Source organism: Eisenibacter elegans DSM 3317 (genome assembly GCF_000430505.1).
Lineage (GTDB): Bacteria > Bacteroidota > Bacteroidia > Cytophagales > Microscillaceae > Eisenibacter > Eisenibacter elegans.
This window is the reverse complement of sequence record NZ_KE387153.1, coordinates 175,776-233,446: the sequence shown is the minus strand read 5'-3', so window position 1 is coordinate 233,446 and position 57,671 is coordinate 175,776. Positions and strand designations below refer to the sequence as shown.

At 47.9% G+C, this 57,671-nt stretch carries 36 protein-coding genes (1 of these 36 only partly in view); 18 read left to right on the top strand and 18 right to left on the bottom strand.

The genetic code is table 11. The features are described from left to right. Both G499_RS0114615 and G499_RS0114610 read left to right on the top strand, forming a co-directional pair. A protein-coding gene (locus tag G499_RS0114615; RefSeq protein WP_081413823.1) for a tetratricopeptide repeat protein crosses the window boundary here: on the top strand, positions 1-1,131 show its 3' portion. It extends 609 nt beyond the left edge of the window; 1,131 of the gene's 1,740 nt are visible here — the last part of the coding sequence; its start codon lies off the left edge, out of view; the stop codon is at positions 1,129-1,131. 143 nt (positions 1,132-1,274) lie between these two features. Continuing rightward, positions 1,275-2,534: a hypothetical protein gene (locus tag G499_RS0114610; RefSeq protein WP_027000554.1), complete on the top strand. Its 1,260-nt coding sequence runs from the start codon at positions 1,275-1,277 to the stop codon at positions 2,532-2,534. Positions 2,535-2,611: 77 nt separating this feature from the next. On the opposite strand, the gene G499_RS0114605 is transcribed toward G499_RS0114610, so the two are convergent. After that, positions 2,612-3,040, bottom strand: coding sequence for an STAS/SEC14 domain-containing protein (locus G499_RS0114605; protein ID WP_027000553.1), 429 nt, complete (start codon positions 3,038-3,040; stop codon positions 2,612-2,614). Positions 3,041-3,354: 314 nt separating this feature from the next. On the opposite strand from G499_RS0114605, the gene G499_RS0114600 reads away from it, so the two are divergent. Further along, positions 3,355-4,599, top strand: coding sequence for an OmpA family protein (locus G499_RS0114600; RefSeq protein WP_027000552.1), 1,245 nt, complete (start codon positions 3,355-3,357; stop codon positions 4,597-4,599). Here G499_RS0114600 and G499_RS0114595 read toward each other — a convergent pair. From G499_RS0114595 to G499_RS0114575, 5 genes are all read right to left on the bottom strand, one after another. Further along, positions 4,596-5,036: a hypothetical protein gene (locus G499_RS0114595; protein WP_027000551.1), complete on the bottom strand. Its 441-nt coding sequence runs from the start codon at positions 5,034-5,036 to the stop codon at positions 4,596-4,598. The two genes, G499_RS0114600 and G499_RS0114595, sit on opposite strands and share 4 nt — an antisense overlap. Next, on the bottom strand, positions 5,033-5,530 hold the full coding sequence (locus G499_RS0114590; RefSeq protein ID WP_027000550.1) for a GNAT family N-acetyltransferase: 498 nt from the start codon (positions 5,528-5,530) through the stop codon (positions 5,033-5,035). Before G499_RS0114590 ends, G499_RS0114595 begins: the two co-directional genes overlap by 4 nt. Before the next feature lie 111 nt (positions 5,531-5,641). Then, positions 5,642-9,235 carry an ABC transporter permease/M1 family aminopeptidase gene (locus G499_RS21900; protein ID WP_027000549.1) on the bottom strand — a complete coding sequence of 1,198 codons (3,594 nt, stop codon included), beginning with the start codon at positions 9,233-9,235 and terminating at the stop codon, positions 5,642-5,644. A 25-nt stretch (positions 9,236-9,260) separates the two neighbouring features. After that, on the bottom strand, positions 9,261-10,133 hold the full coding sequence (locus G499_RS0114580) for an ABC transporter ATP-binding protein (RefSeq protein WP_035727700.1): 873 nt from the start codon (positions 10,131-10,133) through the stop codon (positions 9,261-9,263). Positions 10,134-10,318: 185 nt separating this feature from the next. After that, complete coding sequence (locus tag G499_RS0114575) at positions 10,319-10,831, bottom strand: hypothetical protein (protein WP_027000547.1); 513 nt, start codon at positions 10,829-10,831, stop codon at positions 10,319-10,321. Between the two features lie 260 nt (positions 10,832-11,091). Here G499_RS0114575 and G499_RS0114570 point away from each other — a divergent pair, with 260 nt between their 5' ends. Then, complete coding sequence (locus tag G499_RS0114570; protein ID WP_161627764.1) at positions 11,092-12,294, top strand: serpin family protein; 1,203 nt, start codon at positions 11,092-11,094, stop codon at positions 12,292-12,294. 768 nt (positions 12,295-13,062) lie between these two features. Here the strand turns inward: G499_RS0114570 and G499_RS0114560 are convergent. Both G499_RS0114560 and G499_RS0114555 read right to left on the bottom strand, forming a co-directional pair. After that, a complete protein-coding gene (locus tag G499_RS0114560) occupies positions 13,063-15,252 on the bottom strand; it encodes a 3-hydroxyacyl-CoA dehydrogenase NAD-binding domain-containing protein (protein ID WP_027000545.1) in 2,190 nt (729 codons plus the stop codon). 55 nt (positions 15,253-15,307) lie between these two features. Then, on the bottom strand, positions 15,308-16,519 hold the full coding sequence (locus G499_RS0114555) for an acetyl-CoA C-acetyltransferase (RefSeq protein ID WP_027000544.1): 1,212 nt from the start codon (positions 16,517-16,519) through the stop codon (positions 15,308-15,310). 473 nt (positions 16,520-16,992) lie between these two features. On the opposite strand from G499_RS0114555, the gene G499_RS20220 reads away from it, so the two are divergent. The 4 genes from G499_RS20220 to G499_RS20205 all read left to right on the top strand — a co-directional run bounded on the left by G499_RS20220 (position 16,993) and on the right by G499_RS20205 (position 25,073). Next, on the top strand, positions 16,993-18,030 hold the full coding sequence (locus G499_RS20220; RefSeq protein ID WP_081413822.1) for an aminodeoxychorismate synthase component I: 1,038 nt from the start codon (positions 16,993-16,995) through the stop codon (positions 18,028-18,030). Then, positions 17,978-18,595 (top strand): aminotransferase class IV, encoded by a 618-nt coding sequence (locus G499_RS20215; protein WP_081413821.1) that lies wholly within the window; start codon positions 17,978-17,980, stop codon positions 18,593-18,595. Before G499_RS20220 ends, G499_RS20215 begins: the two co-directional genes overlap by 53 nt. 681 nt (positions 18,596-19,276) lie before the next feature. Then, a complete protein-coding gene (locus tag G499_RS21280) occupies positions 19,277-24,382 on the top strand; it encodes an Ig-like domain-containing protein (RefSeq protein WP_027000543.1) in 5,106 nt (1,701 codons plus the stop codon). Positions 24,383-24,518: 136 nt separating this feature from the next. Then, a complete protein-coding gene (locus G499_RS20205; protein ID WP_051296286.1) occupies positions 24,519-25,073 on the top strand; it encodes a carboxypeptidase-like regulatory domain-containing protein in 555 nt (184 codons plus the stop codon). Positions 25,074-25,306: 233 nt separating this feature from the next. On the opposite strand, the gene G499_RS0114530 is transcribed toward G499_RS20205, so the two are convergent. The 3 genes from G499_RS0114530 to G499_RS20200 all read right to left on the bottom strand — a co-directional run bounded on the left by G499_RS0114530 (position 25,307) and on the right by G499_RS20200 (position 33,092). Further along, positions 25,307-27,520 carry a TonB-dependent receptor gene (locus G499_RS0114530; RefSeq protein WP_161627763.1) on the bottom strand — a complete coding sequence of 738 codons (2,214 nt, stop codon included), beginning with the start codon at positions 27,518-27,520 and terminating at the stop codon, positions 25,307-25,309. A 342-nt stretch (positions 27,521-27,862) separates the two neighbouring features. Beyond that, entirely contained in the window at positions 27,863-31,063 is a 3,201-nt protein-coding gene (locus tag G499_RS0114525; RefSeq protein ID WP_027000541.1) for a PAS domain-containing hybrid sensor histidine kinase/response regulator, read from the bottom strand. A 448-nt stretch (positions 31,064-31,511) separates the two neighbouring features. Beyond that, positions 31,512-33,092 (bottom strand): complex I subunit 4 family protein, encoded by a 1,581-nt coding sequence (locus G499_RS20200; protein WP_035727697.1) that lies wholly within the window; start codon positions 33,090-33,092, stop codon positions 31,512-31,514. Between the two features lie 286 nt (positions 33,093-33,378). Here G499_RS20200 and G499_RS20195 point away from each other — a divergent pair, with 286 nt between their 5' ends. The 5 genes from G499_RS20195 to G499_RS0114495 all read left to right on the top strand — a co-directional run bounded on the left by G499_RS20195 (position 33,379) and on the right by G499_RS0114495 (position 41,272). After that, the gene (locus tag G499_RS20195; protein WP_161627762.1) at positions 33,379-36,273 is read left to right on the top strand and encodes a CHAT domain-containing tetratricopeptide repeat protein; all 2,895 of its coding nucleotides are present in this window, start codon (positions 33,379-33,381) and stop codon (positions 36,271-36,273) included. A gap of 479 nt (positions 36,274-36,752) precedes the next feature. Then, entirely contained in the window at positions 36,753-37,199 is a 447-nt protein-coding gene (locus G499_RS0114510) for a hypothetical protein (RefSeq protein WP_154658477.1), read from the top strand. A gap of 103 nt (positions 37,200-37,302) precedes the next feature. Then, positions 37,303-39,081, top strand: a complete 1,779-nt coding sequence (locus G499_RS20190) for a DUF6909 family protein (protein WP_245576751.1) — start codon at positions 37,303-37,305, stop codon at positions 39,079-39,081. A 187-nt stretch (positions 39,082-39,268) separates the two neighbouring features. After that, a complete protein-coding gene (locus G499_RS20185; protein WP_081413820.1) occupies positions 39,269-40,399 on the top strand; it encodes a porin in 1,131 nt (376 codons plus the stop codon). A gap of 36 nt (positions 40,400-40,435) precedes the next feature. Continuing rightward, positions 40,436-41,272: an ion transporter gene (locus tag G499_RS0114495; RefSeq protein ID WP_027000539.1), complete on the top strand. Its 837-nt coding sequence runs from the start codon at positions 40,436-40,438 to the stop codon at positions 41,270-41,272. A 9-nt stretch (positions 41,273-41,281) separates the two neighbouring features. On the opposite strand, the gene G499_RS0114490 is transcribed toward G499_RS0114495, so the two are convergent. The 3 genes from G499_RS0114490 to G499_RS0114480 all read right to left on the bottom strand — a co-directional run bounded on the left by G499_RS0114490 (position 41,282) and on the right by G499_RS0114480 (position 45,215). Further along, positions 41,282-41,776 carry a RidA family protein gene (locus G499_RS0114490; protein WP_035727695.1) on the bottom strand — a complete coding sequence of 165 codons (495 nt, stop codon included), beginning with the start codon at positions 41,774-41,776 and terminating at the stop codon, positions 41,282-41,284. A 104-nt stretch (positions 41,777-41,880) separates the two neighbouring features. After that, the gene (gene bshA, locus G499_RS0114485) at positions 41,881-43,023 is read right to left on the bottom strand and encodes an N-acetyl-alpha-D-glucosaminyl L-malate synthase BshA (RefSeq protein WP_027000537.1); all 1,143 of its coding nucleotides are present in this window, start codon (positions 43,021-43,023) and stop codon (positions 41,881-41,883) included. 146 nt (positions 43,024-43,169) lie between these two features. Beyond that, entirely contained in the window at positions 43,170-45,215 is a 2,046-nt protein-coding gene (locus G499_RS0114480) for a site-specific recombinase (protein WP_027000536.1), read from the bottom strand. 313 nt (positions 45,216-45,528) lie between these two features. Here G499_RS0114480 and G499_RS20180 point away from each other — a divergent pair, with 313 nt between their 5' ends. Genes G499_RS20180 through G499_RS0114465 form a run of 3 tightly spaced genes read left to right on the top strand, consistent with a single transcriptional unit; the run spans position 45,529 to position 47,248 of the window. Beyond that, complete coding sequence (locus tag G499_RS20180) at positions 45,529-46,254, top strand: tellurite resistance TerB family protein (protein WP_051296284.1); 726 nt, start codon at positions 45,529-45,531, stop codon at positions 46,252-46,254. Continuing rightward, the gene (locus G499_RS0114470) at positions 46,211-46,603 is read left to right on the top strand and encodes a hypothetical protein (RefSeq protein WP_154658476.1); all 393 of its coding nucleotides are present in this window, start codon (positions 46,211-46,213) and stop codon (positions 46,601-46,603) included. The genes G499_RS20180 and G499_RS0114470 overlap by 44 nt, the downstream gene beginning before the upstream one ends. 39 nt (positions 46,604-46,642) lie before the next feature. Continuing rightward, positions 46,643-47,248: a carboxymuconolactone decarboxylase family protein gene (locus G499_RS0114465; protein ID WP_027000534.1), complete on the top strand. Its 606-nt coding sequence runs from the start codon at positions 46,643-46,645 to the stop codon at positions 47,246-47,248. 279 nt (positions 47,249-47,527) lie between these two features. Here the strand turns inward: G499_RS0114465 and G499_RS20175 are convergent, their stop codons facing one another. Together G499_RS20175 and G499_RS0114450 are read right to left on the bottom strand one after the other, a co-directional pair. Next, entirely contained in the window at positions 47,528-52,828 is a 5,301-nt protein-coding gene (locus G499_RS20175; protein ID WP_051296283.1) for an AAA family ATPase, read from the bottom strand. A 192-nt stretch (positions 52,829-53,020) separates the two neighbouring features. Further along, positions 53,021-53,614: a phosphatase PAP2 family protein gene (locus tag G499_RS0114450; protein ID WP_035727694.1), complete on the bottom strand. Its 594-nt coding sequence runs from the start codon at positions 53,612-53,614 to the stop codon at positions 53,021-53,023. 560 nt (positions 53,615-54,174) lie between these two features. Between G499_RS0114450 and G499_RS0114445 the strand changes: the two genes are divergently transcribed. Together G499_RS0114445 and G499_RS0114440 are read left to right on the top strand one after the other, a co-directional pair. Further along, entirely contained in the window at positions 54,175-55,122 is a 948-nt protein-coding gene (locus tag G499_RS0114445) for an energy transducer TonB (protein ID WP_027000531.1), read from the top strand. Positions 55,123-55,260: 138 nt separating this feature from the next. Further along, a complete protein-coding gene (locus tag G499_RS0114440) occupies positions 55,261-55,911 on the top strand; it encodes a hypothetical protein (RefSeq protein ID WP_027000530.1) in 651 nt (216 codons plus the stop codon). Positions 55,912-55,961: 50 nt separating this feature from the next. Here G499_RS0114440 and G499_RS0114435 read toward each other — a convergent pair whose 3' ends face one another. Both G499_RS0114435 and fmt read right to left on the bottom strand, forming a co-directional pair. Beyond that, the gene (locus G499_RS0114435) at positions 55,962-56,528 is read right to left on the bottom strand and encodes a peroxiredoxin family protein (protein ID WP_027000529.1); all 567 of its coding nucleotides are present in this window, start codon (positions 56,526-56,528) and stop codon (positions 55,962-55,964) included. 68 nt (positions 56,529-56,596) lie between these two features. After that, a complete protein-coding gene (gene fmt, locus G499_RS0114430) occupies positions 56,597-57,520 on the bottom strand; it encodes a methionyl-tRNA formyltransferase (protein WP_245576750.1) in 924 nt (307 codons plus the stop codon). Between the last annotated feature and the right edge of the window lie 151 nt (positions 57,521-57,671).

The following is a 57,671-nucleotide window of genomic DNA, read 5'->3' as shown; positions in this document are numbered from 1 at the left end:
CAGGCTATCAATGACCTGCATACCATTGGCAACACCTATACCTCTATTGGAGATGCGCTAGCGGCAAAAAAACGCTACAATGAGGCCTTGGTATACTATCAGAAAGCAATACAGGTACATCAAGAGCAGCAAGCCTATCAAGGACTCTCGATCGTATATACCAATATTGGTTTTTTGCATAATGAAAGAAGGGATTTTGATAGCGCTTCGCATTACTATCAAAAAGCATTGCTCATCGAGGAGCAGATGGGAAACCAAGAGGGCGTTGCCATCAATTTGATGAACCTAGCGGATGTATGGCGCAGTAATAAAAGTTATGTTAAGTCTGAGCTTGCGCTCAACCAAGCTTTAGCAATACTCCAAAAGTTGAAAATGAAAAACCAAGTACAAAAAGTGCTCAAAGACTTAGCCGGGGTACAGGCCGATCAAGGGAAGTATGCCGAAGCATTCCAAACCTTACAGGCCTTTGTAATGGTAAAGGACTCCATATTTTCAGAACAAAAAAGCCGCCAAATCGCCGAAATAGAAACCAAGTATCAGACCGAGAAAAAAGAACAAGAAAACCAACTACTACAAGCCAAGAATGAACGAAATAGGCTTTGGCTATATGCAGCTACCGCCGTGATTTTACTACTCATGGCCTTGTTTTGGGCCATTGTCAAAGCCAAACAATGGCAGCTTAAAAATGCGCAAACAGCCCTCAAATTACAAACACAGATGCTCAGAAACTATGCTACCAACCTGCTCGAAAAGGATGAGTTTATCACCGAAATGCAATTGCAGTTGGCCAAATCACAACAAGAACACAGCCAGCAGAAGGTAGATACAATCAATACTTTACTCAAGGCACGGATTTCTACCGAAGATGATTGGTTGTTGTTCAGGCAGCGGTTTGAGTTGATGTATCCCGATTTTTTTATGCGGCTTCAACAAAAATTCCCGCAGCTCTCATCTAATGAGGTAAAAATATGTGCTATTGAAAAGCTTGGCCTCAAAGATATTCAGGCGGGAGATTTGTTGGGCGTAAACCCCAGCTCTGTCAAGAAGAGCCGTTATCGGTTGCGCAAAAACCTAGACAAACACAAACAAGAGGAACTGCAACAATTCATTACTAATTTCCCAAATGCTTGATTGATAATCAACTAAGAATCATCTGAAAAACAAGCGGTTACAACAATGTCTACCTTGTGTCTACCTTTGTTTTTGTCTGTTATTGAGTGATGGCCGTAAGTTTGGATAGTTCGATTTTCACATCTACTCAAACCCTTTGAATTATGAAAACAAAGCAACTTCTTTTGTGGGGTGCCATCCTATGTTTGGCTCCTATAGGTTGGGCTCAGGCTCAGATTAATCTCAACAAAGTAAAAGACAAAGTAAGCGGCAACAAACAACAAGAGGTAAAACAAACACAGGCGGTACAAAATACCCAACAGACGCAAGCAGCAGACCAACAGGCCGGAGGCAAAAAAGCAGCGCTAGAGGCTCTGTTGGCTCAGTTGAAAAACAATCAGGTACAGGTCTTGAGCAAAACTGGCAAAGATGCCCCTAGGGTAGAGGAGAGCTTTCAGGCACATCTGACTTTTAGCAATGATTTTACAAATCCTAGTAAAGATGTTACCGTATTTACTGGAAAAGATTTTGTGTATGCCCGCTTTCAATTGCCCAAAAACCTCCTCGACTACCTCCCCAAACCAGATGATAGTAACCTAGAGTATTACCGACTCAAGGTAATCGCTAAGGCCAATGGGATGGAAGAGGAAAATAACCATCGCATCGAGATGAAGCACTATGCCAAAGATGCGCTCAACACCAATGAGCTTGTGGTGGCTGTTGTTCCCGAAAAGCTGTTTTTTGAAAGCTTCACCCTAGCCTATCAAGAGGGGGGTAAGTTCCCCAGCGCCACCAAGGAGCGTGAGGCATATCAAAATGTATTGGCTCGCAACACCTCAAGACAGGTGGCCGAGCTACTCAAAAGCTTGCCCGAAGGAGAGCATATCATTGAGATAAATTTTGAAATCACAGCAAAACAAAAAGGCAGTGACTACATACAGATGATAGGGGCAAAAGGCTACTTCCTCATCACCCTCGATGCAGAGTCAAAAGAGCGCTACGAGCAGGTATATGATATGCTGACAGACCTCTACCAAGAGTACCGTAACAAAGAATCAATCGCAGGGCAGCAAGTATCAGAAGAGAAGGAAGCCGAAATGCTCAAAAGTATGAGCCCCAGAGATCAAGAGCGCTACCACATTGCCAAACGCTCAACCGATGGCTATATGGCTGCATACCAGGGGCCTAAGGCAGCCTGTACTTTTGTGTTGGATAATGTACGGGACAAAACCGCCCACATCGAAATTTTGTGGGAAGACGGAGGACCAGGGAAAGAGGCCGGAAGACACGGTTTTTTTGTGTCTGTCAATGAAAAAAGAGAAACAAAAAATATCCCAATAGGGGCTAAGGTGTCTATCAATGGTAGAGTGCTGATTCCGAAGGTAAGTGGCAACCAGACCGTGATGATTTATTGGTATTATTGATAGGTCAACCACATACTGATTCACTCCCTTGGCTTTGCAAAAGGCCAAGGGTAACTCATATCAGCTACACCCTAATCCTACTCGAGCAACCAAGCCAAGGCCTCTGCACGGCTTCGAAAATACTTTACTTCATAATCTTTTTTGGATTCTTCAATGGCTTGTTCTACGCTTAGTTGCGCATAAAAATCCTCGCTAATCACAAAGGCCATCCGACTAACCCCCAGCTTGCCTAGCTGGCTATAGACCTCTTGGTCGGCCCAAGATTGCATCTCCGGTGTGATGACAAAATGGAAGTCTTTGGTATTGCCCAATACACGCAATGGCCTGAACTTGGTAATCATCGACAATACTTGGAGCATCTCCTCTTGGAAACTGGTTTGAGAAATGGTAGTGCTCGCTTTTTCCCATTGCCGCTCCATCAGCCGATATTGGGTATCAAACATAATCTTGAGGTACGTACTTTGATAAACGGTTTCAAAGTCAAGAGGATTGTTTTGTGCATTCATTAGGACAGAAGGTTTATGATTTTTGAAATATAACATAGACCAGAACACCTTGTATTTAACAAATATATTCAAAAAATCACACAAATCCTCAAAAGCTATATCAAGTTAGCAACATCTTCCGTTTAGCCGCCTCACCCAAGGAGGAGGGGATGATAATTTGCTTAAACTGAAAAATAATAAAACGCTGATTATAAGGTACTTATGTGCTATGTGTTGAATAAATACCCTAAGCAAACTGCTTGTGGTATAAGATTTGTAAAGAAGAAGGGATGCAGCTTATGTGTGCAGATTAACAAGACCAAAACTCAACCTCGATGCTTCGTCAAACTTACATATACCATACCATCATTGGGCTATCATTCGGCTTATTGGTTGCCTGTGGGCGTTCGGATGATGGCAAAACTGCCGATGAGCTACCACAGTTGGCTGTACAAGACCCTTTTGCCCTTTCTGACGATTTGTACCGCCCTGATGAAATTTACACACCAGATACTCGTGTTGAGGAAAGCTTGAAAGAACTGGAAGTGATTGAAAAAGAGGTGTTTAGTAACGAGTCCTTGAAGCCAAAACACAAAGCTAAGCATACCGAAGCTGTGGCTAAAACAACCACCACCCAAGACCCAAAACAAGACCAAGCACCAGTGTTCCAAGATGTAGCCATTATTTTCCCCAATAATGACAATGCAGACCAAGGCTACACACTCATTATCCCTGACCAAACAGACACCGCCATCTTGCGCGCCCCAAATACTGATGAAAAAGACGAGCATACTGACGAAGGTATTATGCGTGGAGCCATTACAGAGGCACAGCGTGCAGAAAAAGCGCTGAATCATATGCTTCAAGTGATTGCTAAAATCCCTACAACACCACAAGAACCCCACCCTGCCGTTAGTGCGGAGCGTCTTGCGGCATTGCGCCATCAGGCAGAGCAGTTTGTGGAGGAGTACAAGAGCCTAACCCAATTTTCTGCCAAGCCTGCATTGGATGAGCAAGGCCCTCGCTTTGATACGGTCTTCATCGTAGACAATACAGAAGGCAACAATGTGCTAGAGCCTGTAAACCTAGACAACAACAACAGACGCGGCCTAGATCCAGCAGCCAATATCAATGCGGAAGAGCTTCAAATGTTTATTCAGTTTGAAACCCGCATCAATTTCGAAAGCGGTGCGCATACACTTTCACAGGAGGCACATAAGGTGTTAGACGAAATTGTGCGCGATATCAATCGCGACATCCAAAACTATCATCAGGACAAGCCCACGGAGAAAGTTACTTTTCTGGTACATATCAGGGGCTATGCTGATGCTAAGCCTTTCTTCCCTACACAAACCGAAAAAGAGCGCCAACGCCTCAACCAAGAGCTGTCCGAAAAACGAGCACAAGCCGTCGGCAATTACATCTTAAGCCGGGTGAAACACTCCCCCTTGGTGGAGATTGAGCAGGTTTTTGAAGGCTTTGGCGAAGAGATTCCTCCTAGAGTTATTCCGCTCAATGAGGAGTCAGATCCCCGCCGCCGAATATGTACCGTCTATGTAATGATGTGTAGCCAGAATTAATTATGGCTTGGTGTATGTAGGGCATAAAACGCAGTCCAGTTATGCGCTAAAACATCCGCATCAGGCGACAATAGCAACCGATTGCCAAAGGGGCTGAGCAAGCGCTGCAACATAGGCGGCGCAGCCACTCCACTAAAGGCGACAACCAGCGGTTTGTCAAAATGATACAAGCTTTGTAGATACTTTCGGATAGGCCCTAGCGGCGCTTCGGCTTGATGTAGATGCAGGTGTACCCAAGAGGCAGCGGCTTCGGACTGTAGGCGAGCGGCGTATTGTGGCAGGTCTGGAGTAGAAAAGTTATCAAAATCAAAAATAACACAATAATCCGACTGCCAAGCCTCAGCTAAAAACGGAGGCAAGACAGGGGCATAGGTCTTGGGGGGAGACACATCGAGCTGGAGGCTGACACAGGCAATGAGCGGCAATACGGAACTCATAGTGGTTTGTCAAACTGTTGGGCGAATGATTGTATTTGTGCCTCATCAAGTCCGCCATTGAGCCACCCACCGTCAATAGAAGCACCAAAGCGTTGATAAAATTCAATAGCAGGCGTGTTCCAGTCGAGCACTTGCCAACTAATACGGCGGCATTGTTCTTCAGCTGCTTGGCAGATAATGGCTTTGAAGAGGGCTGCACCTATTTTTTTGCTACGATGTATGGGCTGAACATAAAAATCTTCCAGATAAAAACATTTGCCTTTCCAAGTAGAATAGCGGTAGTAATATAAGGCCATACCGACTACCTCGCCTGCTACTGTGGCAACCCAAGCTCCATAGAGCGGCTGTGAGCCAAAACCATCGCGCAACATCTCTTCGGGGGTAGCGAGGTGTTCTTCTTCGGCGCGCTCATAAATGGCCAACTCACGCACCAAGGCCCAAAGGGCGGGTACATCTTCAGCAGTGGCTTTACGAATGTCGAAATTTGTTTGCATAAGGCAAAGATAAGGTTTTTGAAATTTTCTGTATCGTTTCTTTCTGCCTAGCGGCTTTCAACAGCACTAAAAAAAAACAGCCTCCGCGTGTGGAGGCTGTTTTGGCTTGTATTAGGAGGCCGACACCCGCTTGAGGTTGTCGTCGGGCACGCGGTCGATGAGGTAGTTGTAAGGGTCTATCCCCACCTGTGCGGGTTTCTCTTTGACCTTGAAGCGGAAAGTCTGCTTGGGGTCGGTGATTTTGATACGCTCATACACCAGTGCTTTGCCGAGGCCTTTTCCCTTGGGGTTTGCTGCAAATACGGCGATGTCGATATAGTCGTTGAGCGGCAGGGGCGTTTCGTTGCCCAAGGAGTCGGAGCGGAATTTTTCTGATTGCGTCTCAAAGCTCACCACATATTCCTCACCTTCTTGGGTATATGAAGCCTCTACCACCCGATTGGAGAAGAGGGTGATTTCTTCAAACATATCTTTTAAGATGTATTGCAGGCTGTCGGGCGTAGCCTCTTGGAAAGCCCGCAAAGCGGCAAGAGAGGTAGGGTAGGGCGGCTCTTGGTAGCCATAGTCTTTGATGAGCGAGGCCAGCGCCGTGTTGACTTGTGCTTCGCCAATCATCTCTTTGAGGTAATACATCAACACCGAGCCTTTGCGGTAATGGATGTACCCTTGATTTTCGGTTTCGATGAGGGGGCGCTCGGCCTCAAACTCAGACCCCCGTCCACGCAAGTAGCTGTTCATCTCATAGCGCAGGAACTTATGCATCTTGTCGCGGCCATACTCTTGCTCCATCACCATCAGGGCAGAGTATTGGGCGAAGGTCTCGCTGAGCATCTCCGTACCGCGCATTTTAGCACCTACCACTTGGTGTGCCCAATACTGGTGACCCATTTCGTGGGCTACTACGTAATACACAAGGTCGATGTCGTCTTCGGTGGCCTTGCGCAAGTCGGTGATAAAGCCGAGGCTTTCGCTGTAGGGCATCGTGCCGGGGAAAGCTTGGGCAAACCCGGCATAGCGCGGAAACTCAATGATGCGGCACTGTTTGTGGTAGTAGGGGCCAAAGTTTTTGGTATAATACTCCAGCGACTTGCGCATACTCTTGAGCATATTGGGTACGTTGTAGGCGTGCTCCTTGATGTAGTAGACCTCTAAGTCGATGTCGTTCCAGCGCTCGCGGGCAACCTCATAACGTGCCGAGATAAAGGAGTAAAAGTTGAGTGACTGATGGTCGAGCTGGTACTCAAAATAACGGCGTTTGTCTTTCGTCCATTCCTTGACCAAGCTGCCCGGAGCTACGGCGATTTGGTCGGGGGCGGTACTGATAATCGTCCGTATTTGCACCCAGTCTGCATCGTCAGAGATATAGCTGTTGCTGCGGTTGCGCAAGTCCTTGTCGTTGAGTACAGGCATCCGCTGGCGCACCGGCAGGCCAAGTTTTTTACGTTTGTTTTTGTCACCAATCTCACGACCTTCGTCATAGCCAAACTGCGGCATAATATCGCGGTTATTGAAGAAAGTACCGTTTTGGGTGAGCGAGGTAAATGAGACGCTGGCCTCAAACCCTTTGGTAATCTTCTGATGGCTCACGACCATCTCTAGTGTGTCGCCGGGTTGGAGTGGCTTTTGGAGGGTATAGATACGGTAACGGAGGCGCTTGTCGTCGGTTTTGAGCGTAGCGCCTGCAATCTGAATCTCGACTTCGTCAGGCATCAGCGGCAGGCTGAAGTGCAGCTCTTTGATAGGCTGCTTAGACTTGTTGACGGCTTTGGCTGTTACTTTGCTGTGCAGGCTACGCTCATAGGGGAACACGTCCAGCTCGTAGGTGAAATCAATCCAGCGGGGCTGCACGATGCCCTCGTATTTTTTGTAAGCCTCTTCGTAGGCCTTTTGGCGGTTTTCGGTTTCTTTGGAAGAAGTAAAGGTATTGAGTATGGTTGTATTGTAATACACAAAACCGGCATAGAGAACAAACATCCCTCCCAACAGAGCCAAGGCCAAACGATTTTGCCCGAAGCGCTGCCCTGCGGTACGCAGGCGGTGTTTGAGGCCGGTATCTTTCCCTCGCACATAGAAAGCATACATCACCAAACAGAGCAAGAGGCAGAACAAAGTCCAATATACGTGGAAGCCTACCAAACTAGGGATGAAAGGCCCAAAGCCATTCATATCCGAATAGATAGCCGAAGGCACGCTGCCGAAGCTCATCATTTTGGTATCGATTTCGAGCATATACCAGATAAACTCGTCGACGATGATAAAGGCCACAAAGGCAAAATAGGCCAAGTAGCGTTGATTGATGAGGTAGTGGAAAAGTAAGGCCAAGACCGTAAAATAGGCGAAATAGAGCATATCCAAAACCAATATCGACTGAGCATACACGTGAAGCTCATAGCGGGTATAACCGTGTGCGGTTTGGGCGATGACACCCAGCAAAATAGCGCTGCAAAGCACCAAGAACACCGCAATCAGCATCGCTACTAGCTTAGAGCTAAACAGCGCTCCGATACCCACAGGGGTAGCATCCTTGATTTCGTGGATGTTTGCGTCGCGTTCTTTCCAAACCAATACCCCGGAGTAGAAAATGATAATGCCCAAGATGAAAATGTTAAACGCCCCCCGAATGGAGTCGATGACATCATAAGTAACGGGATAGTAAGAGTTGCCGTAGGTGTCTGTGAAGCTCGTCAGGCTGGCCGTCAGGTTCATCAAGCCCAAGATTACCAAGATGATAAAGGTCTGATTGCGGATGATGGCCTTGGTTTCAAAGCGCAGCATGGTCAGCCAAGCACGGAGGCTTAGTTGGCCGGCAGATTGGGCTGTAAATCGGCGGATGGCTCCAACATTGGTACTCACAGCTACGGTGGCGGGCACTGTTTCGGCTGCTTTCTTGCGCTTAAACCAGCGTATTTCCTTGGTCTCAAAGCTAAAGCGTGTATACATCAGCAGCAGGGTCAGCAAGGCCAAGCCCATCCAAATCAAACGATTGACCAAAAACTGCCCTCTCAAGGGAGTTGCAGCGGCGTTTTGTTCGGCAATGGTGGCGTATTTGCTCAGTGTACCCATCGGCTGAAAGCCAAAGGGATCAAGGATGTTGGCCAGCCATTCCTTTTCGAGGTCGCGGGTATACCCTTGGCTGACACTATACAAGACCAAGATCAACATCGCCCCTATAAAAGAGACGAGGCTGCTACGGAAATTGGTGGCCAGCGCATACACCAATACCGCCACGATAAAGGTATTGGGGATGGCAAAAGCCAGAATGCCCTGCAAGTGGCCGTCCCAAACCACCGACCCAAAGCGCTCAGCCGTGGCCCAAGGCATCAAAGGGCCTATCAGCGCCCCGATAGAAACCCCCAACAGTGGTAAAATGGCAATCAAGTATGCCCCAAAAAACTTCCCAAAGAAGTAGTTGCGGCGGCGGATAGGGGAGGAGAAGATAAAATGGTGCATCCCCGTGCTGAAGTCGCGGGTGGCCGTGGCATTCATAAAGGCCGTTGTCATCAGCAAACACACCAAGGACATCACCCCGTAGTAGCGCTGTACGACCGAAGGCGCGTTTTTGTGGACGCTGCCCACGCCGCCGCCAATCGTAACTTGGTCTGAAGACACTGCCCCCATCACCAACAGACTGACGACCAGCAAAAATATCCAAAGCATTGGGGTACGCACCCAACGCTGCAATTCGTGTCTGATAAATATAAGCATCGTTTAAGCAGTTTTCGGTAGAAGGTTAGACAAGTTGGTTTAGTTTGGCAAAAAAGACATCTTCCAGCGTAGCCTCTGCCTGTACAAAACCTCCGTTGAGCGGGGTATCCGAAAACACATGGATTTGCGGCTGCCCGCCTACCAGTTTGTTGCTGATTACGGCATACTGCGATTGGTACTCGGCCAGCGCCTCTTTAGAAACCTGCAGCTCATAGACCTTGTCTTGGATAAGGGCCAGCGCGTCGTCTGTGGTACCGGCATAGACCACCTCGCCGTGGTTCATAATAGCCATATCGGTACACAACTCCCGCACGTCTTGCACGATGTGGGTGGAGAGCAAGACGATGGTCTGCTCCCCGATTTCACTCAAAATATTGTAAAATCGGTTGCGCTCTCCTGGGTCGAGGCCGGCGGTAGGCTCATCGACAATCACCAGCTGCGGGCTGCCAATCAAGCATTGTGCAATGCCAAAGCGCTGACGCATCCCCCCGGAATAACTGCTGACGGCCTTCTTGCGGTGTTCAAACAGATTGACCTTTTGCAAAAGATAATCGACCATCTCGCTACGCTCTTTTTTATTGTCGAAGCCCTTGAGCACGGCCAAATAATGCAGCAAGTCTACCGCCGAAGTGCGTGGATACACCCCAAACTCTTGGGGCAGGTAGCCCAAAACCTTGCGCACGTTGTCTTTGTCTTTGAGCACATCGATATCGCCTAGAAAAATGTCTCCACTATCAGCCTCTTGTAGCGTAGCCAGCGTACGCATCAGGGAGGACTTGCCGGCTCCATTAGGCCCCAACAGCCCAAACATCCCCTCTTGGATGGTTAGGCTGACATTTTTGAGGGCGTGGACACCGTTGGCGTATTGTTTGTTGAGATTCTTGATATTTAGTTCCATAATGTATGGTTTGAGTTCAGTAAGTAATTTTTGTGAGCAAAGGTATGTTTTATTTAAAAATAATATAGTTTTAATTGTAATACCAAGAGAATTTTTTTACTTCCCCCGATTTTTTAGTAATAGATTGGTGATGGACAAAAGCCGCTGCGGTCTTCCGGAGCTCCAGCTCCGGAGTACTTTTGTAGCTAGACCTGACTAAGGATAAACTGCGCTTGCGAGGCAGGGTCTAGCTCGTGTAGGCTAGGCTCATAATAGGTCCATAGCAAGGCGTGGAGTAGGGGGGGCACTTCTCGTCCTTGGGCAAGCTCGATACGGGTAGATGTTCCCGTCTTGGGCTCATAGACCATCCCATAGCTTAGCAGCAGGGTATTGTGTACATCATAGAGCGCCCACTTGCCCCCTGTGGTAATCTTGAGTTGGTAGGAGCGATGATCGTAACGAACCAGCAAGGTGCTGCCATACCAGTTTTTGGGCTTGGCTTCTAGTATTTTTTTGCCGTTGGGGGTAAAGCCCTCCAGCGTGCTTATCCACCAAGACTTGCGGACAAACTTGTAAGGCTGCTCATTGTTGGGCAAAAAGAGGCGAACCTCCCGCTTGCCGTAGTCATTCTCCCAGCGCAGTAGCTGCTCCCCGTGTTGATACAGTTGATACACGCCCGCCGTCTGAGGCTTCCAATATATTTCAGCTGTCTTTTTCATAGGTTTTTCTGTTTGGTGAATACAGCCGTCTCCAAAGCGACCATACAAAGCTAAGAGAAAGTCTGCAAAATAAAACTCAAGAAAACCTTAAAGAAAACCGAAAATAAAGCTAAACTAATCAATTTTAGCCAAATGATACACCTGTACCCATAAAGAGTGCCGCCCACAAACATAAAAAAAAGCGGTTTTTTGTAATGCTCCTCCGCGATGAGAGTAAAGACTGTTAGCAAAACCGAATGTTTTACCCTTACCCTACGACTATGCGTATACTATGGATACTACTCCTGCTGCCGAGCCTATTGGCCGCTCCAAACCAAACCCAAGAACCGATGCCTCAAGCCCAATCGATTGCCGAAGCCAACAACCGCTTCCACTTTGATTTTTATGCGGCTGCCCTCAAAAGCCGCCAAAGCCACAATGTATTTGCCTCGTCCTTCAGTGTGTCGTCGGCCTTTGCCCTGCTCTACCCCGGGGCTTCGGGCGCTACCGCCGACGAGCTGCGTCGGGTATTTCACTTCTCCCCCTCGGCAGACTTTCACCAGCAGTTTGGCGAGATGCTGCGGGCGCTCTCCCACCACAACGCCCCCGAACACAGCCTCGAAGTGGCCAATGCGGTATGGCTGCGGCAGGCGCTCAAGCTCCAACCCAACTACGAGCAGCTGGTCAAAACAGCCTACAACGCCGAAATCAACTTGCTCGACTTTACCCAGCCCCAGCAAGCCGCCGACCGCATCAACACCTGGACGGCACAAAAAACCCACGATAAGATCCAGAAAATCCTCGATGCCTCAGACCTTCAGCCCGATACCCGCCTAGTGCTGACCAATGCGCTTTACTTCAAATCGGCTTGGGCGACACCCTTCCCCAAACACCTGACCAGCACCCAGCCCTTCTACGGAGCCACCACCACTGAATGTGCGCTGATGCAGCAGGAGCGCAAGTTTCGCTATTTTGAAAACGAACTGCTCCAAGTGATTGAGCTGCCCTACCACGACGGAAAGGCCTCTATGCTCATATTTTTGCCCAAGGACAAAGGCCGGCTCGCCGCCCTCGAAGAAGCTTTTGATTACCAAAACTACCAAGTTTGGACAGCAGCCCTGCGCCCCGAACTGGTACAGACATACCTGCCCAAGTTCAAGATCGAGTCCAGCTTCCAACTCAACGGAACCCTAGAGGGGATGGGCTTGGCCACCTCTTTTCAAAACACGGCCTCTTTCCGAGGGCTGATAGCTCAGGAGTCGCTCAAAATCAGCAATGTACTCCACAAAGCCTTTGTAGAGGTAGACGAAGAAGGCTCCGAAGCCGCCGCCGTAACGGCCATCACGATGGTGAGAACTACCTCTGTAGCCGAGCCTATCCGACAAATCGCCAAGGTCTTCCGTGCCGACCACCCCTTCCTCTTCGTCATCCGCGACAACGCCCACGGCAACATTCTCTTTAGCGGCAAAGTCCTCCGCCCTTAGTGATGGCTTCTCCCGCTACTTTTTGCCTCCGTCGGTGTCTTCACCGGCGGTTGCATTGGTGGGGATTATTCAGCACCAAAATTCTCAAAGTCAAAGCCCGTCTCTATACCGGCTCCTTTGGCGAGCATATCTATCCCTCTGGCTGATTTGCCAATTTGGTGGATGGTCTCTGGATTAAGGATTTTTCCCGCCTTACTTACGGAAGAACCTCCATTTTATAGCCGCTTATTCACCCAAATTGAATCTGGTGGAATATGCCATTCATTGGATTAGGCAAAAAGTTTTGCATCACGCGGATTGTAAAACCGGATTAGCCGAGTTTGAAGAACGTATCAAAGTACTTTGCAAGCAAGCTGATTTCCTGACTAAAGAAAACATTATCAATGTTTTAGCTTACATAGAACCCACTTTACCACCCTGTTTTTCAAGATTAAGTATTATTAAATAAATTGGTATTTTTCAGTGTTTCATTATAATAAAAACCATTCTTAAAAAATACTCATCTATAGGACTGTATTTGAAAAAAACAATTAAAAATCAATTTAATCTAGTTTTATCTTAATTCCGTAATCTGAAATTAAGGGGTGCGGAAAGAGGGGGCTTGACCTGCCTCGGGGGCTTCACCAGCGGTTGAGCGTGTATTGGCTTGTTTTTCCACCCGTGGGGACCTGATGAAGGCGTTTAGTGAGGCAGACACGCAAAAAACCCGCCTCCTTGAGGCAGGGGGCGGGCAGGTAGGTAGTTTAATCTCCGAGGGCTGTTGTTGGGTTAGGCTACAGCCTTGGCCTTGCTTCCGTGGAAGGTTTCGCCGTTTTTAGCCATCTCACGCAAGCGCTCGGTGGGGCGGAATCGCTCGCCGCACTGGTCGGCTAGCTCGTCGCATTCTTTGACAAACTGCGCCACGCCTACCATATCGATGTAAGAGAGCACACCGCCGGTGTAGGGAGCAAATCCCCAGGCGAGGATAGATCCTACGTCAGCATCGGTTGGGTTGCGGACCACACCCTCTTCGAGACAGCGTACGGCCTCAATGGCCTGACGGTGTAAGATGCGACGCTTGACATACTCCAGCGAGGGCTGCTCGGCCTTCACGGGGTATAGCTCTGCCAAGCCCGGCCATAGGAACTTCTTGCCACCATCGGGGTATTCGTAGAAGCCTTTTTTGTTTTTCTTTCCGAAGCGCTCCAGCTCTTCTACAAACTTCTTCACGACTTTGCCGCTAGGGATGTTTTCGATTTTTTCGCCAGTGTCAGCTTCTGTTTGCTTCATTACCTTGTAGGCCAAGTCGATGGCTACAGCGTCGGCTACGTCGAGTGGCCCTACGGGCATACCGGCCATTTTACCGGCACTTTCTACCAATTGTGGGTGGATACCCTCTGATACCATCTCGATGCCTTCGGAGGTATAAGTACCGAAGCAGCGTGAGGTGTAGAAGCCGCGAGAGTCGTTGACCACTACAGGCGTTTTGCGGATTTTCATCGTGTAGTCAATCGCTACAGCCAGGGCATAGTCCGAAGTTTCTTTGCCCATAATGATTTCCACGAGTGGCATTTTGTCTACCGGCGAGAAGAAGTGGATACCGATAAAATTTTTGGGGCGGGCAGAGGCCTCAGCCAAGCCACTAATAGGCAGGGTAGAGGTGTTGGAGCCAAACACGGCAGTCTCAGCCAGTTGGGCTTCGGCCTCCTTGGTAACGGCCGCTTTTAGTTCGCGGTTCTCAAACACGGCCTCGATGATGAGGTCGCTGCCCTTGAGGTCGGCGGCATCAGCGCTAGTCTTGATCAGAGCCAACACTTGGTCGGCAGCCTCTTGGGTCATCTTGCCACGGCTTACGCGCTTCTTGAGCAGCTCACGAGAGTAGTCTTTGCCTTTTTCGGCAGCTTCTACGCTTACGTCCTTCAGCACTACTTCGATGCCGGCCAATGCAGATACATAAGCTATTCCGGCACCCATCATTCCGGCACCTAAGATACCAACTTTCTTGGTATCAGTTTTAGGCACATCTTTCGGACGCGCCTCTCCTTTGTTGGCATCGCCAATACCGAAGAAGAGGGTGCGGATCATATTTTTGGCCACAGGCCCCATCAAGAGAGTTGTAAAGTGGCGCGATTCGATTTCGAGTGCCAGCTCGATAGGCACCTGCAAGCCTTCGTATACGGCCTTCATAATGGCCAGCTGGGCAGGGTAGTTGCCATAGGTTTTGCCCATCAAAAGCGCCGTGCCGGGGAGCATTAGCTGCGCACCGCGTGGGCTTTGGATGTTGCCACCGGGTACTTTGTAGTTGGAGCGACCTACGATTTTGCCTTTTTTGTTTTCGTCCCAAGGCTGGATAAAGCCTTGGTTGGCTTCAATCCACTTGCGGGCAGCAGCAATGAGGGCGGCACGGTCAGACACTAGCTCGTCGATGATGCCTAGCTTGAGCGCCTCTTGTGGGCTGAGCTCTTTGCCTTCGAGCAACATTGGGGCGGCCTTTTCGATTCCAATCAGGCGGGGTAGGCGCTGTGTACCACCGGCACCGGGGAGGAGGCCGATTTTAGACTCAGGCAGACCGATTTTGGTCTTTGGATTGTCAATGGCAACACGGTAGTGCGAAGCCAAGCAGATTTCGAAACCACCGCCAAGCGCGTGGCCATTGATGGCAGCTACTACGGGCTTGCCACCTGCCTCGTATTTGCGTAAAATCAGGTTGAGGCGGAGCGAAGTTTTGAAGGCTTGCTCGGCAGTAACGGCGTTGCTGTCTTGTTCGAGCATCGAACGCAACATTTTCAAGTCAGCACCAGCTACAAACGACTCTTTCTCAGAAGCGATGATGATTCCTTTGACGGCAGCATCGGCCAGCGCCTTGTCGATGTTTTGCTCAAAGGCAGCCATCGAGTCCTCGTTGAGTACGTTCTGAGGGTAGCCCTCCATATTCCAAGCAATAACGGCAATCCCGTTATCTACAGCATAATTAATCATAACACTAAAATTATTTTTTGCGGTTTCGTTCTAAAAAATGGTGATGAAAATAACCTTATACGCGCTCGATGATGGTAGAAATACCCATACCGCCGCCGATGCAAAGCGTAGCCAGACCTACGTTTTTGTCTTGGCGCTCTAGCTCGTCTACCAGTGTGCCGAGGATAATCGCACCAGTAGCGCCTAGGGGGTGTCCGAGGGCGATAGAGCCACCTACAGGGTTCACTTTGGCAGGGTCTACTCCTAGCTCATCCATATACAACATTGGCACTACGGCGAAAGCCTCGTTTACTTCGAATAGGTCGATATCGCTGATGTTCATCCCGTTTTTCTTGAGCAATTTGCGGGTAGAAGGTGCAGGGCCGGTCAACATAATGGTGGGCTCAGAACCTACGATGGTGTAGGAGTGGATGCGTGCGCGGGGTTTGAGGCCGAGGCGCTCGCCGGCTTCTTTGCTGCCGATAAGTACTACCCCTGCACCGTCTACAATCTGCGAAGAGTTACCGGCGTGGTGGATGTGGTTGATGGCTGCAATTTCAGGGTATTTTTGTAGCGCCAAGGCGTCGAGTCCGCCCATTTGCCCCATCATTTCAAACGAAGGCTTTAGTTGGCTTAGTGTTTCGAGTGTAGTACCGGGGCGCACGCCTTCATCATAGTTGAGGATGGTCAGCCCGAGGCAGTCTTTTACCTCGATACGTGATTTGTTGAACCAGCCGTTTTTCTCTGCTTCGCTCGCACGTCGGTGTGATTCTACAGCAAAGGCATCGGCTTGCTCGCGGGTGTAGCCATACTTGGTGGCAATCAAATCGGCAGAAATCCCTTGAGGAACGATTTTGTGGTCGGCAATCAGCTCAGGGCTGGTAAACATAGCGCCGCCATCTGAACCCATCGGTACGCGAGACATCGACTCTACCCCTCCGGCAATGACCATATCAAACTGGCCTGACATCACGTGTGCCGAAGCAATATTGATGGCTTCCAAGCCCGAAGAGCAGAAGCGGTTGAGTTGTACACCGGCGGTCGTTTGGGCAAAACCCGAAGCCAGTACTGCCGTACGGGCGATATCAGCACCTTGCTCACCTACAGGCGACACGCAGCCAATCACTACATCGTCTACAATAGCGCCATCACCTAGGTTGTTGCGCTCACGAAGCGCTGTCAATAGGTTGGCAAGCAAAGTTACGGGCTGCACACCGTGCAACTTGCCATCTGCTTTACCACGTCCGCGAGGGGTACGTACCGCATCAAAAATATAAGCCTCAGCCATAATTGTTTGGTAGTTTTAGGGTTGAATATTCAGTTATGGAGTAAAATAGTATGCACGCATACTATTATGATAAAAAAAAAAGCGTTTGCTTCGTTTGGTGATAGTTTAAAGCTCTTTAATGCAATGTTACGGAATTTTTGAGAAAATAACTAATACTATTCCAATTTATAGTTTCATCATTTGAGGAGTGTTTTCAGCCAAAACAAGGCCTGATTCAAAATGGTTCAGAAACTTAGGCTATTTGACCTAATTTTTCACAAACATACACAATGCACTCAAAAAAGCAAATCTTTTGCGGAGGATGAAAGACGGCGACTGCTGTTGAGCCACGGATGCGCGGATGTTGAGGCGACGTGCTGTTTAGTTTTATTCGTGTATTAGTAGCTAATTTGTGGGAGCTTGGAGCACTTACGCGATTCCTCTAATTTCGTCAGGCAAATTTCCTACCTTTGTAGCTCAAACCATTTGTTTTTATGGGAGCGATACTACAAACGCCTGCGCTGGCTGAGGCTGCCCGTCGGATGAACGCCTTGGGTGCGGCGGGGGAGGCTTTTGTTTTTTTGATTGATTTTGAATGTCAGCAGCCGCTGGTGTTATCGGTAGCCGAAAGCCTTGAGGCGGGTTTGTGGCTTTGCTTTCCGGGCTTTCAGAATGTCTCTACGCCACCCTTGTTGCCCCCATTACCGCAAGCGTGGTATTTTGAGAAGACCAGCCCCAGTCTGTCCGCTTATGCCAAGGGTTTTGCCCTCGTTCAGGCACACCTGCGACGTGGCGACAGCTATTTGGTCAATTATGCTGCCCGCACTGCTATCAATACCAATCTCCCTCCTGAGACCTTATTTTGGCAGGCGCAGGCCAAGTACAAGGTATTGTTACAGCAACGATTTGTCTGTTTTTCGCCCGAAACCTTCGTGCAAATCAATGGGGGGCAAATCCGCTCCTTTCCGATGAAGGGCACGATTCGCGCCGATCTGCCCGACGCCGCCGAGCGCATCTTGAGTGATGCCAAGGAGCAGGCCGAGCACCATACCATCGTAGACCTCATCCGCAACGACCTGAGCCAAGTAGCCAAGGACGTACATGTGGCACGTTTTCGCTACCTCGACCGCCTCCAGACCAGTAACCAAGACCTGTTGCAGGTCAGCTCCGAGGTAGTGGGTACACTCCCGCCCGACTATGCCACCCACATCGGTAGTATTTTGTGCAAGCTCCTGCCTGCAGGCTCTATCAGCGGAGCACCCAAACGCAAGACTGTCGAGATTATCCAAGCTGCCGAACAGCAGGAACGGGGTTATTATACTGGTATAGCGGGCTACTTTGATGGACAAAACCTCGACACGGCGGTGATGATACGGTTTGTGTCGCAGGAGGCCGGAGGAGGCTATTTTTACAGCGGTGGCGGCATTACGGTCAATAGCCGTTTGGAAGACGAATACCAAGAACTGATTGATAAGGTCTATGTCCCTATTGTTAGAAAGCCTGCGTCTGGAGCGACAACAACTGCCCGCTAGGCGCTACCATTGGCAGCGTATGGAGCGCAGCGCCACCGCTGTGTATGGCAAAGCCTTGCAGTGGTCGCCGGAAACGTGGGCGCAGCAATGGCTCTCTGACAACGCCCCCGCCGACGAACAGGTATACAAGTTACGCCTTTGTTACGATGCCGACGGGCTCCACGAAGTCAGCTGCCAGCCCTATCACCGTCGCGAAATCCGCTATCTACAGCTTATCGACCTACCCCGCGATTTTGATTATGCGCACAAATACGCCCAACGTACCTATTTTGAGCAAATAACAGCTTCTTTGACACCTTTTACGGAGGCACTTTTTTTGCGCAATGGCTATCTGACAGACACTAGTTATACCAATATTGCGCTCAGTAGGGCAGGGGGGTGGTATACCCCAACACACCCATTGCTTGGCGGTACACAGCGGGCCTATTTATTAGAAAAAAAAATTATTCAAATATTAAATATACATCAAGATGATATGTATAAATTTGAGTATATAATGCTCTTTAATGCCTTGATGCCTTTTGAAAAAGCCATTTTATTACCTATAAAGACTATCTTTTGTTGATTTTCCTTAAAAAAAGGTAACTATTTAGGTGATACGCTTTGCTGTAAATCTCTTATTATCAATTTGTTGGCTTTTGTTGTATAGTTCGGCTTTAAATAAGCTTATTATATAAATCACTGATTATCAAGTAGTTGTGTTTTGATTGAATTCCTAGATATGAAGCTCATTCTCTCGCAAGTATTTAATAGTCAAGCATTTGAACCTCCTAAACACTAAATAGTTACAAAAAAGCATTTTGTGTACCCGTGTCAATAGTGTGAAATAATTTGGAGAGTGCTTACAATAATTTTGGCCTATAGCATGTGCTATTAATTCGCCAAACAGCAGGTTTTTCAGTCAAAAAGCACTATAAAACACAATATATTGAAATTAGCATAAAAAGGCACATCAAAGTTACTTGGGCTAAAAACAAGGAAAACTCCTACAGCTAACTTGTTAGATACAATTTTCTGTCTTACAATCAGCGGCTTATGAATACGAAGTAGTCAAGCCTACATTGCGTGGTCTATGGATTTGCTAGTGTTTGTGAAGAAAATATAAAGCTAATATGATGTTATGCTAAAAAATATAACATCATAGGCTGACGCTAAAAACAAAAGCAGATTTGGATTTTGAGGGAATTTCAGGATATTTCGCAGTTATTAGTAGAAATAGTCAAAACAAACTTTAAAACCCTTTATTATGACCAAATCTTTACGCTTTTGTGTGAGGGTTGCGTTGTGGTTGTTGTTTGTTTCCTTCAACTTGGGAGTGCAGGCCCAAGTACGTCTTGCGACGGAAGGAACCGACGTACAGCAACTCAATCGACTCTCAGACAAGTTTAACGAAAAACAAACGCAAGCGTTTCAACAATTGCATCAATTTTTGAGTGGTCCTGCCAAAATAGAGGAGTACAAACACTTGATGCAAGACTCTGTTATTTTGGGTCTGGAGCGAATTGCACCTGATGGCAAGCCTATCATCAACGAAATCAATAGCAATCTTGGCGCAGCCAACACAACTCGCGCCAGTGCTTTGTGGACAGGCGGGCGCAGTGGCCTCAACCTCAATGGGGAAGGGATTACCTTTGGTGTTTGGGAGGCTTTTGATGTAACACCCACCGGACAGCAAGTTGCGGCAGTATTGCCTACACACCAAGAATTGGCCGGACGTGTAAGCATCAGAGATGGTGCCGCACTGCCCGGAGGCTTTGGTGCTAACCATGGCACACACGTAGCCGGAACATTGGCCGCTACGGGAGTGGTGGGCGATGCCAAGGGAATGGCCTCTAAAGCCCTCATTGACTCTTACGATGCCAACAACGATGAGGCAGAGATGGCCACTGCCGCTGCCGCAGGCCTGAGAATCTCTCAACACTCCTATGGTTTTAATGCTGCTACAATCAATCCTGCTTATCGCGGTGCTTATGCTATCAATGCAGGCGACTGGGATGAAATTACCAATGCTGCTCCTAATTATTTTATAGGCAAATCTGCTGGAAATAATGGTACTTTGGCCAACGGTGCGAATCCTACACGTCCTTTCCCTGCGGGCTTCAATACCCTGACGGGCTCTTCCAACTCAAAAAATGTGATGGTCATTGCCAATGCCTCTATTGTAAATACTTATACAGGCCCCAGCAGTGTAGTGATTACCGCTTCCAGTACCAAAGGCCCTACCGACGACGGGCGTATCAAGCCGGATATTACCGGAGCAGGAACGTCTATCTATTCTCCCATAGGCAATTCTGCGGCAGCTTACAATTTCCTGACGGGCACTTCCATGTCGGGGCCTAATGTAACCGGCACAGCAGGTTTGTTACAGCAACATTGGGGGCAACTATTCCCCGGCGTGCCCATGCGCTCGGCCACACTACGTGGGTTGATTATCCATACTGCCGACGAGGCAGGTCCGGGGCCGGGTCCTGATTATATATTTGGTTGGGGTTTGATGAACGCCGAACGAGCAGCTAATTTGCTAAGCTCTGTAAAAAATGAAACGACGAATCCAAAGCATATCATAGACCAAAGAGTGCGCAGCCAAGGCGAGGCCAATTACAGCCTCAATGTAGTGGCCTCAGGCACAGAAGCCCTGCGTGTAACCATTGTGTGGAACGACCCTGCCGCGCCCAATCGCGATACGCCCACTACCTTGCCTGCTTTGGACGATTTTGCCTCCGTGCTCGTCAATGACCTTGATATCCGTGTAATTGACAATACCACAGGTACACCTGTAGAGTTCTTGCCTTGGGTGATGCCCTTCCAGCTAGACCCCACCGGCGCGAATGTAACTGGCTTGGCTACCCAAGCAGCTACCCGTGGCGATAATACCCGCGACAATGTAGAGCAAATCCTAATTCCTAATGCCGTACCGGGGCGCACTTATACCATTGTGGTTTCGCATAAAGGTACGCTGGCCGCTCCCCAAGAATATACTCTGATAGTAAGCGGTATCGGTGGTACTGCTGTAGGTGCTTCGGGAGCTACTGAGGATGGTGGAGCCCGTATAGACCGCTTCCGCTTTGGTACAATCAATAACAGTGCTGCCGCAGAATGTGCTACCTACCGAGACTTTACCAAACTGAATGCAACACCTCCCGCTTTTGGTGCCGGCCAAGCAGTGGCCTTGGAGGTGGATTTGGGCACTTGCGATGCCGATGCCAACAAGCACGTACGCATTTATGCCGACTGGAATGGCGACGGCGATTTTGAAGATGCAGGCGAATTGCTGGCTTCTTCTACGGCGGCTGTTTTGGCCTCCGGAGCTGCCACCCTCAACAATGCCTCGGTGATTGTACCCAGCAGCGTAGTACGAGGGCAATTGGTGCGTATTCGCGTCGTAACGGTAGAAACCGATGATGTAAATACCATCAGCCCGGTAGGCAATTATCCTCGTGGCGAAACACAAGATTATCTTATTGCCATTGCAGCGCCTTTGACCGATGTAGGCGTAGAGCGTATTTTCCCTCCTGCGGGCAATGCCTGCGAGGGAGCAAGCTTGCCCTTGGTAGTGCGCATTAGAAACTATGGTTCTTCAGCGGTAAGCAATGTACCCGTAGAAGTATCTCTGAATGGAACAGATGTGCTCAGCTATACTTTTGCAGGAACATTGGCTGCCGGTGCTTTTATAGATGTAGCCGTAGGCAATATCACAGTGCCTTCGGGAACAGAGCTTTCGCTTGGAGCACGTACTGCACTGAGTACCGATGGTGTGGCCAACAATAATACAGCTTTGCCTGTAACAGTACCCGTACTTCCTGCAGCAGTACTCAATACCGCTACGGTAAGTACCTGCGGAGCTACTGCCGCCACCGACCTTGTGAGTCTGATAGCCACTACCAATGCCCCCCGCAATGTAGTAGCTTGGTACGATGCCCCTACGGGTGGCAATCGCTTGGCTATCGGTAATCAAACTTCTATTACCAAAGCACAAGCTGATACTTTGCCTACGGCCAATACCATTTATGCCGGGCTGAATGATTACCGTATTCTGAATGCAGGCCCGGCTACTCGTAGTACCTTAGGTTCTTCTCAAGGAAATAGTCAGAATATTGGGCTGGTTGTTGAAGCACTTGAGCCTTTTACTATTGAAAGTGCATTGCTTTATATCTTACCTGTAGCTGGAACACCTAATGGAGGTACTTCCGCACCTGTTGGCACTCCCGCCGGGTCTATTACTTATACAATTACCAATTCGGAAGGGGTGATAGTATCGGTGGTCAATGTACCTGTGAGAATTTCTTCTGCTATAGATGGGCAGCGTTATGACCTTGGCTTAACGTTTCCGGCAAAAGGAGTGTATACAATCACTTCTACAATGAATTTTATAGGCACAGCTGCAAGTTTCAGCGTGGTGCTTAACTTGGGAGGAGTTACTACTAATTTTTATCCTGTTAATTGGGGAGGAGTTGCACGAGCGTTGCGTACTACTTTTGCAGCACCTAACGATGTAAATGTGTATCTTTGGTTTTACAACCTTACCCTTAGCGCCCCCGGCTGTGCGGTAGGTACACGCCAAGCAGTAACTATCCAAAATGCAGCTACACAAACCGCCACAGTACAAGCCGATGCCAATGTGGTATGCGATGGACAAACAACCACGCTCCGCGCCACCGAAACGGGCGCAGGCTTGAGCTACCAATGGCAGCGTAGAACGGGTGCTGCTGCTTTTGCCAATATTGCTGGAGCTACCGGAGCTACGCTGGAGGTAGGCCGCGTGGCAACAACAGCACTGCTTGCCAACGAGGTCTTTGAGTACCGTGTCGTCATTGTACGTGAAGATGGCTGTCAGGCGACTTCCGTAGCAAGCACGATTACAGTGTTGCCTGTGCCTGCACGTCTCAGTATCAGCTTAAACAGAGCGCCTGATTTCTGTGAAGGCGAGACGGTGAATCTGACTTTGAGTGCCATCACGGGGCTTGCGGCTACACCTTATCGCTATACTTGGAAACGAGACGGAGCGATTGTGGCTACCAACGAGGGAGCCAATACATTTGAAGCAAATGAAGTAGGAGCATATACCGTAGAAGTAGTGCGTATTGATGGTAATTGCGGTATGCTGGTATCTGAAAATACCGTATTGGTAACTTCAGGAAATCCTCAAGTAAGTGCTGTTGATGTGAATGCCTGCCCGGCGACACCAGTACAGTTTAGTGCCAGCAGTAACGCAGGAACTGTGTTTTGGTATGATTCCCCTACTGGTGGCAACCTTCTTGGTACAGGCAATAGCCTGAGCTTGCCTGCCATTACCGAAAACAGAACTGTGTATGCAGGGATAAATGATTTCAGTGGTACGCTGGACTCCCCCAATATCAATGAAGGCAATACCGCTTCCAGCTTTGGGGGTGGACGTATGTATTTCGATGCAGCAGTACCTTTTGTACTTGAGAAAGCTACTATTAGAGTGGGAGCTGCCGGAACAATGACGGTGATTATTGTGGACAAGGATTTCTCTGATGCCATCATCGCCCAGCGCACAATTACAGTAACTGCCGGAACAAATGAATATACCCTTGATTTGTATGTGCCTTATGCCGGACAGAACTTTGGTATTCAGGTAGCTGCTTTTGGGGGAGGCGCTACTGCCTTCCGCCACAATACTCCCGGCTCGGTAGCTTTCCCCTACAAGATAGACAATGTGGTTTCTATCACGAGTACGAATCAAGCCGACCCAACAGCATTCTACTACTACTTGTATCAGTGGCAAGTAAAAGCAGCAGGTTGTGCCCCTGCCGAGCGCAAGGCCGTAACGGCGCGCCTCATCAATGAGCCTGCCCCTACGGCAGTATTGAGTGGTGGTGGTGAGTTGAATGCAGGTACTTCACAGATTGCTCTGAGCATTGCCCTTACAGGCAAAGCACCTTGGAGCATTACTTATACCCGCGACGGGGGTGAGGCCATCACGATAAGCGATATCGCTACGTCTCCTTACACCCTCAATGTAACAGAAGCAGGCACTTATGCCCTCACCAGCCTTACAGATGCAAATAATTGTGCCGCAGCAGGTACGGTAAGCGGTACGGCAGTGGTTACCCGTTTGTTGGTAACAGCCTTGGCCGGAGGTTTGGAACAGCCCTTTGTGGTATACCCCAACCCAAGCAATGACAAGGTAAATGTACAAATGCCCGCCGAGCTAGCAGGTAAGTCAACCAGTATCCGCCTTGTGAGCCTCACCGGCGCTGTAGTGGGTACTTATCAGACCACTGATACCTTGGTAGCCATAGACGTAACCACGCTATCAAAGGGTGTATACATCCTCTTGGTAGAAGGTGGTGGCCAAAGCTACAAAGAGCGTATTGTAGTTAACTAATCCATTATTGATTGGATTAAATCGAAAAGGAAGCCTTCGGGCTTCCTTTTTTATTGGGCAAAGATTTGGACAAGTGGGTAAAAAGCACGATTTTGGGTTCTGCTAATTGTATGTACCCTTTTTACCTAACCAATCAATGAGACAAATCGCTAAACCACTTTGGCTAGCACTTGCCCTAATGGCAACAACGGCTTGCCAACCCAAAAGCAACGCTTACCAAGATAGCGCAGAGGAACTTGGTGCTAGCAATGCTTCACTCCTAACAGATGCGCCTATGAACAACCCCTGCCAAACGACTATCAGCCAAGGTATTGCCGGACGAATTTTATGGCTCGAAGGCAACCGAATGCCCTCTATGGATCCCGTTACTCGAAAAGCGGTAGAGTATGAAGATGTAGGCATCGCTCGCGAAATACACGTGTATACCCCCACCAAAATGACCCAGGTGAGTGTGTCTGAAGCGGTGTTTTACACTAATTTTCCTTCCAAGCCTGTGGCTGTAGGCCGTTCCGATGCTCAAGGTTGTTTTGAAATTGCCCTTCCTCCTGGAGAGTACACGCTTGTAGTAAAGGAAGAAAAAGGTTTTTATGGCAATATGTTTGACGGCGATGGCAACATTTATCCCATCACGGTAGAGGCCAATAAAGTTACGCCTATTCGTTTTCTGGTGGACTATATGGCCAGCTATTAACGCGGCTAATTTGTTGGTGTTACGACACTGAACACAGGTGTGGGCGGGTTGTCTCCACCTCGCCTCCATTGGTATCCTCACCAGCGACTCATTCACGCCACCGGACATTTTTCAAACCCTTATAATCAAAGCTGTGGGCTAAGTCTCATTATGCGCCAAAATGAGGCCTTAGCTTGTCTCGGAGCTGGAACTCCTAGCTACTTTTCCAAAAATATTCAATGGTCTGCAATTCACTAGAGTTGCCATCGCAGGCTATAACCAGCAAAATAATTGCGAGGAGTACCGGGATAGTAATACCGAGGCGGCACATTGCCGAAGCTAGGTGCGTTGATGAGTACCATCGCCGCATAGGCTTCATCCAAGATATTTTGAATCCCTACAAAGGCTTGTAAATGAATCCGTTGATTGATAATATTGCGCTCATAACCTGTGCGGAGGTTCCAAACCCGATGCCCATTGTAAAAGAGCTTGTTGTCATCGCGGAGGGCTTGGCGGCCAATCCATTGGAAATTGAGTGTGCCAAACCAGCCCTTGGGGCTGTGCCAATCAAGGCCTACATTGGCTGTATGTAGGGGCACTCCCGTGAGGATATTGCCCGAAAAATCTTGCTCTCCATCCACAAAGTCCCCGAAGCGATGAGGCATCCAGCTGTAATTGGCAAAAAATTGCAGTTGTTGCGCCCTTTGTGGCCAAGGGCTGAAAGTCAGTTGCGTCTCAGCTCCAGGGTGCAGGCTGCCACCGGCATTCAGCCCCACGAAGGTATCTTCGGCAGTGCGTCGAGCTACCAGCAAATCTTGGATTTGCATATAATACAGGGTAGCATCGGCAAAGAGGCGTTTTTGCCAGAAGTACACCCGTACACCTAGTTCGTAGTTCCAGCCCGTTTCGGGGCGTATGTTGGGATTGGGCAGCCCTTCGGGGGTCAGGGTTTCGTCTACCGAAGGCGTAGAAAATCCCCGCCCTATGCTGAGGTAAAAGCTCTGTGTCTCGCTGGGCTGATACCTAAAGCCCAGCCTTGGAGCCAAGATAGGAGCATAGGTATAGACTCCGTCAAAGTCCTGCTGTGTCAGTTGGTCTTGGAGGGTATAGCGGGTTTGGTGTAAGAGCAGGCCGCTGCTCAAATGCCAGCGTTGGGCAAGGGGAAGCTCCAACTGACTAAACACATTGCCATATTGTCGTTGTTCGGCAAAATTTGTACGAATAGCTCCACGTAAACCTTGGGTGTTGGTGTAGGTTTGGGCATCATACCACTCACCAAAAAGCTCCTGTCCAATAATCCATCGGAGGTTAGATGATTTGAGCTTAGCGCTATACGTGATTGTACTACGGATACCAAGGTGGCGGCTGTTTTCGGCCAAGATATCAAAGGGGCGTGGCTCGTCGGCGATACGCCCACCGCCAAAGGCAGTACTATGCAACTCCCAACGAGGCGAGAGTCTTAGTTGCATACCCAGCCCGTGTGTATGCCTTCCATAGGCTTCATACCCCCTAGCTGCTAGCCAGTTGGCTGCGGCTGCGCGGGGGTTATTGCGAAATGTTCGCTCATCAATAGAGCTGGGGATAAAGGCAAGAAGGTCAGTATAGCTGCTGAGCCAGTAAAAACTGAGCGTCTCTGTGGCATACCATTCGCCCCATAGGTTGAAGCTCTCCCGACGGTGTTGGCTATTCTCTCTGAAGCCCTCGCCTTGGGTGCGGGTATAGGCTGCTTGCAAATAAAAGCGCTCGCTGCCATATTGCAGGCGGGTGCTGTTGCGCCATAGCCCAAAGCTCCCCCAAGTATTGTCTTGTGTAATGCTCGAAGTCTTGTACTCAGGGGCTTGGGTATGTAGTCGTATTACGCCGCCTAGCCCTCCACCATAGAGGCAACTGCCCGGCCCCTTGAGAATGGCCACACGTCCCAAAACCGACAGGTCTAGGTCGTCTAGAATGCTCTCTCCATCGCCTCCCGTGAGAGGAATTTCATTGAGATAGCTACGGATTTTGTTGGTGCTAAAGAGGGAACGACTACCAGTACCTCTAATAGTTATTCGACTGGTATTGAATGCTCCTTGGTGTGCATACACCCCAGGTACGCGATTCAGTGCGGGACTGATATGGGTTTGCACATCGCGTTGTAGGGCACGTTGGTCTAAGATAGCGAGAGAGCCTACGTGTTCGCGGTATTTTTGCGGTGCGTAATGATCGGCTACCAATACTTCGGCCAAGTCTTGGTTGAGGGGCTGTAGGCGTAGATAGAGCATTTGTCCGGGCTTGGGCAGGGTGTTTGCCGTGTGGTAGCCAGAGAGATAGATCTTGATACTGTCGTCAGGAGTTGGGCTAGGGAGAGAAAAATACCCTTGTGCATTGGTTTGGGTGATTGCTTGTCCTTGGCTAATACGTACCGTAGTTAAGGCTTGGCCAGTTTCTGCATCGACCACACGACCACGTTGAGCAGTGGTTTGTGCCAATAGCTTTGTAGTGCTTGAAAATAATAAGACCCACAACAGAAAGTATTTGTGCAACATACCTCGTTTTTAGACTTGATTTTTCAGTATTGATGTTTGTCTTGTTTACACCAGTAAAGCACTATATTTATTTTCGCCAATTGCGGTGAAAATATACCCAATCCAGATGGGCTTGGGTGGGGTTTGTAACCTAAGAATCCTTGAGAATCCAGAAAATCAAATAAATCTTAGGATGCTTTGAAGTTTCTAGGTAAATAACCCGACAGAGTACTTTGGCAAGACAGTACAAAGCTACGTGCTTTTGTACAACAAACACAACAGTAATTCAGTTTTAGGGCAAGGTTCTTAGCCATCAATACTGGCCAGCAATGCTTGCTTGAGATGGGCGATGGTCGCATCAATGATTTTTTGGATGCGAAGGACACTGCCCGCAATAAATTTTTCATTAAGAAGTTTATCTTTGAACTTGTTACGTGTAATGACAATTTCGCGCTCCATCAATCTCAGGTTGAGCATCACAATAGTAGGGCGCAGGCGATGGACAGCACGTTGCATCTGCTCCATATCTTGTTTTTGGAGCGCAGAGCTATATTCTTCAATAAAATAATCAAACTGCTGTTGTAGTGTTTCGAGGTACTTCTGGATAAAGTGTAAATCGCCACCGGCAGCTTCCAGAATCATCCGGATGTCAATATTTTGTTTGCTGATTGGATGGTTTACTAGGTGTATTTCTTGCTTCGAAGGAGCGGAGGCTGCTTGATTGGGGCGGGACAAGTATTGTATTTGTGCATAAAGTACCTCGGGATTGAAGGGCTTGGTCAGAACAGCCTGCATTCCTACCTGTATACAGCGCATCCGGGATTGAGGATTGATTTCTGCTGTCAGCGCCATCACCGGGATATTGCCTAGTGGTTTGGGCATTTGGCGTAAGACTCTCATTACCTCATAGCCATCCATATCAGGCATTTGCAAATCCAACAAAATGAGCTGATAACTATTTTGGGCATCGCTCTGGGCTATTTTGTCGAGTGCCTCCAGCCCTGTGGCGGCATAGTCTGCCTGCGCATTCCATTGTTGTAAGAATTGGGCAATCACAAAGCGGTTGAGCTCATTGTCTTCTACCACAAGCAGGCGCATTTGTGCAAGGTCTTTGACATCACTGTGGGTGTTGTCATAGGGCTCATCAGCGCTAGTACTTTGGTGTAGGGCTTTGGTAAATTGGATATTGAAGCTAAAGCGAGAGCCTTGGCCTTCATTACTTTCGAGCTTGATATCGCTTTGGTGTAGGGCGAGCAACTTCTTGGTAATGGCCAGACCTAGGCCTGTACCCCCAAATTTTCGTGTTGTATGGGTATCGGCTTGTGTAAATCGTTCAAAAATATAGGCGTGTTTGTTGGGAGCTATTCCTATGCCGGTATCTTCTATGGAGGTGGCTACAGTTATTTGGTAATCGTCTTCATCTACTACCTCCAATATCACCTTTACAAAACCCTTGTTGGTAAACTTGATGGCATTGCTGATAAGGTTGGTGAATATCTGTGCCAGCCGTAACGAGTCGCCTTGAATGATGACAGCAAAGAGGTATTCGTCTATCTCTTCTATCAGAGCCAAGCCCTTGCTAATGGCTTGTGGGCGAAGTGCCTCAATGACATAGCGTACAGTCTTTCCTAAGGACAAGGGCGTATCTTCAAGAGAAATCATATTGGCCTGGATTTTACTAAAATCCAGAATGTCATTGATGATACTCATCAGGTTTTCGGAAGCAAAGTTGAGTACCTGAAGCTGTTTGAGTTGTTCGGGGTCAAGGCTTTTTTGTTGCAAAATCCTACTAATACCTACAATGGCACTGAGTGGTGTGCGAATTTCGTGCGTCATTGTCGAGAGGAAGTCATCTTTGGCCTGATTGGCAGCCTCGGCTTCTTCTTTAGCACGCAACATATCGACTTGAGCTTGCTTAATAGTATCAATATCCTGAAACACACCCATAATCAGCAAGGGCGCTCCTTGCGCATCATATTGAATGATTTGCCCTAGGGCATTGGCCCAGCGCAAAGCACCGGAGCGAGTATAGTATCGAAACTCGGCTTGGAATCGAGGTTGTTGGTCAGCCACATAAGCTGCCACAATTTGTTTGAGTTGCTCACGGTCTTCGCGATGGATGAGTGTGAGGCCGTCTGCCGAAAGCTCCTGATTAAATTGCTCACGGGTGAAACCCAGTAGTTTTAGTAACATATCATTGATAGATAGCTTTTTAGTCTCTATCTCCCATTCCCACAAGCCAAGGTTTGCGCCTTCGAGCACAATGTTGAGCTTTTGGTTGGTTTGTGTCAGGGCCTGTTCGCGCTGTACTTTTTCGGTGATATCCTCATAAGTGCCCACAAACCCTAGCAACTGCCCTTGGCCTACCAACATAGGCGATACTTGTACCTGTAGCCATTTAGTAGTTTGGCTTTGCGCAGTAATGATACGACAGATATGACTGACTTTGTGGAGCTGCTCACGCGTCTGTTGCCAGAGCGCCTTTGTTTGCGCCCAGTCGTCAGGGTGTATACAGGCGCTCAGTTGTTGGTAGTTGATGGTTGGGATAGAGAGCTCAAACAACGCTTCTATGGCCGAGTTGGCGTAGGTAACTGTGCCCTGAGTATCGACCGTCAAGATGCCCAAATGAGAGGACGCATTCATGGCATTGAGCAGGATGTCTCGCTCGGACAACGAACGATTCAGAGCCAATGTTTTGTCTAATGCAAGACTAATTTCCTCATTCAAAACCACCAAATCACGATTGAGATGTTGTGATTCCTTGAGTAGCTCTGCGTTGAAAGCGGCTATTTGCTTGTAATTAGAAATGTCTTGTACTACACCATAGGCTCTCGTTACGTGGTCGTCGGCGAAGTTAAAAAAACCTGCCACACGCAACCAGTGTTGGTTTGGGCTTTCGATGTTTAGTGGTAGCTCTAGCTCGAATGGGTGTTGGTCTCGGACCGACTCTACCAAGCGCCGGCGAAAACGCCACCAGTCTACAGGACTAAAGAAATCGGCAAACAAGCGAGGGTTAGGATGGGTATTGATGGGGGGCAGCCCGAAGATTTGCCAGACCATCAACGAACAGCTAAGTTCTTGATTGATAGGATTGTAATCCCACACACCGGTGTCAGTGGCTTCTTGCAATACATTGATTAAAAGCTGTCGTTCTTTGACTGAGGGGCTGGGCTCAAGACTACAAACTACCAACCCGCTACTTGGGTAATGTTGGGCTTCTATTTTCAACACCAAGGGGCTGCGGTTTTCAAGTTGTATACATACTGTGGTTTGGTATTTGTGTGTTGTAGGGTTGTACAAGTACTCGGCTAGGCGTTGTCTTTGTTGTTTGGGAGTGATAAAATCTGTCCAATGTAATTCGGGCGCGAAGGAGTGCTTGCTATGAGGAACACGCTCTAGCAACTGGCGGGCGGTCTTATTGAGGAACACCCAGCGCTGTGAGGCTACCTCCCACAACATTAGGGCTTGAGGCTGGCCGTCTGCATATATGTAGAAAAAATCTTCCAATACTCCTCCCTTTCGGTTATGTCGGCATAATACGTTTGTTGTACAGTATTACCTATGTATTTGAATATCTATAGGGCAAAATCAATACCATAGCCAAAATGACACGATATAAAAACGTTTTTCCCAAGACAGATGTTACAACGCATAAGTGATAGGACATCCCTACTTCAAGATTGAGGATGAAGCGAGGTATGTGTTATACACCCATGTGGGCACCCCCACATTTAAAAATAAGTTGTTATTCATTTTGGCGCTATTTTTTGGAGAAAATTATCAAATATCACCAAGCCTAGGGGGCAAGCTAGAAGTAGATGTGTAGATAATTTGTTTTTGTAATCATGTTCTTGATATCTAGGCTTTGAACAATAGAGGACAAGTGTAGCTGATGTGTGTATGGAGATATTTTCCGAAGGCCGGAAAAACCTTCGGAAACAGTATTGGCTGGCACTTATCCGATTTGAATAAAACTCAGGAACCCCTGAAGCAATCCGCCGGCATAAGGGCCTATTTTGTTGAACAAGAGGTGTGGCAAAATCCCTAATAATAAGCTGCTTACAGCCAAAACGCTCAACATAGCCCACTCACGCGGCTGCAGGTCTTCGAGTGTCGGGATATCCCCAATAGTGTGGCGGCGTATCCAAAAGCTGCCCAGAAACATTTTTTGCAAAGTCCATAAGAAATAAGCAGCACCCAATACAATCCCCAACGCAGCAGCGATACTAAGCCACATGGGCAGTACCGGGGACGAAAAACCGCCTAAAAGTGTAAACAACTCTCCCACAAAACCGGAAAAGCCGGGCAGCCCCAAGGAAGCGAAGAAGGCTATGATGATAAAAGTACCATAATAGGGCATAGCCCCTAAGAGCCCTCGGTAATTATCGATGGTACGGTCGTGGGTACGGTCATAAAGTACTCCTACCAACAAGAAGAGCAGGGCTGACAAGATGCCATGGCTGACCATCTGATACACAGCTCCATTGATGCCCTCGGCAGTCAACGAGGCGATTCCCAAAAGCACAAAACCCATATGTGAGACAGAGGAGTAGGCTACTAGTTTTTTGAGGTCGCTCATTGCCAAGGCATTCATCGCGCCATAAATAATAGAGACTACTCCCAAAAGCGCAACTGCATAGGCAAAGTTTACACTCATTTCGGGGAAAATAGGATATACGATGCGCAACAAGCCATAACCACCAATCTTGAGCAAAATACCCGCCAGCACAACCGAGATAGCCGTAGGAGCTTCTACGTGGGCATCGGGCAGCCAAGTATGGAATGGTACAGCAGGTAACTTGATGGCAAAGCCGATAAACAAGGCCCAAAAAGCCCAAAAGCGCCAAGGGTTGGTGCTTCCATCGGCATTGGGCGCTAGGAGGCTATTGGCAACAAAATTCTCCAACTCGCTCATCGCAGGAATGCTGAAAGTATGAATATCGCTATCTGGCAACTTGACAGACATATACAAGCCGATCATCGCTACCAAAATAAAGATAGAACCCAATAGGGTATAGAGAAAAAACTTGATGGCGGCATATTCGCGCCGTTCTCCACCCCATATGCCAATCAGAAAATACATCGGCAGGAGCATAAACTCGAAGAATAGGTAGAATAAGAAAAAATCTAACGCCACAAAGCTCCCCACCACTGCCGTACTCAGCAGTAGATAAAGCGCAAAATAAGCTTTGACGTAGCGTGTGATGCTCCACGAGGCTACCGCTCCCACACAAAGCACAACCGCAGCCAACAATACCAAGGCGACATTCAGGCCATCAACCCCTACATAATACTGTATCAGCAGCTCTCCCCAATTCCCCAAGCTCATTTGTATCCAAGGAATACACTCTGTGTACTGATAGCCTACCGCCGGACGATAATCGAGGTATAACCAAAATGCCAAAATAGTCTGCACACCGGTGGCTCCTATCGTCAGCCCCTTGGCCCAAGAAGCGCGGGCTTGAGGCAAGAACAATACCGGCAGTAAAAAAATAAGCGGAATAAAAATAATCCAAGAGAGTATAGAAGGAAGCATAGACAAACGTAGTTTATAGATGTTTGGCAAAAGAGCTAAGGCCAAATTTACACAAAAAACCCATACAAAGACTGCCTTTTGGCAAAGGCAGCGCATTTTTCGGAAAAACCATATCAAGTTTTCTTTGATTTGCGAATTCACAAGAGTTGATTTTCTTTATTTTCAGCGTATACACCTCCCAAACCAGTTTGGAGTGGGGATACGTCTATTTATAAGGCGCAATAACTCAACCCGTAACCTTGGATTTACGTACCTTTGGTATGTCAAACAAATTCAAAAAAACCTTATGCAAAACTATTATAAACCTCTCGTAATGTGTGGTTTATTATTGATTTTCAATTGTGTGTCTGTCAATGCCCAACTTGGGAATGTGATTAGGGATAACAAAGACAAAATCAATAACACCAAGAACAAAGCCAAAGGCGGCTACATCAAGGATGTGCTTGAAGGTGCTTTTAATGAGAAGATACGCAATATGCGTGGCGACTATGACACGGCCAACTTCAGCTATACGGTTGCCCTGACAGACAACGCCGGGATGTTTGAAGATGCCGAAAAATTTGAGAAAAACAAGTCTACCCTCTTGCTGGTATATGATCGAGCCCGCAATGCAGACAAAAACCTGCAAGCCAACCCTCTACAAGACGCGCAGGACTGGAACCAAGTAGGCCAGATGATGTTTGCTGGTAACAAATTCAAGCTAGCTGAAGGAGCACTTGGCCGTGCCAAACGAATTTGTGAGAACAACAGCCTCACCAACCACCCCATTTATATGCAGGCTGTAGCAGGGCTGGGGCTGTTGTATCATACTTTAGGCCGCCTGACAGAGGCAGAGCAGATGACCTCACAGGCGATGTTCCAAAGAGGGCAAACCCTTGGGATGGACAACAGCGCTTATGCTTCTTCGATGAACAATTTGGCCGTGCTCTACAAAGATATGGGCAATTATACCGAAGCTGAAAAGATGATTAATGAGGCCACTACCTTGGTCATCAAGCACGAAGGCAAAGAAAGCACTCCGTATGCGATTGTGCTCAACAACAAAGCCATTATTTTGCAGACAGTAGGCCGTTATGAGGAAGCCGAAACCCTACTCAAGCAAGCTCTAGAGGTAGCCGGTGGTGGGTTGCGCAAAAAATCAAACAACTACCAGCGCCTACTCATCAATCTTGCTCTCCTATATCAGGTTACCAACCGTTACAACGAAGCCGAAAAGGCTTACCTACAAGCCATCGAAATAAAGGAAAAGCGCCTTGGTAATAACCATCCAGATTATGCGCACTCGCTCAACAACTTGGCCGCATTGTATATGCTGATGGGCAAGTATGAGGATGTGGAGCAACTCTTGCTCAAAGCCAAGGGTATTTATGAGAAAAAATTTGGCATCGAACACCCTGCCTATGCTACTACTATCAGCAATTTAGGTAAGTTCTATCGTGTCAAAGAACGCTATGACGAAGCCGAGCGCCTACTCAATCAAGCCCTCGATATTCGCAGCAAAACCCTAGGCGATAAGCACCCGGCATACACCGAATCAAAAGAAGATTTGGCTATCTTGTTTTGGCAAACGAAACGACTGCCCGAAGCAACCCGCCTATACCTAGAGGTAATGGACAAGATAGACGATTTTATCCAAGCCTATTTCCCAGCAATGAGCGAGGCCGAAAAAGAAAAGTATTGGGCTCAACTACGGCCTACATACTTGCGTTTCTACAATTTTGCTAGCCAAAACCCTTCGCCCAAACTCCTTGAAGAGATGTATAACAATCATCTCTTGACAAAGGCTTTGCTGATGAGCGAAACAAGCAAAATCAGGCAACAAATCTTGCAAGGCGCTGACCAAGACCTGAAAAAACAATACCTTACTTGGGTGGCTCAAAAAGAGGCTTTAGCCAAATATTATAACCTATCTAGACAGGAGATACAAGACCAAGGCATTAATCTCGACTCGCTCGAACGCGCTACCAATGCTACCGAAAAGCTGCTCTCGGAGCGTTCGGAGGCTTTCCGGCAAGGCACCAGTGGCCAACGTGCGTCGTTCAAAGCCTTGATTGCCAAGCTCGATGCCCAAAGCGCCATCGTAGATCTGGTGCAGTTTCCTGTATTTGAGAAAAATGCGTTTACCGACCAAAACACCTATGCGGCCTTTATCCTCAAGCAAGGACAAGCCGAACCCGAATTGGTGCTGCTGCCCAATGGCAATGATTTGGATGGTAAGTTCTTTAAGTTTTATAGGGCTTCTATCCGCGCTCGAAAGGCTGATGAGATGAGCTACAAAAACTTCTGGCAGCCTATTGATGAGCGGCTGAATGGAAAGACCAAGCTCTATCTTTCTTTAGATGGTACTTACAACCAAATCAGTATTGCAACACTCAAAAAGCCCAATGGCAAATATATTATTGATGAGCAAAGCCTAGTTTTGTTGACCAACGCCAAAGACTTACTCAGCCCTGTTGGCCAGCGCAACCAAACACAGCCTAGCGCGTTCTTGTTGGGATTCCCTGATTATGGCACACGCGGTACTATCTCGGCCTTGCCCGGAACAAAGGTAGAGGTTGAAAAAATCGCCGCTTTGCTCAAACAAAATAATTATGTAACCACAATGCTCCTGGGCAAACAAGCCACCGAAGAGGCCATCAAGCAAATACAAAGCCCAACGATTTTGCATATTGCCACACACGGGTTTTTTATTGATGACGTGAAAGATGACTTTTCAGGAATGGTTTTCGGTATCCAGCCTGACAAAGCCCGACAAAACCCGCTTTTGCGCTCAGGACTGTTTCTGGCAGGAGCCGAAGAAGCTATTGCCGAAGATGGCCAACTGGCCAAGACAGAAGCCGGAAGTGGGGTGTTTACAGCCTATGAGTTGATGAATCTCAACCTCAGCGATACGCAACTGGCGGCAATGTCGGCTTGTGAAACAGGCCTCGGTGACATCAAAGCCGGAGAAGGAGTGTATGGGCTACAACGCGCCCTACAGATTGCCGGTGCGCAGAATATCTTTATGAGCCTCTGGCAAGTAAGCGACCAAGCTACGGTCGACTTGATGGTACAGCTCTATGGATATTATGTGAAGGAAAAGCTTTCAATGTCTGAGGCATTCCGTAAAGCCCAACTGGCGCTCAAAGCCAAAAACCCCGAACCCTACTTCTGGGGAGCCTTTGTGCTTATTGGGCGATAACAAGTTTTCATACGGCTGTTGATAGCAATATCTAGTGGTGTAAAGTGTCTTTTGCGATAGTTGGCTTGTAAACCTATCGCAAAATATTTGTGCTAAAGTGGTTAGAAGCATCAAAAATATAACCCTAAGGTCGCAAAGCGAGGCAGTACCTATCGACTTGCGACCTATGCATACACCATAAGTGAATAAGAAGATTATTAAATAAGCATGAAAATATATAACAATATTATAATTTTGCCATATTTTTAATCTTGGCTTGCTGCGATACATTGTCGGGGCAGTCAAGAGCGCAACTGGGTGCTAGTTTTCACTATGGCTATGCCAACACTGCTGCCAATGGCTGGGATTAGTGGCTCGAAGAACAGGGGGTAGCTCCCAATGGGCGGGTAGAGATTCCTCATCAGCAGCTAGGTTTTTATTGGCGCTACCAGCGCGGGCGCGTACCGGTCTTGTTGGGTGGGAGCCTCAACGTATCTCCTTTGCGCAATGCACATCTCATGCTTTTGGAGGGGCTATTGCAAGTTGGCTATGCCTTGGTCTATCAAGAACGCTTGTCCATCATCGTGCTGCAAGGTATTGGTTTGGGCGAAACACAGGTGCGGTTTAGAGGAAGATTACCGGAGTCGCTCCGAGAAGCAGCCCGTAACTACACTGCTGATGCGTATGTGCGGTCAAACTTTGGGACTTGGCGCACAGCAATAGCCTTTGAATACGCCTTTTTTGATATCCGACGCGAGAAACGGAGCAGCCCCATTATCAGTGCACAAATAGGCTTTCAGCGTTTTTTTAACCAAAGTGAGTGGGCTTATGGTGAGCGACTCCCTAGCAGAGACAACCGATTCTTTGGTGAACCGGTGGACTTGCCTCGCTTTCTGACAAGGCACTTTTTTGGGGTCTTAGGAATTCACTGGATGTTCGGGCTTTGAGTTGATTTTATGGCCAAATTGTTGTAGCTTCAAGCTGTATTTTAGGGTCAAATGCGCAAGCCCCTCATTATCAGAAACAATTCATCAATAGAATAGATTTGCTATGTCGCAACACGAAATCTCTTTAGAGCTGAGCAAGGCGCGGGAGTCGCGCTCAGCCATTGAAAAGCTATACATCGAAATGCGCCACGTATTCAACAGTGGCAGCTACCGCCCTGCCGACTCAGGGGCTGTTTTGCGCGAAGCATTGTTGACACTTTCGCCCGAAATTTATGGCTCGATGGTCGATACCGAAAAAGTAGAGCTCAACGGATTGGTGTATGTGATAGATCGCTTGCCCAAGGGCATCGAAGAGTGTCGATTTATCCGACTGATTGCCGAAGAGGGGTTGGGGCACTCCAATTTTGAAGTCATCATCCCGGCCAAGCGCCGCCGCAACTGTTATCGCATTGACAGCGAGCAGATGCTCATCGAAATCACCCGTGGGCGAAGCGAGGTATACGACCTGCTTACGCATCTTACCTTCCTCTACAACGAAGCCGAAAAAATTCGACGCAAAGCTTTTGACAGGCTCGGCAACCCCACCCGCGAGTGGCTCAAGCTAGAGCAAATCGTATTGGGTGAGCGCCGCCTCAACGAAACCAACAAAGACATTGCTTTTGCCTATCTGAGCTATCTTCTTGGCCGTACTTTTGCCGAAACCAAGCAAGCCTATGAGCGCTTCAAGGAGAATATGGACAGCAACAACGGCCTGTTTCATCTGGTCTATTGGCTGGGCAAACTGGTCATTGCGGAGCAGACCGAAGGCAAGTACCGCGAAATCAGCTTCAGCCCCACGCTGCGCGAGCGCATCGGGCATCATATCCACGGAGAGCGCTGGGCCAACCAAATCAAGCACGTCTTGCATACCTATAAGCTCATTAATCGACCCATACATATCATCAGCGCCAACTTACACAGCGTGATGAACACGCTCTATGCCGTAGCGGCGTTGCAAGACCGTTTCGACCGCAGCGCCGACCTTGTAGAGGTAGCTATAGAGCTGAGCAAAGGCGAAAACAGTGCGCTGATGGACTTGGTGCGCCAATATGCCGAACAACACGGGATGTACACCATCAATGACCAGTCGGGAACCAATATCCACGTACAGCTTTTTGACCTAAGTGTTTGCCACCTGCAAACGCTGCCTACTTCATTGAAGTTTGATAAAAACTATGTTCAGCAACAAAAGCCACTTTTGCTTGTGATGGACTATGCCTTTGGCGAGCAGGCTTTTGAAACGATGGACGAGCTGCTCAAACCGTATGAGCTTGATGGACAGCGTATCCCGCTCAATGTCGAGTCTATCTCGATTATGGGCAAGGCCGGTATCCTACAAGGCGACAAAGGCGATATTATGATTCCACACGCGCATATCTTTGAAGGCACAGCTGACAACTACCCCTTTGACAATGATTTTACAGTCGCTGATTTTGCCAATAGCGGCGTACAGGTGTTTGAAGGTTCTATGGTAACCGTAATGGGAACCTCGCTCCAAAATAGGGATGTGCTGACCTACTTCAAAGATTCGTCGTGGCACTCGGTAGGCCTAGAAATGGAAGGGGCACATTACCAAAAAGCCATTCAAGCGGCAGCCAAAATCCGTAAGAATATCAGTGAGCACGTGGTTACACGCTATGCCTATTATGCCTCTGACAATCCGCTGCTGACGGGCAGCACGCTTGCCTCGGGTAGCTTGGGGCTTACAGGCGTGCGGCCTACCTATCAGATTACTCTACAGATTTTACTCAAAATATTGACTCCCAAAGCTACGCCTACAACGAATGCCAAGGCGGCTTCTAAAGACAAAAGTGGCACTATAGCGGCTGCGTTGGAAGAATAAGATAGATGACAAACCCTCAAGAAATGCCCATCAATTTGCGCCTTGAGGGTTTTCATTTTTCTTATCGTCAATACAGAAAGCAGTACCCAATCAAAATTAGTTTGGGAAATGTATGGGCTGAAAATCCTTGAGAATCAAGAAAACAAAATCCTGTGAATCCTCAAATCAAGTACATCTTGGCATATTTATGACAAATATCTATACTCATCACCTTTGCCGTGTCTGCTGCTTGGGGCTGTGGCTATGGGCTTGTGCTCCAGTACTTTTTTTACAAGCCCAAATCAAACTGTCCCCTCAAGACAGCAGCGCCAGCTTGCGATTTAGTGGCTACTTGGAGACCTATTATGTGTATGATTTTGCCAACCCAGCCAACCATAACCGCCCAGAGTTTATGCCTTCCTTTAATAGGCACAACGAGGTAAATCTCAACTTTGCATACCTACAAGCCGAATACAGCGCTGAGCGTGTGAGGGGCAAGCTAGCACTGATGACGGGCACCTATGCCAATGCCAACTTGGCCGATGAACCGGGGGTGTTGAAAAATATTTTTGAGGCCAATATAGGAGTAAAGCTATCAACACGCAGGAACCTTTGGCTGGAGGCGGGTATTTTTGCCTCACACATCGGGTTTGAGAGTGCCATTGGGGCAGACTGCTGGACGATGACCCGCAGCTTAGCCGCCGAAAATTCTCCATATTATTTTTCGGGAGCCAAGCTCAGCTACCAATCAGATGACGAAAAATGGCTTTTGAGCATACTTTACCTCAATGGCTGGCAACGTATTCAGCGCCCACGCAACAACCAAGTACCGGCCTTTGGCCACCAGATTCAGTGGACTCCTTCGGCGAAGTTGATGTTCAACAGCAGTTCCTTTGTGGGTAGCGATACCGACGATCCGCTGGTGTTGATGCGGTATTTTCATAATTTCTACACCCAGTGGCAGCCTTGGCAACGCTGGAGCATATTGGCAGGTTTCGATATTGGGCTCGAAGCCAAAGCCCCTGACAATACTACGGAGTTCAACCGTTGGTATACCCCCCAGCTTTTGGTGCGCTATCAGTTGAGCAAGCGAATTTTTATCGCTACCCGAGGTGAGTACTACAGCGACCCCAACGTGGTCATCATCCAAACCGGAACACCCAACGGGCTGCAAGCCGCAGGTTACACACTCAACATCGACTATCGGCTGACACCGCAAGTGCTGTGGCGGCTCGAAGGGCGCGGCCTACACGCTACCGAACGGGTCTTCGTGCAAGGGGCAGCACCTGCCTACGATAATTTTTTGCTTGGAACTTCGCTGTCGCTGCGCTTGGAGTAATCTAACCTTTGTTCTAAAACCCAATAAACCAAGCTTATGTCTCCTTTAAAAGAAACACTTCACGAGGTGATTTTTGGTACAGAAACTAAGGCTGGACAGTATTTTGATGTGGCACTTTTGGTCTTTATAGTGCTGAGTGTGGTATTGGTACTGCTGGAAAGTATGGTAGAAGTGTACCAGTCATACAGGCCAGCGTTGTTGGTGTTGGAATGGACATTCAGCGCATTTTTTCTGATGGAATATGCCCTACGGATTTATTGTTCGCCCAAGCCTTGGCGTTATGTGCTGAGTATGTGGGGGGTTATCGACTTGTTGGCTGTGTTGCCTATTTTTATCCTTATTTTTACCTCCGGTTTACAATATTTGTTTAGTATCAGGTTGTTGCGTTTGATGCGGGTATTTAGGATTTTAAAGCTAGGGCAATACTTTCAGGCTGCCGACCACCTCAAGCGGGCAATGGTGGCCAGTTCATACAAAATTACGGTCTTCTTGCTCAGTGTGTTTACTTTGGTAACTATTTTGGGAAGTTTGATGTATGTCGTCGAAGGAGGGAAAGCGGGGTTTGACAACATCCCCACAGCCATTTATTGGGCTATTGTAACCATCACGACGGTAGGCTATGGCGATATTGTACCACAAACTGTCTTGGGCAAAATGATAGCTTCCTTGGTGATGTTGTTGGGCTATGGCATCATAGCTGTGCCTACAGGCATCATTACAGCAGAGATGAACCGCGATGAGCACCGGTACCCTCCACAAGAGGCTGTGCCTTGTCCCAAGTGCCATCACCCCAACCTACGCAGGGCGAACTTTTGTATGCAATGTGGCACCCAAATTCGTCAAGATGCCAATCAGTTGCAGTTATTTGACTAGAAAGAGTGCCTAGCGCCCTTGGTCAGGGTATACCGCTACGGCCTCAATTTCTACAAGTAAATCGGGGCGTGCAAGTGCCGCCACGGCCAAGGTAGTGCGGGCAACTTTGTTGGGGTTGTCGGCATTGTTGAAAAACTGAGGGTAAGCCCTAAACCATCCCTCAAAATCAAAGGTGTTATCGAGCTTGGGGTCAGGCGCGAGATAAATACGCAGCTGCACTACATCTTCCATACGCAGCCCGGCCTCTGCCAAAATATCCGCAATACGCTGGAGGGTATTGATGCTTTGGGTGTAGGTATCGCCATAGCGTTGGTAGGGGTCATCGCTATGTTTATCTAGTACGGGAGCCACAATGCCGCTTGTAAAAAACAGCTGTACGTTAGAAGGAATACGCACCCCCTTCAGGATTTGCGAGTCGGGGTTGTCGTAGCGCTGTACTTGTGCGCTAAGCATCAGTGGAGCCAGGGTGCAGAGCATCAAACAAGAAATCAGTAAGTATCTCATTGGGCGTATTTAAGATATACCCAACCAAAATTGGTTTGGGAAATGTGTGTGCTGAGAATCCTTGAGAATTAAGAAAACCAAATCTTGTGAATCTTGGTATAAACTCAAACTATGGCAGCCTGCCTTACGCTTTGATAAGTAGCTTCATAAAAGGCTTCGTACTGCGGTAAGATATTGACAATATCGAATTGTTGGGCATTAGCCAAGGCATTTTTGCGGAAAGCCGGCAACATATCGTCTTGCAAGATATGCAGGGCGTTTCGGGTCATTGCGGCTACATCTCCTACAGGGCTGTTGAAACCCGTAACTCCGTCGATATTCAACTCAGGGATACCGCCGGCATCAGAAGCAATCACAGGTACTTCACAGGCCATTGCCTCAAGGGCGGCCAAGCCAAAGCTTTCTTTTTCGGAAGGCATCAGAAACAAGTCGGCCAAGGAGAGTACTTCTTCTACTGCTTCGAGCTTGCCTAAGAAGCGCACATCATCGGCTATTTGCCATTTGCGCGCCAGCTCTTCCATGGCATTACGCTCGGGGCCATCGCCTACTAGCAGAAGTTTGGCCGGAATCTCGGCGCGAACATTCCTAAAAATCGCTAAAATATCCTCAATGCGTTTTACTTTTCGGAAGTTGGAGGTGTGTACCAAGAGCTTTTCGTCATTAGGGCAGATAGCTTTTTTGAAGTGCTCTTTTTTCTGCTTTTTGAAGCGCTCAAGGTCAATGAAGTTCGGGATGACTGCAATGTCTTTTTCTACAGCAAAGTGCGCATAGGTGTCTTTTTTGAGACTTTCGGAGACCGTCGTAACACCATCAGAGGCATTGATGCTGAACGTAATCACAGGCTCAAAGCTGCTGTCTTTACCCACCAGCGTGATGTCTGTGCCATGCAGGGTAGTTACCACTGGAAGCTCAACCCCTCTGGTTTTGAGGATTTGCTTGGCCATAAACGCCGCAGAGGCATGTGGGATGGCGTAGTGTACGTGCAACAGGTCGAGTTTTTCGTGTAGCGCCACATTGACAATCTTGCCGGCCAAAGCCAGCTCGTAGGGAGGGTATTGGAAGAGCGGGTAGCTCGGCAGGTACACTTGGTGGTAGAAGAGATTCTCGTTGATGAAATCCAACCGCACTGGTTGGGAGTAGGTAATGAAATGGACTTGATGGCCGCGTTGTGCCAAGCCTTTGCCCAACTCTGTGGCTACTACGCCACTGCCCCCAAAGGTGGGGTAACAAACGATTCCTATTTTCATAATACATCATTATTGGTGGTTGTGTCTAATGGGTAGACACAACACACGCATTGCTATTCTGCAAGTGATAACAACAAAACAGCCAAACTAGTGCGATGTTTAGACCGAAGGCCAAAAAGTCAGCCTTTTTGACAGACTGGCCGGGGCTAATGCGTGGCCGCATCTACCAATGTGCTGCTTTTTTGGTCGCCACTACTGGCAGGAGGGAGGGCTTTGGGGTCTTTGGGTGGGAATACAAACTCCCAAGGATGCTTGATAAAATACCTGATAACGTGCCGGAGCAACTTACTCGATTGCAAGAAATTGATGCCACGCGCCCGGATAGCCACAAAGGTTGCCAAGCCAAAGCTCACAATAAAGTTCATAAAACCGATACCGATAATACCCAAGATGGTGACTACGACTACTTTCCAGTGGATGGCATGTTCTAGCCCCACAATAGCAAGGCCAAAATTGCCGGCAGCAAAAGTAATGTGCCTGATGTCGATAGGCAAGCCCAAAAAGCCGCCCAAAATAGCGGTACTGCCCAAGAAAATCCCTAACCAGAAGTTACCGGCTAAGCTACCCATACTTTTTTCGAGGTAGTTGCTTAGGTTGGTGAGCCATTTTTTGGGCATAATGCGGCTGAGTACGGGGTGTTGGCGGAGGCGCTGTGGTATTTTGTTGGAGACGGTCTGGTTGTCATAATACCCAGATATCAAGCCAGATAAAAAGAGATATACGCCTGCAATACCGGCGTGAAAAAGGCTCAAACTACGCCAAGGATGTATTTCGTGGATGAGGTGTTGGGCTTTTTCGGGGGTGGCGATGTGTACACCATAAAGGGCAAAATACCCCCAGGCCAATCCATAAGCCACTGGAAAAGAAACCATTACATTGCCTATAAAAGCCACCAACTGTGAGCGCGATACCTTGGCTATCAGCCGCGAAAATTGCTCAAAATCAATAGGGGCTTGTTGGGGCTTGATGTCTAGGGTTTGGGCCAACTTGGTCGCTACCATCGCAGGTTGCTTGGTGGCAAGAGTTCCCTTGAAAAGATAAATGGCAATAAAACCAAAGGAATAATTGGCACTATACAACAAGCCGTGTACAAAAGGAGAGACTTTGAGATAATAAAACAGGGTTTTGAACATCGAAAGGAAGCCTACAATCAGGCCGCCTTTCATAGCTGAGCGGTACATATTCCAATAGTCCTTCCGCCCACTGGTGATGTAGTGGTCGCCGGTTTTGCTGGCGTGTTCGGTGATTTGGTAGGCCAACAAGCCAATATTTCGCTGAACATACAAGTTGAGGCTGTTGCGGGTATTGTGTTGCTCTACTATTTCTTTCAAGAAACTAATCTCGGGTAGGTAGCGATCGTCTTCATTGTGGTGTAAGGTGATGAGTCGCAGCAACATATGTACCCGCTTGATGTTTTGGGAAAGCCGTAGCAAACTGTGTGTAATGCGCAGGGTGATTCCATATTTATCCCTATTTTTGCGCAATACCTGAATATACTCCTCGCATTGGCGCAGAATAATGAGTATTTGCTTATAATCTTGATTGTGATGGCTACGGTCGAACCCCTCGGCGCGGTAGTTTTTGAGATAATTATCTATCTCGATATTTTGCACCATAAAGGGAGAGTCGAACTTCTCTAGCTCTGGCAACCGCTCAATCACATCTTGCTCTAGAGCAATGGTATTGATACGCAGGGAGATGATTAAGATGCCGTTTAAAACTTGTTGTAAGAGTGGGTTTTCGGAAGGCATCTCGGCCACACTCTTGAAATGCAACTCCTCAAACAAGCGCTTCCAAACGGAATGAGGAATGGCGCGCACCCATTTATAGTCGTTTTTTTTATTAAAAAGCTCACCTATGAGGTGTAGGAAGCTGTTCTTGTCAGTTACTGGTGGCAGGAAACTGTGACTGAAGCGTTCTACCAACTCTGCGCTAAAACCTTTATAAGATTGAATGCCCGTATCTGTCAGGAGGCGCATACAACTACGCTTTTCGGTTAGGGCGGCCCAGTAGCGCATAAATCCAACTTTATACTCAGGGTATGCTTTAAGAAGGGCAATAAGGTTTTCTATTTGAGAAATCGCTTCTGGAATTCTAACTTGGCTGCGAGGGCGAATTTCTTTGACCAACTCTTTGAGTAGGTGGATGTCATTGCCCTCATAGGCTAAAATCAGGTCTAGCGTATCTTTCATGTTTAGCGTATTTTTGCATTCTTTTGCTTTAGAAACTTCCTGAGACAGGAATTTTCCATATAACGAAGATACAGCCTAATTTGTGAAAAACAAACCGGCCACAAACTAAAACTCCCGGGCTGTTTAGTGTTCCCTATCAGGAGCCTCGGGAGAAAACAATCTTGCATGATGGTAACTGATACTTGAATAAATTATTGATAATGAGTGCTTTGATAAGGAGGTTGTCTGTAATCAAACTTATCCTGCTAGAAGGAGGAATCTGTGGCAGATTGTCTTAATTTTTGTACATTTGGCTCATCAACTTCCGAACACTATGGCCGAGCTTGTTCCTATTCCCCAAAAACAATACACCTGCCCTTATTGCCACGAGCGCCCTATAGAGGCCAGTCTTAGCATTCCGTATGTACGGGGGCTGTTGATTGCCTATCAGATAGGGTATCGCCGATTTATGGGCTGCCGGTCTTGTTTGCGCAAAAAGGCACTGCAAGAAGTCGGCGTTTCGGGCTTGGTGGGCTGGTTTAGCATTACTGCCGCAGTAGTCAACCCGATTTTGATAAGTTACAACCTAGGACAGGCGGTATTTGTTCGTCCGACACCTAAGCGTTTGCGCCGTCATCTCCACCAATTAGGCTTGCCTGAACACCCGGGGCTTTTTGACCTGACCGCCATCGCCTATGCCATGGCGGCCAAGATGGTGATGGCTGACGGAACCGCCGAGGAGGCCGAAATCAGCATAGCCGCGACATTGGGCAGGGATTGGCTGCCTGACTTTGAGGAGAATGAGTTTCGCCAAGTCTTGAGTTATCATCGGGATTTACCCGAAGTAAAAGATATGGCCCTTATCTTGCGCGATGTCCTTGACGAAGCCGGAAAGGAGCACCTGTGGCAATATCTCAATGCCATTGCCGAAGCCGATGGCAAGCGTGCCTTTGCCGAACGAAAGTTGCTCCGAATAGTGGCTCAGAATCTTAAAATCAAACCCAAACAACTCCAAAATGCACAAAATACTGACTCCGAAACCTCATCTGTTGCTGATTAGCTTCTTTTGCCTTTTCCCTGCGCTTACCTGGGCACAATGTACCCTCACATTCAAAGGCTCCTTACGCAGTCGCCCCATTACACTTTGTTTTTATGAAGACAACCAAGATGGTGTTCTGATGGGAAACTACCACTCTGGCAACGGGAAAAATAAATATTACCTCGAAGGGCGGGCTACCTATGAGATGAGTACAGTAACTTTTTATCAGAAATTCACAGAATATGATGAAAATCAACAAGTTACTGGCTACTGGGAGGGAACTATGCGCCAGGGGGTTATGCAAGGGACGCGCTTCAATGCCGATCGTAGCAAACAGTTTAAGTATTATTTGCTCATCGAAAGGGAATGAATAGACCTCAAAAACTACTCACATACTAAACCTTGTCATATGCAAACACCATTAGTCAACCCTGTAAATAATCCAAAGGACGCTGCCTTACAAGAGCTCGTTGCTTTTTATAATGAAACGCTGGGTTTTTGCCCCAATAGTGTTCTGACAATGTACCATCGACCTGAGATTGCCTATGCCTTTATCAACCTTAACAAGGCTGTCATGGCAAACCACGGACGGGTGAGCAGTGCGCTCAAACGCCTGATAGGTTATATTACGAGCAATGCCACAGGGTGCAGGTATTGCCAAGCCCATACAATCAGGGCTGCTGAGCGTTATGGAGCCGAGGCCGAACAATTGGCACATATATGGGAGTTTAGAACTCACCCAGCTTTCAGCCTTGCAGAGCGTGCTGCCTTGGAACTGGCATTGGCTGCGGCTACAGTACCCAATGCTGTCGATGAGGCTGTTGCTCAGGAAGTGCGTAAATACTGGAACGAAGGCGAAATTGTAGAAATGATGGGTGTAGTAGCGCTTTTTGGATACCTTAACCGATGGAATGATTCCATGGGTACGCAGCTCGAAGAGGAGGCAGCCTCTTCTGGCCAACAATGGTTGGGTAACCGTGGTTGGTCTGCCGGAAAGCATCAGTATGGTGAGTAGATAGCTTGGTGTTTTTAGCCTCATTGAGGAAAGTTTAAGACAAAAACCTAAACCCTAAAACAAACCATAAGTTACTTACACAAACAATTGATATTCAAACTGAAATCAACTTCCAATACTTGGCTTATCACCGGAGCTACAGGAAATGTAGGGTTGGCCTTGCTTAATGTATTGTGCCAACAACTACACAATCTGCAGCTCTTGGGTGATGTACATAACCCCGAAAAGGGGATAGAAAGTTGGTCCCAGCTAGTTACAAAGGTCGTGTAACTAGTGTGTCTAGAACCCAATTCTAGCCGCAGGGCGGAAAGGGACTTTAAACCCTATTACCAGAATATCATCCAGTTGTTTGTGTTCATCTCCCATCCATTGGCGTATGGTGTCACGCAAGATGATACGCTGCTCCTCGAAGGGTCTTTGATGAATGTCGAGCAAGAGGCTTTTGAAGTGTTTTTTCATAAACTTCATATTTTTCTCTCCCCCAAATTGGTCGGGGTAGCCGTCCGAAAAGAGATAACAATAGGTGTCGGTATCGGCGCGGAGCGGGATTTCGTGTTGGCCAAAGCGTCGTTCTTTTTCATTTTTGCCCCATTGCCGCCCACCGATGGGCATTTTGTCTCCGGCGACTTCTATCAGTTCGCCATTTTGGATGTAGATAAGCGGATTTTTTGCTCCGGCAAACTGTAGTGTGTGGGTGTCGGGGTCAAGCACACAGAGCGCTAAGTCCATACCGTCGCGGTTTTCGGTCTTATCTTGTTTGAGTGCTTGGTTGATACCTAGGTGCAACTCGTCCAAGATACGTGCCGGAGCTACAATACCTTGACTGCTGACGATGTTGTGTAGGCGGTCGCTGCCTATGAGGCTCATAAATGCGCCGGGGACACCGTGGCCGGTACAGTCTACAGCAGCTATGATGGTCTTGCCTTGTTGTTTGGCAAACCAATAAAAATCGCCACTGACAATATCACGAGGCATAAAGAGGATGAAAGACTCAGGCAGCGCGGTATTGATTCGCTCCATTCGAGGCAACATCGCCTGTTGGATACGGCGGGCATAATTGATACTGCCGGTGATGTCGTGGTTTTTCTTTTCTATTTCCTCATAAGCTGCATTGAGCTTGGCAGTACGCTCTTGTACTTTCTCCTCAAGGTTTTCATACAAGCGGGCATTTTCGATAGAAATAGCTATTTGTGAAGAAAGCAAGCTCAAAATCTCGATGCGTTCTTGCGTAAATGCGGCTGTTACGAGGTTGTTTTCGAGATAGAGTATCCCGGTGAGTTTACCTTTGTTGAGTAGGGGGAGGCAGAGCAGTGACTTGGGTTTATGTGCTTGAATATGAGGGTCTTTGACGAATTTCCCTTCTTCTGACGCATTGTTTAGAATCACTCCTTCGCGCAAACGAGTTACATAGTTGATCACTCCGTTGGAGAGGGGAGCCTCATCGATATTGGTATGTTGCATGACATCTACCTCTTTTTGTTGGGCATTGCCTTCGGCTTCAATATACCAGCGTTGGTCTTTGCCTTCCAGAATCAGGTAACCTTTTTGCGCCCCTGCGTTTTCGATGACAATACGCATCATCTTTTCGAGTAAGTGTGCCAATACTACTTCTTCTGAAAGCGTCTGCGAAGCCTTGATGATGGTATTCATATCCAGCCCTGCACCGCTCGACGAGGTAGTCGTCGATAGGGTAGTCGTGCGGTTGGTAGTAGCGGCAGGAGCTTTTTTATCACCCACAAGCAAGGTTTTGTATTGTTTGTCGAGCAAGGCCACCTTAGCTTTGGCACCCCACATATCATACAGATAACGCGCCTCTTCCATATAGACACGGGCAAATTTTTCACGCCCGATTCTCAAGAAATACTTGGCCGCTGCCTCATTGGCCAGAGCTTGCTCTTGGATAAAGCGCTGATGGCGCGCAAGGTCTATCGCTTGTTCATAATGCTCTAGTACTTGGATAAGGTTGTGTGTTGGGTCTAAACTCAGGCGCTCGGCGCGGAGCAGGTGTAGTTTATGTGCGATATTGGCAGGGCAGTGCGACTCCCAGAAGGCCAACTCGTGCTCAACAGCATCATAAGTGGCAAGCAGTTCCTGCTTCAGCGCTTCATCGGCATTGTTGCGCACCTTGGCCAAGAGCGTAAGGCCATAAAACAGGCTATGCGTAGGCAAGAACATCATCCCTACTACTCCGGCCTTGAGTTGTTCGGCTTTGAGCGCATAAGGATATGCGCTTTCTTCATTATCCAGCCAATAGTGTAGTATCGTTTTGGCCTGATAGGTTACAAAAGCGAGCGTAAGCTGTGATTCTTCCTCAAAAAGAGGCAACTGGATGTGCTCATCAAAGCGCTCACTTTTGAGCAAAGTGGTGTTGTCAGATTCTTGCCGGAGGTTCAGCACCATCTCATACCAAGGCAAGAGATAGGTCTCATGAAATGCTTGTTTTAGTTTTTTGATGAGTTTGAGGTTCTTCTGATACTTTTGAGCGAGTGTTTCTAAGTTTCCGCCCATTAAGAAGTGATAATGATTAGACTCCACAATATTGTATGAAGCAAATTCAATTTCGCCTGTTTCTAGGCCTACCTGTACCGCATCGAAGTGTGGCTGTAGGGTGGCTCGTGCTGGTTCTTTCCAGTGCATTACTGTCGAGATGTAGATGTTTTCAACCTTTGAGCGAATGTATCGGGCTTCGTTGCCATAGCGGTCTATCAGTTCCATAGCAGCCTTGCCATAGGCATAGCCTTGGTCAATATCCCCCAGCCCTCCACAAAGCAGCCCGCCATAGAAGGCATAACCTACTGCCGAAGAAGTACAGTTGCCGTGGCGTATCGAGAGCGCATTCATGGTATAACAAATCTGCTTAAAGAGCCGTGGGTGCATTGCCCAAGCCGGTGTGATGATGCTGTCCATCACATCCATCGCCGCCAATACTGTCTCATTGTCTAACTCGGGGAGATAGGCCAGCCCGGGGATATCTTCGATTGCAGGGGCTTCTGTTTCGAGTGGGATACCTACCATCTCTAAAAACTCCAAGCCGTGGTCGAGAGCCTCTTGTTGGCGATTGTTGGCGATATAATACTGCATCCGGATTTCGTAAGAAGCCAGATGATCGAGGCTGCGGGCCGCATTTTGGACAATAGCGGCGGCAAACTCGTGCATCAAATCAAATTCGCCCAACAAGAATGCCGTCTGCGCGGCTTCGGTAAATAGCTTGAGCGTAAATTCATAATAGTCTGTCCAGCAACTTTGCGCATCCAACAAGCTGATAGCATTGGTAAAACACACAAAAGCAGGCCGGTATGCAGCGGCTCCTTTGGCCTTGTTCCCAGCTTGAAGGTTGAGCGTAGCCAAGAGTAGTTTATCAGTGGGGTTTTGCAACAGTGTGATGCCATAATTCCACTGATTGACTATGTCGAAGATGTATTCTTCTTGCTTCTCGGGGGGGATTTTTTCGAGCAGTAGGCGGCCTATACGCAGGTGTATATCACGCTTACGCTTAGTAGGTATTTGCGCATAAATAGCCTGTTGGATACGGTCGTGTACAAACTTGTATTCGTATTCGTGAGGGGCGATAAGCCCTTCGATAAGCGCCGGCTCTAGGGCCTGCGCGATTTGTTCGGGCTCTTGGAAAAGCGGGCTAATCATTGTCAGAAAATCAACCGAAAACACACTCCCGATACAGGCGGCCTGTTTGAGGGTTTCTTTGGTATCGATGTTGAGTTTTTGGTATTTTTTGGCAATAAGGTCTACCACATTATCACTGATATTGAGGTTTTTGAGCTTTTCGAGATCCCAGCGCCATAGGCGTTGTTCAAAATCAAAGTAAAGCCAATGTTCTTCGTAAAGAGAGCGGAGCGTCTGGGTTACAAAAAAGGGATTCCCTTGTGTTTTTTGGTAGACCAGCTCGGCCAAGGGGGCTACCACTTCGGGGCTACTTTGTAAGGAATCGCTAATGAGCGCAGTGACATCCTGTTGGGGCAGGTTATTGATTTCCAGTGTATCTATAGAGACGTGCAGCTGCTTTATTTCCTCAATGGTATGCCGGAAAGGGTGTGTTTCTCCTACTTCATTACTTCGGTAAGAGCCGATGATCAGCAAATAATCTTCGGCTTGGTTTTCGAGGAGTGTTTTGAGCAAGGCTAATGAAGCATTGTCAGCCCACTGCCAGTCATCAATAAAAATGACCATGGGGTGCTCACGCTTCGAGATACAGTTAACGAAATTCTGCATCACATAATTGAAGCGGTTTTGAGATTCTGATACTCCCAGCTCTAGCAGCTCCGGTTGTTCGCCTATGACCAGCTCTAGCGAGGGCAACACATCCGTCAGCAGACGGCCATTAGAACCGATAGCGCCCAAGATCTTGCTTTTCCAGTTTTCGAGTTGTTCGGGGCTTTCGGTCAATACTTGGTTGATAAAACTTTTAAAAGCTTGAATCCAAGCAAAATAGGGGATATTTCGTTGGAATTGGTCAAATTTGCCTTCGATAAAATAGCCCCGTTTTTCGGTGATTTCGCGGTATATTTCGTGTACTAAGGCAGATTTGCCCACGCCCGAGTAACCTTCTACAAGCAACAACTCAATGCGGCCACTACAAGCATTTTGATATGCCTTGAGCAAGCGTTCTAGCTCAACTTGGCGGCCATAGAGCTTTTCAGGGATTTGGAACTGACCCGAATAATCCTCTTGAGCGATGGCAAAACCAATACTACGGAGCTTGTCAGGGCTTTTTTCGGCAAGAGCTTCCCAGCGTTCGCGGATGATTTTGAGGTCATGCAACAACCCAAAAGCAGAGCGGTAGCGGTCTTCGGCATTTTTGGACAATAGTTTGAGTACTACCTCCGAAAGCACCTCCGGTACATCAGGGTTGAGTGTATGCGGCGCTGGTGGGGTGTGTGCTAGATGTGCGTGTACCAGCTCCATCGCATCATTACTCTGAAAAGGCAGCCGCCCGGTAAGCAATTCGAAAAATACTATCCCCAGCGAGTAGAGATCTGTCCGATAGTCTACTACGCGGTTCATTCGTCCTGTTTGCTCAGGAGAAATATAATCTAAGGTTCCTTCTAACTTTTCGGGGTTGCCGAGGTGTTGTTTTTTGAGAGTTATTTTTGAAGAGATGCCAAAATCTATGAGTGTAACCTGCTTGTTATCAGGATTGTATAATACATTGTTGCTGTTAAGGTCTTTATGAATGATGCCGGCTTGATGTACTTCGGCCATAATTTGCGCCAGCGGGATAGCAATATCAAAAAAGCGGGTTAGGTTGGCACGCGCAGCCAGTTGCATTTCCTTGAGCGTAACCCCAGGCACATACTCCAACCAGAGAGCGGGCTGGTCTTGGTAACGCCCACGGCGCAGCACTCGGCGAACGCCACGTACTTCGAGGTTCTTGATGATTTCGTATTCGTTATAAAAGAGCGTCAGTTGCTCACGCGAGGGCTGCGGGTTTTTGAGGACTTTCAAAATGGCTGATTGTTCTTGATAACCAACCAAAGCAGTATTTTCTACTAAACCATTGAGCGCAGTTTTGTATACATAGGAGTTCGCTCCTTCATAAATGAGCGTAGGCGTTTCTGTCAGCATAGCACGTAGTTCTTCCTGAAAAGGTGTGTGGTAATCGAACTCCTCAAGAGCATTGAGGAGTATGGTGTCTTTTTATTTTACGCAAAAATTAGCCCAAAACCTTGGTTTTAGCTAAAAAATACGTTAAAGCGATAGGCTTGTTTGAGGTTTTTCGCCCTAATTTGAGCAAAGATAGGATCCACGTAAGAATTTTTAGCTGCTGGATAGCCGCTGCCAAGCCCAAGCCCCTCCCAAGGCAAAAAGTCCCCCGACCAAAGCTCCGGCCAAAATATCGGCAGGGTAATGTACGCCCAAATAAATCCGAGTATAAGAAACAAGCACTGCCCATCCAAAAAGCCCCAACCTAGCCCACAGAGGCCACCGATCATAGAGGGCCACACCAAAAAATGTAGCCAACGCAAAGGTATTGGCAGCGTGTGAAGATGCAAAGCCATACTTCCCCCCACGATAATCGTTTACCAAATGTACTTGCCCTTGAAGTGAGGGTTCGTGTGAAGGGCGCAAACGCTCGAAGTAGGGTTTCATCACCCCCGAAGTAAAGCGGTCTGCTGCTACTACTGTCAGGGCTATAAAAATGACCAACAAAAGCGTCTGTCGTAAGTTTTTAGCCAAGCTGTAGTATGCCATCACTAGCAAACCCAAATAGAATGGAATCCAAACGGTGGTTTTACTCAAATTGAACATCAGGCTGTCGAGTATGGGCAGATGCCTTTGATTCAACCATAAAAACAAATCTGTATCCCAGTTTGAGAGAAGGGGCAGTACCCCGGCAGTATCAAGCAACATATATTGGGTTGATTGGCAAATAACAATTATTCAAAGGTATGAACATTAGCCAATATAGTCAATTTATAGCAGTCAATGAACCCAAAATAACTTGATAATCAGACAACAACAAATAAGGTTAAGCACGCTTAAAATTACTCCCTTTAGGCTTAAATCCGTATATTTGCGTATAGGCTGCCAACGAAAAAAATTTGATAACAGAGGTTTTAACCAATCAGAATACCAGCGATACTTTTGTCGTCATCAGGCCCGAGTATATACACATAAAAAATTACGTGTGTTGAAGCGCTATCAATTGGGGAAGGAGTTTTCAGAAATAGCTGTCTATTTTGGGATTCACGAGCAGAGTGTCCGTAAATACATCAACACCTATATATGAGGTGGGTTTGAGGCGCTCTACAAAGCCGATGTCCGTCCTCAGCCAAGTCTGCTGAGCGAGTCGGAATGTGTCGCTTTCAAAAAGGTAAACTCAGAGCAGGTAGCAGACTATTTCGCAGAAGTCGCCAAACTTACGGAAGAACCTCTATTTTATAGCCGCTTATTCACCCAAGTTGAATCTGGTGGAATATGCCGAAGCTCCGGCAGAGGCTGTGCGCTTTCGTCAGTATATAGAGCGCCCGGTGCTGACCAATATCCGCTTGCGCTTCGACGGCTTCGATGTCTATGACCTAGAGCCGGTCAGTATTGGAGATGTGTTCGCTCAGCGACCTATCTTGGTGTATGGCAAGTATAAAGGCGAAGCTAAAGGGCAGGTTACCATTGAGGGACTTTCGGGCAACAAACCCTACAAGCAGACTCTGGCGCTCAATCAAGCGACCCAAACCAAGGGACAAGGCCTGCGCTACCTCTGGGCGCGCAAACGTGTTGAGATTTTGAACGATTATGTCAATATAGGCAGTGATGATGGAAAAATCGCCGAAATCACCAAACTTGGCTTAGACTACAACCTGCTAACCAACTATACCTCCTTTGTAGCCATAGATGACCTTGTTCGTAACAAAAGCGGCGAATACACTACTGTACAGCAACCTCTTGGCTTGCCCGAAGGGGTGAGCAACTATGCTGTGGGCAGTAGCCACGTAATGTATGACATGGCTCCTGTGCGGCGAAAAGAGGCTAAAACCAACAGCGCAGAGCGCTTGCACAAACAAGAGTTGACGGTGGTAGCTGATGAGGAGGAACTGATGGAATCCATTGCTTTTTCAGAACAGACAAACATTCAGTTAGCTGTGCCTGCCAATGGAATGGCCGCATTCGTGGAATATGTACGCCAAAATCGCCGAGATGTAGGCCAAGTTCCCCAAAAAGGCCCCAAAGGCGTTACATTTATTGTAACTGTGGATGACAAAGGGCAAGTTACCCATATCGTGATACTCAAAAGCCCCGGCAAAGTGTTTAGCCAAGAACTAGAACGCCTTGTACGCGCTTATCAGTGGCTGCCTGCCGTCGAAAACGGTCAAACATTGGCTAAAAGCCAAACCGCTGAGCTTTATATCTCATTTGAATAAAACCCTGATTGAGGCCACTAGGGTGGACGTATGCGCTCTAGTGGCTTTTTTGACTTAGGCAACCCTGAATAAGTGTTAAGGTTTGCATAACAAATCGCCGCTACATTTCGTCAATAACCAAAACACCCAAAAAAGCCTATGAAACCTATACACATCTTGTCTATGTTGTGTCTTATACTGTGGACACCACTAGCACTCTTGGCACAAAACAACAAAGAAAACCTATTGGTTGGTACTTGGATGTTTGATGGAGGCAAGGAGCTGGTGATGCAGGCCAATGGCGAAATTTTTATGCAAGAGGGAGACTACAGGCGCAAAAACGGCACTTGGAAGCTAGCCAACAATAATACCACATTTCAAATCCTAGAAGAAGGCCGTGTAGTCGAAGAAGCCAAAGTTGTAAGCATCAAGCCTGATGAGTTTGTTATCCAAACAGGTAGAGAAGAGATTACCTTCATCAAGCTAATAGCCCTTACACCCAACGAGGCAAACAAGCGTCGAGAACTGTTGGTGGGGTATTGGGTCAATGAAGAACAGGGTATCACCCTAAGGTTGCAAATGGATGGAACAGCACAGTCGACCTACAAAACCTATACCTATGACGAAAACGATGAGCAAGCATCTGTGGAGCAGACCGAAGAAGCCAAGTGGAAGTTAGATGACACAGGCCAACGCTTGGTCATTTCCTTAGAAAATGGCAATGTACAGCTTTTGGGCATCAAAGCAGTAGAACAAACAAGGCTCATACTTAGTGGTGAAAGAAAAACCTTGGTCTTTGTACGGGAGTAAGCTATTTTTTTTGATCGTGCCTGTGTCCGCACAGGCACGATTGTGATACCTCACAGCGAGGCAGGCTGTGTTACAAAGTTTTTGACCTCAGCCAAATCGATATGGTCGCCTACGTGTTTACCATAATAAGCGTGTTGTATAATGCCTTTTTCATCTATTAAGAAATCTGCCGGCATGAGGTTTTCGTTCGCATCCTTATCTTTTCCAGAAGGTGCACCTATCTCCTTATTACCATTCATCATTGTTTTGAGCATCTGAGGAGACAACACACTCTTGAGTACCCCCAAGAAAGATTCTTGAACCCCATACATATCGTAGAGCTTGTGTGCTGCATCACAGATGATAGGAACAGGAGCCACTTCTGTATGGAAAATACTCTTGCGCACTAGCGAAGCATTGCTTTCTATCACAATGATAACCTGTGTTTGGTGCTCATCAAAAAAATCTTTCATCTTCTTGACTTGGTGGATGCGCAAATTGCAAAACGGGCAATAGACATTGCGATAAAAGCCTAAAAACACCTTTTTGCCTTGGTAGTCAGATAATTTGACAGGTCTATCAAACAAGTCTACCATTTCAAAATCTGGGGCAGAAATACCAGGGTTTAGTTTGCTCATAAGTGCTTTAGTTTTAACTGGATTAGATATAATGCAAACACCCATCATCACAAATAAGTTTGGGCAGCTTAAAGTTTGTTTCCTGCCAAAAAGGCTTGTATAGGCATTGATTTTTTGCCTTCGGGCTGTAGCTGGAGAATGGAGAGCCATCCCTCACCAGTACGAACTAATAGCAGCTTTTTGTGATCAGTATAGAAGCTGCCCGGGGCAGCTTCTGCGGGGATTTGGGCTGGAAGCATCTCGGGCAAGGCCGTTTGTTGAATCTTGTACACCTGCCCGGCAATCTCACCCCAGGCCGAAGGGTAGGGTGCCAGACCACGGACAAAGTTGTGTAGCTCCTGAGCGTGGCGTTGCCAATCGATTTGGCAGGTCTCTCTAAAAATCTTAGGGGCGTGGGGAGCAGGTTGGGAGAGGTCTTGTGGTATTTGTGGGATATTGCCCGCTGCGATGGCCTGAATTGTCTTGACGACAAGCATCGCACCTTCGTGCATCAGTCGCTCATATACGGTACCTGCATTGTCGTCGGGCTGGATGGCCGTGCGGGTTTGGAACATTACCGGGCCAGTATCGATCTCGTGGCGGAGCATAAAGGTTGTGACGCCAGTTTCTGCTTCTCCGTTGATAATGGCCCAGTTGATAGGTGCTGCACCTCGGTATTTGGGCAACAGGGAAGCGTGGAGGTTGAAAGTGCCTAGAGGGGGCATTTGCCAGACAGCCTCGGGCAGCATTCGGAAGGCTACCACTACTTGCAAGTCGGCTTTTAGACCACGTAAGGTTTCCAAAAACTCAGGTGCTTTTAGTTTTTCGGGTTGCAATACGGGCAAACCCAAGGCCAAGGCTGCTGTTTTGACGGCAGACATTTGTAGTTTCTTGCCCCGGCCAGCGGGCTTGTCTGGGGCTGTAATGACACCTACTACCTCAAATCCGGCTTTTACGATGGCTTCTAAAGAAGGCACGGCAAACTCTGGCGTGCCCATAAATACGATACGCATTGGCAAAAAATCAATTGTGTGTAAAGGTTTTTTTATTCTCCGGCAGCCTCTCCCGAATCGCGTGGAGGCTTGGAGGGTATTTTCGGTTTGAATACAGGCTTGGCAGCGGCCTTGGGTTTGTCCTCGGCAGTTGTGTCGCTATTTTCAGGGG

Coding starts and splice junctions, on each gene's coding strand:
- G499_RS0114610 (WP_027000554.1), top strand. CDS start 1,275: ATGAAAACAAAGCAACTTCTTTTGTGGGGTGCCATCCTATGTTTGGCT.
- G499_RS0114605 (WP_027000553.1), bottom strand. CDS start 3,040: ATGAATGCACAAAACAATCCTCTTGACTTTGAAACCGTTTATCAAAGT.
- G499_RS0114600 (WP_027000552.1), top strand. CDS start 3,355: ATGCTTCGTCAAACTTACATATACCATACCATCATTGGGCTATCATTC.
- G499_RS0114595 (WP_027000551.1), bottom strand. CDS start 5,036: ATGAGTTCCGTATTGCCGCTCATTGCCTGTGTCAGCCTCCAGCTCGAT.
- G499_RS0114590 (WP_027000550.1), bottom strand. CDS start 5,530: ATGCAAACAAATTTCGACATTCGTAAAGCCACTGCTGAAGATGTACCC.
- G499_RS21900 (WP_027000549.1), bottom strand. CDS start 9,235: ATGCTTATATTTATCAGACACGAATTGCAGCGTTGGGTGCGTACCCCA.
- G499_RS0114580 (WP_035727700.1), bottom strand. CDS start 10,133: ATGGAACTAAATATCAAGAATCTCAACAAACAATACGCCAACGGTGTC.
- G499_RS0114575 (WP_027000547.1), bottom strand. CDS start 10,831: ATGAAAAAGACAGCTGAAATATATTGGAAGCCTCAGACGGCGGGCGTG.
- G499_RS0114570 (WP_161627764.1), top strand. CDS start 11,092: ATGCGTATACTATGGATACTACTCCTGCTGCCGAGCCTATTGGCCGCT.
- G499_RS0114560 (WP_027000545.1), bottom strand. CDS start 15,252: ATGATTAATTATGCTGTAGATAACGGGATTGCCGTTATTGCTTGGAAT.
- G499_RS0114555 (WP_027000544.1), bottom strand. CDS start 16,519: ATGGCTGAGGCTTATATTTTTGATGCGGTACGTACCCCTCGCGGACGT.
- G499_RS20220 (WP_081413822.1), top strand. CDS start 16,993: ATGGGAGCGATACTACAAACGCCTGCGCTGGCTGAGGCTGCCCGTCGG.
- G499_RS20215 (WP_081413821.1), top strand. CDS start 17,978: ATGTCCCTATTGTTAGAAAGCCTGCGTCTGGAGCGACAACAACTGCCC.
- G499_RS21280 (WP_027000543.1), top strand. CDS start 19,277: ATGACCAAATCTTTACGCTTTTGTGTGAGGGTTGCGTTGTGGTTGTTG.
- G499_RS20205 (WP_051296286.1), top strand. CDS start 24,519: ATGAGACAAATCGCTAAACCACTTTGGCTAGCACTTGCCCTAATGGCA.
- G499_RS20200 (WP_035727697.1), bottom strand. CDS start 33,092: ATGCTTCCTTCTATACTCTCTTGGATTATTTTTATTCCGCTTATTTTT.
- G499_RS20195 (WP_161627762.1), top strand. CDS start 33,379: ATGCAAAACTATTATAAACCTCTCGTAATGTGTGGTTTATTATTGATT.
- G499_RS20190 (WP_245576751.1), top strand. CDS start 37,303: ATGTCGCAACACGAAATCTCTTTAGAGCTGAGCAAGGCGCGGGAGTCG.
- G499_RS20185 (WP_081413820.1), top strand. CDS start 39,269: ATGACAAATATCTATACTCATCACCTTTGCCGTGTCTGCTGCTTGGGG.
- G499_RS0114495 (WP_027000539.1), top strand. CDS start 40,436: ATGTCTCCTTTAAAAGAAACACTTCACGAGGTGATTTTTGGTACAGAA.
- G499_RS0114490 (WP_035727695.1), bottom strand. CDS start 41,776: ATGAGATACTTACTGATTTCTTGTTTGATGCTCTGCACCCTGGCTCCA.
- bshA (WP_027000537.1), bottom strand. CDS start 43,023: ATGAAAATAGGAATCGTTTGTTACCCCACCTTTGGGGGCAGTGGCGTA.
- G499_RS0114480 (WP_027000536.1), bottom strand. CDS start 45,215: ATGAAAGATACGCTAGACCTGATTTTAGCCTATGAGGGCAATGACATC.
- G499_RS20180 (WP_051296284.1), top strand. CDS start 45,529: ATGGCCGAGCTTGTTCCTATTCCCCAAAAACAATACACCTGCCCTTAT.
- G499_RS0114470 (WP_154658476.1), top strand. CDS start 46,211: ATGCACAAAATACTGACTCCGAAACCTCATCTGTTGCTGATTAGCTTC.
- G499_RS0114465 (WP_027000534.1), top strand. CDS start 46,643: ATGCAAACACCATTAGTCAACCCTGTAAATAATCCAAAGGACGCTGCC.
- G499_RS20175 (WP_051296283.1), bottom strand. CDS start 52,828: ATGCTGACAGAAACGCCTACGCTCATTTATGAAGGAGCGAACTCCTAT.
- G499_RS0114450 (WP_035727694.1), bottom strand. CDS start 53,614: ATGTTGCTTGATACTGCCGGGGTACTGCCCCTTCTCTCAAACTGGGAT.
- G499_RS0114440 (WP_027000530.1), top strand. CDS start 55,261: ATGAAACCTATACACATCTTGTCTATGTTGTGTCTTATACTGTGGACA.
- G499_RS0114435 (WP_027000529.1), bottom strand. CDS start 56,528: ATGAGCAAACTAAACCCTGGTATTTCTGCCCCAGATTTTGAAATGGTA.
- fmt (WP_245576750.1), bottom strand. CDS start 57,520: ATGCGTATCGTATTTATGGGCACGCCAGAGTTTGCCGTGCCTTCTTTA.